Genomic DNA, 42,411 nt, shown 5'->3' on the forward strand with positions numbered 1-42,411 from the left:
TTGCGTTTTGGGTATTAACTGTTTTATAATTTGGTTGTTTTGCGGGGGCGGTGTGCGCCGGGGGGGGGCGGGGGGGGCGGGGGGCCGCCGCCCGCCCCCCCGGGGCCGGTCAGGTCTCGACGCGCTCGCCGCAGATCGGCTCGTCGGAGACCGGGACGAACTCCTCGCCCTCCAGCGTCACGAAGAAGGCGCACTCCTGGCCGAGGTTGCGGTGGTCGGAGAAGTCGAACTCCTGCGGGTACAGCCCGCCGGCGTTCCAGGTGGTGTCCTCCGACAGCGCGGACATGAAGTCGGCCTGGCTCGCGTCGCACCCGGCCAGCTCGAGGCCGTGCAGCAGGAGGTCGGCCATCATCCAGCCCTGCGCCTGGCCCAGGTCGGGGATGCCGAACGGGACGCCGGCCTCCTCCATGTACTGCTGCAGCCGGGCGGTCGCCTCGGACTCGATCTCGACCGGCGTGTAGCCGAGGCTGAAGCTGGCGCCCTGGGCGGCGTCGACGAACGGCTGGTTCTCCAGCGTCACGCCGCCGTAGCCGCTGGCGAGGATCGCCGCCTTGAACTCGTAGTCCGCCTGGCTCAGGCCCTGCATGATCGCCGCGGCGGCGCTGGTCGTGATCGGCAGGTAGAGGCCGTCGCTGCCGGACTCCTGGATGCCGAGCACCATGGCGCCGACGTCCTCGCTGCCCAGCGGCATGCTGTTGTTCACGTAGCCCTGGTCCAGGCCCGCGGCCTCGGCCGACTGCAGGATGGTCGCCAACGTGGCCTGCGACGACGGGGTGGCCATGGCGACGCCGGCGAGCTTCGTGACGCCCTGCTGGGCGAGGAACTCCCCGGTCGTGGAGAACACCACGTCGGTGAGCGGCGGGGGGCCGGCCGGGAAGAGGTTCGTGCCGCTCTCCAGCCACGCCGGGGCGCCGTCGGTGGCCGGGCCGATCACCGGCGTGTCCGGCGCCTGCTGCACCAGGTAGTCGGCGGCGGCGTAGAACAGCTGGCTGTCGCCGAGGACGGCGAACACGTCGTCCTGCTGGACCAGCCGCTGCGCGGCGCCCAGGGCGCCCTGCGGGTTGGAGGCGGTGTCGGCGACGACCAGCTCGACGTCGGTGTCCGCGCACTGGCCGCCCTCCTCCTGGTAGGCGGCCATGCGGGCGTTGAAGCCGAGCTCCGACCGCTCGCCCTTCTGGGCGCTGGCGGCACCGGTGCGCTCGGTCATCAGCCCGATCCGCAGCGTCCCGCCGCCGCTGCTGCTCTGGCTCCCGCCGGCGCTGCTGCTGCCGCCGGAGTCCTCCTCGTCGTCCGAACCGCAGGCCGACATCCCGAGCACGAGCAGGCAGGTGGCTGCTGCTGCCACTGCGTTCCTGGTACGCACGACGACTCCTTCGTCATTCCTGAGGGGAGCGGCGACGGCGAGTGGGGACCCGCGCCGGTGCCGGGTGGTCCCGCCGCGACGGGAGGGGCCCGTCGAGCGGGGCGAGCGGGTGGCCGGGCTCGGTCGAGCCGGCGAACGGCCAGCTCGGGAGGCGTGTCGTGGGTCCGTGACACGGTGTGACACGGGTCTCACGGCTCGGCACGGGAGGGACTGTGGCACAGCTCACGAGCAAACAGAAGGGGGTTCTACCAACTCGTTGCATCGAGTTCTGACCGACGTCGGGACGTCGGGGGCCCACCTCCGGCGCCGGGCCCCGGGGGACCCCCTGCCATCTCGGTAGAACGTCGCTCTACCGATGCACCGCTCCTCGTTGCGCTCGGCGCGGTCGGGTCACTATGGTCCGGCCTCGTGTGACGGCCACCACAGATCCCGCCGTCGCCGTCCCGCCGTCCGCCTCCCGGTCCCGAGGAGCCGCACCGTGCGCACGAGAGCCGCCGTCCTGTTCAGCCAGCCCGGCAAGTGGGAGGTCACCGAGCTCGACCTGGAGGGGCCCCGGCAGGGGGAGCTGCTCGTCCGCATGGTCGCGGCCGGGCTGTGCCACTCCGACGACCACATCACCACCGGTGACCTGCCCGCCCCGCCCGAGGCGTTCCCCATGGCCGGCGGGCACGAGGGCGCCGGCGTCGTCGAGGAGGTCGGCCCGAACACGCCCGGCTGGGCCGTCGGCGACCGCGTGGTGCTGTCCTTCCTCCCGGCGTGCGGCTTCTGCCGCTGGTGCGCCTCCGGGATGCACAACCTGTGCGACAACGGCGCGCGGATCCTCGCCGGCGTCCGGGAGGACGGCACCCGCCGGATGTCCCTGGACGGCGAGCCGGTGGGCCAGGGCGCGGGGATCGCGACCTTCAGCGAGTACTCCACGGTGGCCGTGCAGTCGGCGATCAAGGCCCCCGACGACGTCCCGCTCGACGTCGCCGCGCTGACCAGCTGCGGCGTCGTCACCGGCTGGGGGTCGGCGGTCAGGTCGGCGAACGTCCGGGCCGGCGACGTCGTCGTCGTCATGGGGGTCGGCGGGATCGGGATGAACGCCGTCCAGGGCGCGGCGCACGCGGGCGCCTCGGTGGTCATCGCCGTCGACCCGGTGGAGTCCAAGCGGACGGCGGCCCGCGAGTTCGGCGCCACCCACGCGGTGGCCACGATGGCCGAGGCGACCGACATCGCCCGCTCGTTCACCGACGGGCAGGGCGCGGACTCCTGCATCGTCTGCGTCGGGGTGGTCACCGGCGAGCACGTCGCGGCCGGGGTCGAGGTGATCCGCAAGGCCGGGACCTGCGTGCTCACCGGCCTGCCCCGCGCCGAGGACGACGTCGCCGTCCCGATCTCCACCCGGCACCTGACGCTGTTCCAGAAGCGCCTGCAGGGCTCGCTGTTCGGGGCCTCGAGCCCGGCGGTGGAGATCCCGGCCGTCCTGGAGCTCTACCGCCGCGGCTACCTCAAGCTCGACGAGCTGATCACCCGCCGGTACACGCTCGAGACGATCAACGAGGGCTACGCGGACATGCGGGCCGGCCGGAACATCCGCGGCGTGGTCGACCACGCGACCGCGTCGCCGCTGTCGTGAGCGGCGTCCGGCTGACCGTCGTCGGCCCCCCGGACCGCGACGTGCTCGGCGAGGGCGGCGACCCCGTGCCGGTGTTCCGCGCGCTGTCCGACCCGCTGCGCTGCCGGCTGCTGGCCCACCTGTGCCGGCGCGGGGAGACCTCGCGCGCCGAGCTCGAGGCGGCCCTCGGCGCGACCAAGACGATGCTCACCTACCACATCCGCACGCTGGCCCAGGCCGGGCTGGTCGACGTCCACGGCAGCGCCCGCGCGCTGACCTACAGCGTCCGCCGGGAGACGTTCGAGGAACTGCAGCGGTGGCTGGCCGACCCGCGCTCGGCCGCGCCGACCGGGAGGGACGGGGTGGCATGCGCCAGGCGCTGAGCGACGTCGCGGTGGTCCAGCTGGGCAGCGGCATCGCCGCCGACTGGTGCGGGAAGGTGTTCGCCGACCTCGGTGCCGACGTGGTCAAGGTCGAGCCGCCGTCGGGGGACCCGCTGCGCGCCGCGCGGGGTGCCTTCGCCAGCCTCAACACCAACAAGCGCAGCGTCGTCCTCGACCCCGCGGCCGGCCCGGACGAGCTGCTGCGGCTGGTGGCGGAGGCCGACCTGGTGGTCGAGGCGCCGGGCTCCGGCGCCCTGGCCGACTGGGGCGCCGACCGGGCCGAGGTGCTGGCGGGCTCCCCGGCGCTGTCCGTGGTCGCCCTCTCCGGCTTCGGCGCGACGGGGCCCTACGCCGGCTACGCCTGGAGCGACCTCGTGGCGCAGGCCTTCGCGGGCACGCTGCTGCTGGACCGGCGCGGCCCGGTGCGGCTGCCCATGGCCGTGACCGAGGCGGCGTTCGGCCACACGGCGGCGGCCGGGGGGCTGGCGGCCGTGCTGCGGGCCCGCGCCACCGGGGCGGGGGCCTTCGTGGACTGCGCGGCGTCGGAGGCGCTGGCCGCCAACCCGACGCGGATGGGCCGCTACCTAGGCTGGGAGTACGGCGACCGCAAGCCGCTGGAGGAGATGATCGCCGACAGCAGTTCCACAGTGCTGCCGGTCGGCCCGCACCCGTGCGCGGACGGCTTCGTCGCGATGATGATGATCCCGCCGCAGCTGCCCGAGATGCTCGCCGTCCTGGACAGCGACGAGCTGCGTGAGTTCTTCGCCCGGCCCGACGCCTTCGTCCGCCCGGAGGCGAAGGAGGTCCTCGACGGCGCGCTCTACCCGTGGCTGCTGTCGCGGACCCGCCGCGAGATCACCGACGCCGCCCAGGCGGCCGGCTGGCCCGTGACGCCGGTCAACCTGCCGGCGGAGGTGCTCGCCGCCGACCACCTGCACCAGCGGGGGTTCTGGGTGCACGCCGCCGACCCCGAGCTGGGGCCGGTCCTGCTGCCCGGCGCGCCGTACCGGTTCACCGAGGGCGGCTGGCGGCTGCGCCGGCCGGCCCCCCGGCTCGGGCAGGCCGACCCGCCCGACCCGGTCGCCCCGGCGGACGCGCGGACCACGCCGCCGGTGGCCGCGGTGGCAGTGGAGGAGCCGCCGCTGCGCGGACTGCGGGTGCTCGACCTGACCACGGTGTGGTCCGGGCCGCTGCTCACGATGCACCTGGCCGACCTCGGCGCCGAGGTCATCCGGGTGGAGAGCCCGCGGGTCTTCCCGCCGACCACCCGCGGCTACTCGCCGCGGCCGAGCCAGCAGATGCTGCTCAGCACGATCCTCGGCGGCTACGGTCCCGCGCAGCCGGACCGGCCCGACCGGCCCTGGAACCGGCACTCCCTCTACAACTCGATCAACCGCGGCAAGCGGTCGTGCACACTCGACCTGCGCGACGCCGAGCAGCGCGACCTCTTCTTCCGCCTCGTCGCACAGTCGGACGTGTTCGTCGAGAACCTCAAGTCCTCCACCCTGCACCAGCTCGGCGTGCACGAGACCGAGCTGCTGGCCGCCAACCCGTGGATGATCGTGCTGCGCCTCCCGCCGGCGGGGCTGTCCGGGGACTGGTCGCACTACACCGGGTTCGGCGGGCAGTTCGACGGCCTCAGCGGCTTCGCCTCGCTGTGCGGGCACCGCGGCACGGAGCTGTACGAGACGCCGACGACCCAGCACATGGACAGCGTCACGGGCCCCGCGGGCGTGTTCGCCCTGCTCGCCGCGCTGCACTACCGCGCGGCGACCGGCCGCGGCCAGGTCGTGGAGCTCGCCCAGAGCGAGAACGTGCTGAGCCAGCTGGGCGACGTGTTCGTCGACCTGCAGCTGGGCCGGGAGCCGCGGCGGTACGGCAACCGCGACCCGCGCCGGGCCCCGCAGGGCCTGTACCCGTGCGCCGACGGGCGGGCGCTGGCGGTCACGGTCACCGACGACGGTGCCTGGCGGGCGCTGACCGGGGTGATCGGCCGGCCGGACCTGGCCGCCGACGAGGCCCTGGCCGGGGTGGACGGGCGGCACGCCGCGCACGACCGGCTGGACGAGGCCATCACCGCCTGGGCCGCGACGGTGACGGCCTACGAGGGCTTCGCCGCGCTGCAGGCCGCCGGGGTCGCGGCCGCCCCCCACCTCGGCGAGGCGGACTTCGCCGTCGACCCGCAGGTCGTGGCGCGGGAGTGGATCCGGCCGCTGGACAGCACCGACGTCGGCCGGTTCGACCACCTCGGCTCGCCGTTCCGCGGCTTCCCCCTGGCCTGGGAGCGCGGGGCGCCGGTTCTCGGCGAGGACAACGAGTACGTGTTCCGGCAGCTGCTGGGCCTGGACGAGGAGGCCTACCGGCGGCTGGTCGACCGCGGGATCGCGACCGAGGACTACCTCGACCGCGAGGGCCGGCCCCACTGACCGGCCGGCCGGTCCGCGTCCGGCACGGGCGCGGGCCGGCGGGCCACCGCGGCCCGGCGCAGCAGCGTCCGAGCGCCGCATCCTCCGATGACGAAGGAGTCGTTGTGCGATCTCGGAACGCGGTGGCCGCAGCGGCCGCCTGCCTGCTCGTGCTCGGCATGTCGGCGTGCGGTTCGGACGACGAGGAGGATGGCGGCGGCTCGGCCGCCGACGCCGGCGGCGGGGGCGGCACCCTCACCGTCGGGCTGATGACCTCCTACAGCGGGCCGGCCGCCGTGTCGAAGGGCGGGAAGTCGGAGGTCACCTTCCAGGCGCGCATCGACGCCTACCGCGAGGCGGGCGGCGAGTGCGCCGACATCGAGTTCGAGCTGGTCACCGCGGACGACACCTCGACGCCGCAGGGCGCGCTGGCCGCCTTCCAGCAGCTGGCCACCCAGGAGGAGCCCTTCGTCATCCTCGACGACAGCCAGCTCTTCTTCGCCGCCGCCCAGTACGCCACCACCCAGGCCGCCGACATCCCGGTGCTGGGCGTGGCCACCGACGGCGCACCGGAGTGGCAGGACACCGGGAACAACCTCTTCCCGGCCTTCCCCGTGCCGCTGCCGGGCACCGTCTTCTCCACCACGGGGGAGTTCCTCGCCAGCCGGGGGGCCACGAAGATCGCCGGCATCGCCTTCGCCACGCCGAGCTCTCAGCAGAGCCTGGCGGACGTCCTGGCCTCCGCGGAGGCCGCCGGCCTGGAGCGCGGCTACGTGAACGACAGCATGCCGCTGGGCAGCGAGGACGTCAGCGCCATCGTGCTGGGGATCATGGACTCCGGAGCGGACGCGGTCTACCTGCCGATCAACGCCAACAGCATCGTCGCGATCGCCCAGGGCCTGCAGCAGGCCGACTACCCCATGAAGGCCATCCTGGCGGCCACCGGGTACGGCGCCTCGCTGCTCGAGTCCGAGCCCGCGGTCGCCGCCTCGCAGGGCGTCTACTACACCTCCGCCGTCGCCCCGGTCGAGCTGGGCTCCGAGGCGAGCGAGACGTTCCGGTCGGCGCTGGAGGACGCCGGCATCGCGGGCGGCATCCCCGACCTGGACCACTCCCTGGGCTGGAGCCTGGCCGACCTGCTGCTGCACGGGCTGGAGCTCGCCGGGTGCGACGCCACGCAGCAGGAGTTCATGGCGGCGCTGCACGGCGACGACACCTGGGACAACGGCGGCCTGTTCCCGCAGCCGTTCGACTTCGGCGACCGGTCCTCCCTCGGCCAGGAGTGCAGCTACTACGTGCAGCTGCAGGGCGAGGAGTTCGTGCCGGTGGAGGACGCCTCGCCGCTGTGCGGGGAGCGGATCGACGCCTGACGCGCCCGGTGCCCGGGGGCCGCGGGCTCGCGGGCGCCACCGGCACGCGGGGCGTGGATCGAACGCTTGCTCCGCCGACACCCCCCGGCGCACTAGCCTCCGGGGGGTCCCGCACCCGAGCACCCGAGGGAAGTCATGCCCGGAACCATCCCGCACTGGATCGACGGCGCCCGCCGGGAGAGCACCTCCGGCCGCACGGCCCCGGTGACCGACCCGGCCACCGGCGAGGTGACCGGTCAGGTGGCGCTGGCCTCGGTCGCGGAGGTGGACGCCGCGGTGGCGGCGGCCGCGGCGGCCTACCCGGCCTGGCGGGACACCTCGCTGGCCAGGCGGTCGTCGGTGCTGTTCGCGTTCCGCGAGCTGCTCAACGCCCGCAAGGGGGAGCTGGCGGAGATCATCACCGCCGAGCACGGCAAGGTGCTGTCCGACGCGCTGGGCGAGGTGTCGCGCGGGCAGGAGGTCGTGGAGTTCGCCTGCGGGGTGCCGCACCTGGTCAAGGGCGGCTTCACGGAGAACGCCTCGACGGCCGTGGACGTGCACTCGGTCCGCCAGCCCCTCGGGCCGGTGGCGGTGATCAGTCCGTTCAACTTCCCGGCGATGGTGCCGATGTGGTTCTTCCCGATCGCCATCGCCACCGGCAACACCGTGGTGCTCAAGCCGAGCGAGAAGGACCCCTCGGCGGCGCTGTGGATCGCCGACCTGTGGAAGGCCGCCGGGCTGCCCGACGGCGTGTTCGACGTGGTGCAGGGGGACAAGGTGGCCGTCGACCGGCTGCTGGAGCACCCCGACGTCAAGGCCGTGTCCTTCGTCGGCTCGACCCCGATCGCCCGGTACGTGTACGAGAACGGCACCCGCGCCGGCAAGCGGGTGCAGGCCCTGGGCGGGGCGAAGAACCACATGGTGGTGCTGCCCGACGCCGACCTCGACCTGGCCGCCGACGCGGCGATCAACGCCGGCTTCGGTTCCGCGGGGGAGCGGTGCATGGCGATCAGCGCGCTGGTCGCCGTCGGCGGGATCGGCGACGACCTGGTCGCCCGGATCGCCGAGCGGGCCCGCACGCTGCGCACCGGCGACGGCCGCCGCGGCTGCGACATGGGCCCGCTGGTCACGAGGGAGCACCGGGACAGGGTCGCCTCCTACGTCGACGCCGGCGAGGCCGCCGGCGCGAAGGTCGTCGTCGACGGCCGCGAGGTGCGCCCGGACGGCGCCGCCGACGGGTTCTGGCTCGGCCCGACCCTGCTGGACCAGGTCACCCCGGAGATGACCGTCTACACCGACGAGATCTTCGGCCCGGTGCTGTCGGTGCTGCGCGTGGACACCTACCAGGAGGCGCTGGACCTGGTCAACCGCAACGAGTACGGCAACGGCACGGCGATCTTCACCAACGACGGGGGCGCCGCCCGGCGGTTCCAGAACGAGGTCGAGGTCGGGATGATCGGCATCAACGTCCCGGTCCCGGTGCCGATGGCCTACTACTCCTTCGGCGGCTGGAAGCACTCGCTGTTCGGCGACTCCCACGCCCACGGCACCGAGGGCGTGCACTTCTTCACCCGCGGCAAGGTCGTCACCTCCCGCTGGCTGGACCCCAGCCACGGCGGGCTCGACCTCGGCTTCCCGCAGAACCGCTGAGGGCGGCGGCCGTGCAGCTGGGGTTCGTGGGCGCCGGCCGGATCGGCGCGCCGATGATCGGCCGGCTGGCCGCGGCCGGCCACGACGTCCGCGTCCTGGTCCGGTCGCAGGCCGCACGGCAGGCGGTGACCGACCTGGGCGCGACGCCGGTGACCGGGCTGACCGAGGTCGCCGACGGCGCGGCGGCCGTGGTGGTGTGCGTGCTCAGCGACGGGCAGGTCCGCGAGGTCGCCCTGGACGGCGGCCTGCTCGACGCGCTGCCGGCCGGGTCGGTGCTGGTCAGCCACACGACCGGCAGCCCGCGGACGATCGAGGACCTCGCCGGGCGGGGCGCCCCCCGGGACGTGGAGGTGGTCGACGCGCCGGTCAGCGGCTCGCCGCAGGACGTCGCGGCCGGGCACGTCACCCTCTACGTCGGCGCGACCGACGCGGGGATCGAGCGGGCCCGGCCGGTGCTCGAGGCCTACGCCGAGCCGCTGCTGCACCTCGGCCCGCGCGGTTCCGGGCAGCGGGTGAAGCTGCTGAACAACGCGATCTTCGCGGCCAACATCGGCGTCGTCGCCCAGGCGGTGCGGACGGCGGCCGAGCTGGGCCTCGACGAGCGCGCCGTCCTGCAGGGCATCACGCACGGCAGCGGCACCAGCTACGCCCTGCAGGCCATGGCCGCCGGCGGGTCGGTGGAGGCCTTCGCCCGGGCGGCCGGCGAGTTCGTCGGCAAGGACGTCGGCGTCGTCAACCGGGTGATGGCCGAGCTGGGCGTCGACCTGGGGGAGATGCGGCCGGCGCACCGGCTGCTGGGCGAGCTCATGGCGCCCGAGCACCGGGCGCTCATGCAGGCGTGACGGCGGTCAGCCGTCCGGCGGGGTGAGGTCGCGGACGACGCCCCGCTCGCCCAGGAAGAAGGTCGGGTAGATCTCCAGCGTCAACGAGTCGAGGAAGCGGGGGACGTCGATCTCCGGTGAGCGCAGGAACGCCTTGGCGTGGTCGACGCTCGGGAACTCGAAGACGTTCATGACCTCGCGCCCGTCGTCGGTGGCCCGGTAGACGGAGTACCGGGTGACCGCGAGCCGGGCGTAGCGCTCGGCGGACCGGTCGAGGGTGGCGACGTAGTCGTCGTAGTCCTCGACCGGGAAGATCGTCACCAGGTAGACCATCGCGCCGCTCCCTCGCTCGATGCTGGTCGGGACTCCAGCCGGCCGCGCGGACGCGGCCCGTGCTGCTCCTCGAGCAGGGCCCGGACGTGGACGGCGCAGCGCCCGCAGTCGGTGCCGGCGCCGCACGCGTCGGCCACCTGGCGCACCGTGCGGGCGCCCTCGGCGATGACCGCCCGCACGGTCGTGCTGCTGACCGCGCGGCAGATGCAGATGTACATCGCGGCACCGCCCCCGCTCGGGGACGACCCCGTCGTCGTCCCGGGGGCATTGAATCGGCTGGACGGGCCCGGCGCCTCTCCTCGGGCGCTCCGGCGGCCCGGCCGGGCCGGTGCTCCGCCGGGCGTCGGCACAGGACCCACTCCCGCCGGGGCCCCGCCCCGGGACGCCCATCCGGCACCGGTGCGTCTCACCCATCGGGGGTGACGCCCGCGCGGGGACGGCGAAACCCTGCGCACAGCTACTACCCTGCGAGACATGACCAGCAGTGGCCGTCCTCGCGACGTGGGCTCGTCCCCGCGGCCCATCAAGCGCGGGGCCAAGGTCGCGGAGGCCCTCGCCCAGGAGATCGTCCACGAGATCGTCTCGCGCAAGCTGCCGCCGGGCACGCTGCTGTCCTCCGAGGCGCAGATGCTCGAGGACTACGGCGTCGGCCGCGGGTCGCTGCGCGAGGCGCTGCGGATCCTCGAGGTGCACGGCCTGATCACGATGAAGCCCGGCCGCAACGGCGGGCCGATGGTCATCGAGGTCGGCTCGAAGGACTTCGGGCGGATGTCCAGCCTGTTCTTCCACATCGGCGGAGTGACCTTCCGGCAGCTGGTCGAGGCCCGGCTGCTGCTGGAGCCGCTGATGGCCCGGCAGGCCGCCGAGCGCCGCAGCCAGGAGCTGGTGGGCGCGGTCGCCGACCCGGACGCCACGCCCGTCGAGGACGACGCCGAGTACTTCGACGCCACCGGGGACTTCCACAAGACGATCGCGGCGATGTCCGGCAACCCGGTGCTCAACCTCATGAGCTCGTCGCTGGAGGAGATCTTCCGCGACCAGATCAGCGGGCTGCTGTCGCCGAAGGACCAGCGCCGGCACGTGCTCGAGGTGCACGCCGGCATCGCGGAGGCCATCGCCCGCGGCGACGCCGACGCCGCCGAGAAGCTCATGCGCGAGCACATGCAGGAGTACGCGGACTGGGTCGAGCAGCGGCAGCCACAGATGATCGACGAGATCATCGACTGGCGCTGAGGAAGGACCCCCCTGCCCCCCGACGCTCGCGAGCTCGCGCCGGGCCCCTGCAGGGGGGCCGACCTCCGGTGGGTCGGCGCCGGGTCGGTCAGCGGCCCTGCCAGACCGGGGCGCGCTTCTCGGTGAAGGCGCGGGCGCCCTCCTTCGCGTCCTCCGAGGAGCGGATCGGCTCGTAGATCTCCCACTGCCGGGCGAACGCCTCCTCGGCCGGCCACCCCGGGCCCTCGGCCAGGATCCGCTTGGTGCCCTGCACGGCCAGCGGCCCGTTGGCGGCGATCTGCTGCGCGAGCTCCAGCGCCGCGGTCAGCGCCTGCCCGGGCGGGACCAGCCGGTTGACGACCCCGGCGGCGTGCGCCTCGGCGGCGCTCACCCGGTCGCCGGTGAGCGCCCACTCGGTCGCCTTGGGCAGCCCGGCCTTGACCGGCAGCCGCAGCAGCCCGCCGCCCCCGGCGAGCAGCCCGCGCTTGACCTCCGGCAGGCCGAAGAACGCGTCCTCGGCCGCCACGATCAGGTCGCAGGCCAGCGCGATCTCGAAGCCGCCGGCCAGCGCCGGGCCCTCGACCGCGGCGATCAGCGGCGTCGTCGGCGGGCGCTCCACCAGCCCGGCGAACCCCCGCCCGGGCACCGCCGGCTTCTCCCCGGCGAGGAACGCCTTGAGGTCCATGCCGGCGCTGAAGACCCCGCCGGCGCCGGTGATGACCCCGACGAACAGGCCGTCGTCGGTGTCCAGTTGGTCCATCGCCGCGCCGATCTGCTGCGCGGCCGCGGTGTTGATGGAGTTCTTCGCCCGCGGCCGGTCGATGGTGACCACGAGGACCGCGCCCTGGCGCTCGACCCGGACCTCGGGCCCGACGGTCTCCGCGGCGGCGCTCACTTGGGCTGCATCCGGATCGCGCCGTCCAGCCGGATCGTCTCCCCGTTGAGCATGGGGTTGTCGATGATCGCCATCGCCATGCGGGCGAACTCGTCGGGCTGGCCGAGCCGCCGCGGGTGCGGGGTCATCTCGCCGAGGGAGTCCCGCACGTTCTGGGGCAGCCGGGCGAGGATCGGGGTGTCGAAGGTGCCGGGCGCGATCGTCGCGACCCGGATCAGCTTGCTGGCCAGGTCGCGGGCGGCCACCAGGGTGAGCCCGACGATGCCGGCCTTGGCCGAGGCGTAGGGCAGCTGCCCGATCTGGCCCTCCCAGGCGGCGACCGACGCGGTGAGCACGCAGACGCCGCGCTCGCCCTCGACCGGCTCGTGCCTCGCCATCCGCGCCGCGGCCTGGCTGAGCACGTTGAAGGTGCCGATCAGGTTGATCCGCACGATCTGCTCGTAGAACGCGAGGTCGCCCGGGTTTCCCTCCTTGTCGACGACGCGCATCGCGCCGCCGCGGCCGGCGCAGTGCACCAGGGTGCGCAGCGGGGCCAGCTCGTCGGCGGCGGCGACCGCCGCGGCGACGGCCTCGGGGTCGGTGACGTCGGCGGCGACGAACCTCGTCTTGCCGCCCAGCTCGGCGGCGACCTCGGCGCCGGCGGAGGTGGGCAGGTCGACGAGCACCGTCGGCACGCCCTTCTCGACCAGCCGGCGGGCGGTGGCCAGCGCGAGGCCGGAGGCCCCACCGGTGACGACGGCGGACCCAGCGGTGACGTCCATGCTCAGTTCCTCCCTGCGCTCAGGTTCTCGATCACCAGTGCGTTGGCCATGCCGCCGGCCTCGCACATCGTCTGCAGGCCGTACCGCTGCCCGGTGTCCTCGAGGAAGCCGAGCAGCGTGGTGGCCAGCCGCGCCCCGGAGGCGCCGAGCGGGTGCCCGAGGGCGATGGCGCCGCCGCGGGGGTTGAGCTTCGCGTCGGGGACGCCGAACTCGGCCTGGAAGGCCAGCGGCACCGAGGCGAAGGCCTCGTTGACCTCGAAGGCGGCGATGTCGTCGACGGACAGGCCGGAGCGCTGCAGCAGCTTGTGGGTGGCCGGGATGGGGCCGGTCAGCATGAGCAGCGGGTCGTCGCCGGTCACGGCGGTGGCCACGATCCGGGCGCGCGGGGTGAGCCCCAGCGCCGCGGCGCGCTCCTCGCTCATCACCAGCAGCGCGGCGGCGCCGTCGGTGAGCTGGGAGGAGTTGCCGGCGGTGATCTTCCAGTCCAGCTCGGGGAAGCGGGAGGCGTGCGGGCTGCCGGCGAAGGCGGCCTTGAGCCCGGCGAGCTTCTCCACGGTGGTGCCGGGGCGGATCGTCTCGTCGGCGGAGACGACGCCGTCCGGGGTGGTGATCGCGGTGATCTCCCGGTCGAAGGCGCCGGACGACGCCGCGGCGGCGGCGCGGGCGTGCGAGGCGGCGGCGAACTCGTCGAGCTGGGTGCGGGACAGGCCCCACTTCTGCGCGACGAGCTCGGCGGAGATGCCCTGCGGCACGAGGCCGGGGGAGTAGCGCTCGGTCACCCGGGGGCCGTGCGGGTCGGCGTCCCCGCGGGCGGAGCCCATCGGCACCCGGCTCATCGACTCGACGCCGGCGGCGATCGCGATGTCGTAGGCGCCGGCGACGACGCCCTGGACGGCGAAGTCGAGCGCCTGCTGCCCCGAGCCGCACTTGCGCTCGATGGTCACCGAGGGCACCGACTCCGGCCAGCCGGCGGCGAGCACGGCCTGGCGCCCGGGGGTGGCCGACTGCTCGCCGTTCTGCCCGACGCAGCCGACGAGGACGTCGTCGATCGTGGCCGGGTCGAGGGAGTTGCGGTCGGCGAGCGCGGTGAGCACCTGCGCGAGGAGGTCGACCGGGTGCAGGCCGGACAGGGCGCCGCCGGCCTTGCCGCGCCCCATGGGACTGCGGACGGCGTCGACGATGACGGCAGAGGGCATGACGGCATCCTCCCGGGACGGGGTGTGGGCGTTGACACCTTAACCATGAATACCAATAACATGGAATGCGTCCGAGGCCCGTCCGGCGGCGCCCCGACCGGTCGCCGCAGCGGGGCGGGACCGACCCCGAGGAGAGGACCGCGATGTCGTTCGACCTGCCGGAGCACCACCAGCGGCTGCGGGAGCGCGCGCGGGAGGTCGCCGCCTCGGTGCGCGACCAGGCCGGCGAGGCCGACGCGGCGACCGACGTCCACCCGGGCATGCGCGACGCGCTGCGGGCCTCGGGCCTGGCCGCGCTCACCGTCCCGGCCGCGCACGGCGGCGCCGACGAGAAGGTCGACTCGCTGGCGGTCACCGTCGTCCGCGAGGCCTTCGGCGGGGTGTCGGCGCACCTGGACTCGCTGTTCGCCATGCAGGGCATCGGCAGCTACGCCCTCGCCGTCGGCGCGAGCGAGCGGATCCAGGCCGAGTGGCTGCCGCGCGTCGTCTCCCTCGACGCCATCGCCGCCCTGGGCCTGACCGAGCCCGAGGTGGGCTCGGACCTCAAGGCGATCAGCACGACGGTCGTCGAGAAGGACGGCGAGCTCGTCCTCGACGGCCGCAAGTCGTTCATCACCAACGCCGGCGCGGCGCACTTCTACAGCGTGCTCGCCAAGGAGGACGACGGCTACTCGCTGGTCTTCGTCCCCGCCGACACCCCCGGCGTCCGCGTCGAGTCCGGCCCCGACCTCATCGCCCCGCACATCATCGGCGAGGTCCACCTGGACGACGTCCGCGTCCCGCTGGACTCCCGCGTCGGGCTGCCCGGCCAGGCCTTCCCGATGGTGCTGCAGACCCTGGCGACCTTCCGGGTGTCGGTGGCCGGCTCCGCCGTCGGGCTGGCCCAGGCCGCGCTCGACGAGGCGGTCCGGCACACCACCGGCCGCGAGCAGTTCGGCAGCACGCTGGCCCGGCTGGGCCCGATGCCGCAGATGCTCGGCACCTGCTGGATGGAGATCGAGCAGGCCCGGCTGCTCACCTACGCCGCGGCCAGCCGGGCGGCCGCCGACCCGCTCGGCGCGCTGCACTGGTCGTCGATGGCCAAGGTGGCGGCGACCGAGACCGCCGGCCGGGTGGCCGACCGGTGCGTGCAGATGATGGGCCGCTTCGGGGTGGTGACCGGCTCGACCATCGAGCGGCTGTACCGCAACGCCCGGCCGATGCGCATCTACGAGGGCGGCAACGAGGTCCTGCTGGGCCAGCTCGCCAAGACCCTCACCCGCCCCGCCCGCTGACCCGCCCGCGCAGAAGACCCAGAGAAGAGGCCCGCCATGGTCGCCGTCGGCATGCTGCTCTCCGACGTCCCCACCTCCGTCAGCCCCGCCCAGCAGTTCGACGACGTGCGGCGGATCGTCGAGGCCGCCCAGCGCAACGGGTTCACCTACATCGCGATCGGCCAGCACTTCCTCTACGGCGAGCTGCGCTGGCTGCAGCCGGTGCCGCTGCTGGCCCGGCTCGCCGCCGAGTGCGACCGCGACACCCGGCTGGCGACCCAGATCATGATCGCGCCGCTGTACCACCCGGTGATGCTCGCCGAGGAGCTCGCGACGCTCGACGTCGTCACCGAGGGCCGGCTCGTCTTCGGCGCCGGCATCGGCTACCGGCCCGAGGAGTTCGACTACCTGGGCATCCCGTTCAAGGAGCGCGCGGCGCGCACCGACGAGATCCTCGAGCTGCTGGTCAAGCTCTGGACCCAGGACGAGGTCACCCACTCCGGCCGGTTCTGGCAGCTGGAGGGCGTGCGGCCGCACCTCAAGCCGGTGCAGTCGCCGCACCCGCCGATCTGGGTGGGCGCGCAGAGCGTCGCCGGCGCCCGCCGGGCCGGCCGCTTCGGCGACGCCTTCCCGGTGACGCCCGAGGCCACCTACGACGAGATCGAGGAGCGCTTCGCCGCCGTCCGGGAGGGGTTCGCCGCCCGCGGCAAGCCCTTCGGCCCGCAGCCGGTCCGGCGCAACGTGCTCGTCGCCGACTCCCGCGAGGACGCCATCGTCGAGTACGCCCGCGTCTCCAAGGGCAAGTACCTCAGCTACGCCCAGAAGGGCATGGGCAAGGCCGGCAGCGCCGAGCAGCTCGACGCGGAGTTCGTGGAGACGGTGACCAAGCACGCGGTGCTCGGCACGGACGCCGAGGTGATCGCCTCGCTCACCGAGCTGTGCACCCGCTTCCCGGTCGACCCGCTGCTGCTGCGCCCGCAGTGGCCCTCGATGTCGGCCGACGAGACCATCGCCGCCATCGAGCGGCTGGGCAAGGAGGTCGTCCCGGCCATCCGGGCCCTGCCCACCCCCGCGCCGGAGATCCTGCCCGCCCCGTCGGGCGCCTGACCGCGCACCGGTCACCAGTCGACAGCACAGCGAGACAACCAGGAGGAGACATGGGTCGGTTCGAGGGGAAGGTCGCGTTCATCACCGGCGGTGCCCGGGGGCAGGGCCGCTCGCACGCGGTGCGGCTGGCCGCCGAGGGGGCCGACGTCGCCGTCGTCGACGTGGTCCGCCAGTTCGACTCGGTGCAGTACGCGATGTCCACGCCCGAGGACCTCGCCGAGACCGAGAAGCTGGTCCGCGACCACGGCCGGCAGTTCCTCGGCATCGTCGGCGACGTCCGCGACGAGGAGCAGGTGGCGGCGGCGGTCATCCAGGCCGAGGAGCGGTTCGGCTCCATCGACCTGGTGTGCGCCAACGCCGGGATCCTGCCCTCCACCGGGCCGCACGCCCAGCGGATCGAGGCGTGGCACGACACCATCGCCACCAACCTGTCCGGCGTCTTCCACACGCTGCGGGCGGTGACCCCCGGCATGGTGGAGCGGGGGACCGGCGGCGCGATCGTCATCACCGGGTCGACGTCGACGTACCGCGGCGTCGCCTACAAGACCGAGATGCTCAACCCCGGGCACATGGCCTACGGCGCCGCCAAGGCCGGCGTCCTCGCGCTGATGCGCAACTACGCGATGGCGCTGGGCAAGTACGGCATCCGGGTCAACACGGTGATCCCGGCCGGCGTGCAGACGCCGATGATCCAGAACGAGTTCTTCACCAAGGACCTGCAGGCCGACGCGCCTCCCGGCTGGATGGCCAACGTCATGGAGCACGGCCCGGTCGAGCCCGGCGACATCTCGGACGCGGTGCTGTTCCTGCTCTCCGAGCAGGCCAAGTACGTGACCGGCACCGCGCTGCCGGTGGACATGGGCACGCTGCTGATCTGACCGCCGCACCCCGGCGCACTCACGGCTCCGGTCCCGGCCCCGCGAGGGGACGGGGCCGGAGTCGGCGTGCGTTCGGAGCGGTTCCGGAACACAGATCTAAAAATGCGAAACATGCGCAGGGTGTCTGGCGCGTCCGAGCCGGCTGTGCCTACGGTCACAGCACGCCGGCCGCCGAGGTGCCGCCGGTGGATCCGTCAGCCGCCGCCGGGCCTCTGCGTGCCCGGCGCCATGAGGCGAAGGAGCCTTCGTGAAGACCGTCGGTGCACTGCTGTGGGAGCCCGGGACGCGTTCGGGATGGAGCGTCGAGGAGATCGAGATCGACCCGCCGAAGCGGCGGGAGGTCACGGTCAAGCTCACGTCGTCGGGCATCTGCCACAGCGACGACCACCTCGACACCGGCGACATCCCGCTGCCCTGGGCGCCCATCCTCGGCGGGCACGAGGGCGCCGGCGTCGTCACCGAGGTGGGGCCGGAGGTGACCGACCTGCAGGAGGGCGACCACGTCGTCATGTCCTTCCTGCCGTCGTGCGGGAAGTGCCGGATGTGCGTCGCCGGCCGCGCCAACATGTGCGAGCTCGGCGCCGGCGTGCTGGCCGGCCTCGCGCCCGACGGCACCCACCGGGTGCACGCCCGGGGCAAGGGCGTCGGCGCGATGAGCTACCTGGGCACCTTCGCCCCGTACGCGACCGTGCCGGTCGACGCGGTCGTGAAGATCGACCCCGAGATCCCGCTCATGCCGGCCTCGCTGATCGGCTGCGGCGTGCCCACCGGGTGGGGGTCGTCGGTCTACGCCGCCGACATGCAGCTCGGCGACACCGTGGTGGTCTTCGGGACTGGCGGCGTCGGCATGAACGCCGTGCAGGGCGCGGTGCACCGCGGCGCGAAGAACATCGTCACGGTCGACCCGGTGCCCTTCAAGCAGGAGAAGGCCAAGGAGTTCGGCGCCACGCACCCGGTCGGGTCGTTCGAGGACGCCGCGCGGCTGGTCGAGCAGATGACCAACGGCCAGGGCGCCGACCGCGTGATCATCACCGTCGACGTGGCCCGCGGCGAGATCGTCGAGCAGGCCAACCAGCTCACCCGCCGCGGCGGGGTCATCGTGCTGACCGCGGCCGCGCCGGTGCTCCAGCGCGACGTCCAGTTCGACCTGTTCAGCTTCGCGATGTCGGGCAAGCGCCTGCAGGGCTCGCTGTACGGCACGACCAACTCGCGCAACGACATCCCGCTGATCGCCGACATGTACAAGAACGGCCAGTTCAAGCTCGACGAGCTGATCACGAGGACCTACCGGCTGGAGGACATCAACGAGGCCTTCGCCGACCTGCGCGAGGGCAAGAACATCCGCGGCGTCATCGTCTACGACGACTGAGGCCCGCGATGACCTCGACGCAGAGCGACACCCGCACCGCCGACCTGCTCGACATCCAGCGCGCCACCCAGGTCTACGCCCGCGGGCTCGACCGGTTCGACCCGCAGGAGGCGCTGTCGGCCTTCACCGACGACGCCGTCTGGGACGCCTCCCCGGTCGGCCTCGAGCGTCTGGAGGGGCGGGCGGCGATCCTCGGCTTCTTCGAGCGCGACGCCGCGGCGATCGCCGACCAGTTCCACGTCATCACCAACCACGTCATCGACCTCGACGACGACGGCGTCACCGCCCGCGGCACCAACTACGTGTTCTCCGAGGGGCACACGAACAGCGGTGCGGCGTTCAGGGCGATCGCCCTCAACGAGGACGTCTACCGGCGGACCGACGACGGGTGGCGGATCGCCTCCCGCCGCATCTCCGCCCTCACCCCACCGCAGATGGAGGGCTTCGATGCCTGAGCCCGCCGCGACCGTCCTGGGAGGACACCCGTGACCGCAGTGCAGGAGCGCGCCGGCAGCGGCGTGCGCTCGTTCGACCGGCTCTTCATCGGCGGGCAGTGGGTCCGGCCGGCCACCGACGAGCGCATCGAGGTGGTCTCCCCGATCACCGAGGAGGTCGTCGCCACCGTCCCGGCGGCGAGCCCCGCCGACATGGACGCCGCCGTGGCCGCCGCCCGGAAGGCGTTCGACGAGGGCCCGTGGCCGCGCATGACCCCCGCCGAGCGGGCCGAGGCGCTGCGCCGCGTCGGCGAGGAGGTGGGCCGGCGGATCGCGGAGATGGAGGCCTCCTTCACCGCCGAGATCGGCGCGCCCGCCGTCATCAGCACGGCGTTCCACGCCAACGCCACGGCGATCTGGGACGACGCCGCCACGCTCGCCGGCACCATCGCGCTGGAGGAGCAGCGGTCGCTGCCCGGCGGCGGCACGGCGACGCTCGTGCGGGAGCCGGTCGGGGTCGCCGCCGTGATCATCCCCTGGAACGGGCCGGTCGCCACGGCGTCGCTGAAGATCGCCCCGGCGCTCGCGGCCGGCTGCACCGTCGTCCTCAAGCCGGCGCCCGAGGGGCCGGTGTCGGTGATGGTGCTCGCCGAGGCGCTGGAGGCCGCCGGCCTCCCCGAGGGTGTCGTCAGCGTCCTGCCCGGCGGGCGGGAGGCTGGCGAGCACCTGGTCCGCCACCCCAACGTCGACAAGGTGTCGTTCACCGGGTCGACCGCCGCCGGCCGGCGCGTCATGCAGCTGTGCGGCGAGCGCATCGCCCGCGTGACCCTGGAGCTCGGCGGCAAGTCGGCGGCGATCGTGCTGCCCGACGCCGACGTCGCGTCCGTGGCTCAGACGGTGACCTTCGCCGGCATCGGCAACTCCGGGCAGGTCTGCGCCGCCCTCACCCGGCTGGTCGTGCCGCGCGACCGCCAGGAGGAGGTCGTCGAGGCGGTGAAGGGCGTCATGGAGGCGATCCCGGTCGGCGATCCGCGCGAGGAGGGCGTGATGATCGGCCCGCTGGCCGCCGAACGGCAGCGCGAGCGGGTCGAGGGCTACATCCGCACGGGCGTCGAGGAGGGAGCGCGGCTGGTCACCGGCGGCGGACGGCCCGAGGGGCTCGACCGCGGCTGGTACGTGCAGCCCACGCTCTTCGCCGACGTCGACAACTCCATGCGGATCGCCCAGGAGGAGATCTTCGGGCCGGTGCTCGTCGTGATCCCCTACGACACGGTCGAGGACGCCGTCCGGATCGCCAACGACAGCCAGTACGGGCTGTCGGGTGCGGTGTTCACCGCCGACCCGGCGGTGGGGGAGTCGGTGGCCCGCCGGATCCGCACCGGGCAGATCTACGTCAACGACTGGGGCATGTGCGTCACCCAGCCCTTCGGCGGCTTCAAGCAGTCCGGGCTCGGGCGCGAGGGCGGCCCCGAGGGCATCGGCGCCTTCCTGGAGACCAAGCTGATCCAAGGCATCTGAGCCCCCGGCCGACGGCCCCGGCCCGCCTCCCCGGCAGGCCGGGGCCGTCGAGCGCCCGCAGCGTCCGGGAACCGCCCGCACCGTGGCGGCCGGTCCCGTCTCGGCGCGGGGCCAGTCACCTCCCGGAGGCCGGGGCCGTCGCGCCGGTGACCGGCCGGTGCCCGGACACGATCAGGACACGGGCCTTGTCCGAATCTGTGAGCACAGTTACAGTCGCTCAACCCTGCACATGATTACCACCCATTCAGGAGCGTCCATGAACAGCGGTTCCCGGTTCGGCCGGCGCAAGGCCCTCAGCGGCGCCGGCGCCCTGGTGCTGGCCGTCGGCCTCGCCGCATGCAGCTCACCCGGTGACTCGTCCTCCGGCGGGGGCGGCGGCGGAGGCGGCGGTGGCGGCGGGGAGGGGCTCCCCGACACCGTCAAGCTGATGTCGGTGACCGGCCTGACCGGCCCCGTGGCCTTCGCCGGGACCAACGCCCAGAAGGGCTACGACCTCGCGATCGAGATGATCGAGGAGGACGGGCTCCTCGGGGACACCACCATCGAGATCGACTACCGCGACTCGGCCGCCAGCCCGCAGGAGGCGGCCAGCTTCGCCAGCCAGGCGATCGCCGACCAGTCCTACACCGCCATCCTCGGCCCGGCGGCCAGCGCGCAGTCCACCGCCGTCTCGCCGATCGTCGAGCAGGCCGGGATCCCCACGGTCTACGTCCAGTCCGGCAGCGAGGGCGTCGTCATCGGCGACTACACCTTCCGGCTGACCCCGCCCGCCGCCTCGTACTTCGACATCGCCGGCGACTACGTCGAGGAGCAGGGCGTCACCACCGCCTCGGTGCTGTTCAACAGCGGCAACCCGACCCTGGTCCAGCTCGGCGAGGACGAGATCCCGGCGATGGCCGGCGACCACGGCTTCGAGGTCGTCAGCACCGGCGGTGTCGAGGCCACCCAGCAGGACTTCACGACGCCCGCCTCGCAGATCGCCGGCGAGAACCCGGACGCGGCCTTCCTCATGGTCCAGGGCCCGCAGTACCCGGTCGCCATCACCCAGCTGCGGCAGGCCGGCTACGAGGGCCTGCTGCTCGGCATGAGCGCCGCCGGCGCCGGCAACCTCGCCTCGGCCGGCCAGGAGGCGGCGGGCTTCATCTGGCCGACCAACTTCAGCGTCGACCAGGACGTGGAGAGCTCGCAGGCGTTCGTCGAGGCCTACAAGGCCAAGTACGACGGCGAGGAGCCGAACAACTACGCCGCCGAGGCCTACGACGCGCTGTGGTTCATCGCCCGCGGCCTGGCCGAGGCCGACAGCGCCGACCGTGCCGCCCTGCAGGAGGGCCTGGCCGCCGTCGCCGCCGAGGGCTTCTCCGGCGCCCAGGGCGACATCACCTTCGAGGGCAACGACGCCCGCGTCCCCGGCGTGCTCGTCCAGTGGGACGGCAGCCGCGAGGTCCCGCTCAGCCAGGACGGCGCCTGACCGACGCCGGAGGAGCCGGTGCCGGCGGGGCGACCCGCCGGCACCGGCGCCCGCGAAAGGACCTGACATGGCACAGGACGTGCTCAACGCGCTGACCCTCGGCGCGCTCTACCTGCTCTTCGCGCTCGGGATGAGCCTGGCGTGGGGGACCATCGGGATCCTCAACTTCGCCCACGGCTCGATCTTCATGTTCGCCGCGTTCTCGGCCCACCTGATCGTCCGCGAGGTGTCGCTGCCGATGCCGGCGATGCTGCTCATCGGCATCGCGATCGGCGCCGTCCTCTCGCTGCTGGTGCAGCTGCTGGTCTTCGAGCCGATCCAGCGCCGCGCCAAGGACCACCGGCAGGCCGAGCTGCAGATCCTCGTCGGGGGGATCGGGATCGCGATCGTCCCGCTCGCGATCGCCCAGCACATCACCGGCAGCGTCCCGTTCGGCTACTCGAACGGGACCTTCCGCACCGACACCTACGACCTCGGCTTCGTGCGGATCAGCAACATCCAGATCGTGACGCTGGTGGCCGCCTTCGGGCTCGCCCTGCTGATCGGCTGGTGGCTCAAGGCCGCCCGGCCGGGGCTGGCGCTGCGCGGCATCGGCGTGGACGCCGAGGTCGCCTCGCTCATGGGCGTGGACCGCCGGCGCCTGGCGCTGCTCACCATGTCCGTCGCCGGCGGCCTCGCGGGCCTGGCCGGCGTCCTGCTCACCTACTACCTGGGCTCCATCGCCCCGGAGACCGGTGACGCCTTCCTGCTCAAGGCCTTCGCCGCGATCATCCTCGGCGGCGTCGGCAGCATCGCCGGCGTCGTGCTCGGCGCGGTCGTCCTCGCCGGGATCGAGACGCTGGTCCTGGTGACCACCTCGGGCACGTGGACGCCCGCCATCGCCTTCGGGGTGATCTTCCTGATGCTCCTCGTCCGGCCCAACGGCCTGCTCGGCCGCCAGGAGGTCCGCCGCACATGAACCAGTGGTTCCTGTCCCACGAGATCCTCATCCAGGGGACGTTCATCAGCCTGCTGCTGGCGCTGTCCATCCAGGTGCCGCTGCGGGCGGGGGTCTTCTCCTTCGCCGGCGTGGGCAGCTACGCGATCGGCGCGTACACCGCGGCGATCCTCACCATCCGCGCCCAGGTGGCCCCGATCATCGCGATCGGCGCGGGCGTGCTGCTCGCCGCCGCCGTCGGCTACCTGCTGGCGCTGCTGGTCGCCCGCCTGTCCGGCCTGTACCTCGGCATGGCGACCATCTCCTTCGCCCTCTTCCTCGGGGTGCTGGCCACCAACGGCGGTGACCTCACCGGTGGCGCGACCGGCCTGTTCGGCGCCCTGAGCACGCTGACCACCACGCACGTCATCGTCATCACGCTGCTGGTCGTGGTGGCGCTCGCGGCCACCGAGCGGGGCTCGTTCGGCCGGCGGGTGGACGCCGTCCGGGAGGACCCGCAGCTGGCGGTCTCCCTCGGCGTCAACGTCATCGGCGTGCGGCGCCGCGTCTTCGTCATCAGCGGGGCGCTCGGCGCGACCGCCGGCGGGATGAACACGCTGCTGCGCACCACCGTCTCGCCGGAGACCGTCGGCTTCCACCTCGTGGTGACGGCGCTGACGATGATCATCGTCGGCGGCGCGCTGTCCTGGGCGGGCGCCGCGATCGGCGCGGTCATCTTCACCTGGCTGCCGACCGTCCTGCAGTCCCTGGGCGAGTGGCAGCTGCTCGTCTACGGCGTCATCGTCACGATCGCCGCCGTCTACGTACCCAACGGGCTGCTCGGCCTGCTGCAGGAGGGCTGGCGCCGGCTGCGCCGCCGCGGCCGCCGCATCCCCGCCGAGGGCGCGGTCGCCTCGACCGACGTCGTGGTGCAGGCCGACCCCGAGGAGCAGCTCGCCGCCCTGGGCGGCCCGACCGCGGAGGCACGGCAGTGACGACCACGCAGGACGTGGCCCCGGTGCCGGCCACCGGCACCACGGTGCTGGAGACCATCGACGTCGCGGTCCACTACGGCGGCATCAAGGCCGTCGACGGCATCGACCTGACGCTGGAGAGCGGCCGGATCCTCGGGATCCTCGGGCCCAACGGGTCGGGCAAGAGCACGCTGCTCGGCGCGGTCACCCGGCTGGTGCCGCTCACCCGCGGGCGGGTGCTGCTCGACGGCGCCGACTACGGGCGCACGCCGGCGGCCCGGCTGGCGCACCGCGGCATCGCCCGCACGTTCCAGACGGTGCGGCTGCTGCCCGACCTCACCGTGCTGGAGAACATCCAGCTCGGCTCGGACCTGCGGCTGCCGCGGGCGGCCCGCTGGCGGGAGCTGCTGCGCCGCAGCGTGCCCGAGCCGGTCACCGAGGCGATCGAGCGGACGGGCGTGGGCGACGTGCTCGACCTGCGGCCCGGCGAGCTCTCCTACGGCACCGCGCGCCGGGTGGAGATCGCCCGCGCGCTGGCGACCCGGCCGCGGGTGCTGATGCTCGACGAGCCGACCGCCGGGATGAACCAGCCCGAGCGGGTCGAGGTGGCCGGCCTGTTGCGCCGGCTGCGGGACGAGGGGCTCACCCAGCTGCTCGTCGAGCACGACGTCCAGATGATGGTCGACACCTGCGACCGGCTGCTGGCGATGAACCAGGGGCGGCACGTCGCCGAGGGCGCGCCGGGCGACGTGGTGCGCGACCCCACCGTGCAGGAGGCCTACCTGGGGAAGAGGTGGAACCGTGCTGGAGATCGCTGACCTGCACGTCCGGTACGCGACCGCGGAGGCCGTCCGGGGGGTGTCGGTCTCGGCCAGCCCGGGCCGGATCACCCTGGTGCTGGGCGCCAACGGTGCCGGCAAGTCGAGCACGCTGCGCGCGGCGGCGGGGCTGGTCAAGCCGCACGCCGGCCGGGTGACCCTCGACGGCCGCGACGTCACCGGCATGGCCCCGCACAAGATCGTCCGGAACGGCATGGTGCTCGTCCCCGAGGGCCGGCGGGTGTTCGCGCCGCTGACCGTGGAGGAGAACCTGGTCCTGGGCGGCTACACGGCGTCCCGGGAGAAGGCGGGGGAGGTGCTCGCCCAGGTGTACGAGATGTTCCCGATCCTGGGCCAGCGCTGCGCCGGCGCCGCGGGGCTGCTGTCGGGCGGCGAGCAGCAGATGCTGGCCTTCGGCCGCGCGCTGATGTCCTCGCCCCGGGTGATCATGCTCGACGAGCCGTCGATGGGCCTGGCGCCCACGATGGTGGAGTCGGTCCTGGGGGCGGTGCGCCGCATGGCCGACTCGGGGATCGCCGTCCTGCTCGTCGAGCAGAACGCCGACATGGGGCTGGAGATCGCCGACGACGTCGTCGCGATGGCCCGCGGCGAGGTCGTGTTCAGCGGGCCGGCCGAGCAGGCCCGGTCCAACGCCTCGGTGCTGCGCGCCTTCCTCGGCGAGGCCGCGCTCGTCGACTGACCGCGCCCGCGAGCGGGGCGGTCGGCCGGTCCGGCCGGCCGCCCCGCGCGCGTTCCGCCCCTCCGGAGGGTGGCCGGGGGTACTGGCGGGTGAACCCTAATCATGATTAGCTATTGACCATCACGGACGACGACGTCGGCAGGGGAGTCATGCGGACCTACACGGACCTGGTGCCGGCCTTCGCGGACCAGGGTGACTGGACGCTCGCGACGGTGCTGCGCCACCACGCGGACCGGCGCCCGGACGCGGTGTTCCTCGACCTGCCGGAGGAGGGCCTCACCTTCACCTACGCGCAGGCGCTCGAGCAGGCCGAGTCGATCGCCGACCGGCTGGCCGAGGCCGGCGCAGCCCCCGGCGACCGGGTGCTGGTGATGGCGGCGAACTCCTCGCAGTTCCTCCGCACCTGGCTGGGCACCGGGGTCGGCGGCACGATCGAGGTGCCGATCAACACCGCCTACGAGGGCGTCTTCCTCGAGCACCAGGCCACCGTCGCCGCCCCGCGGTGGGCGGTCATCGACGACGTGCACGCCGCCAAGTTCCTCGCCGTCGCGGACGCGGCGAAGGTCATCGAGAAGTTCTGGGTGATCGACTCCGGCAGCCGGGAGCAGGCCCTCGAGACGCTCCGCGACGCCGGCTGGGCCGCCGCGCCCTGGGAGGAGCTGGCGCAGGGCGCCCGCCCCGGCGCGGAGTTCGGCACCCCGCCGCCGCACGCGCAGGCGTCGATCTTCTTCACCTCCGGCACGACCGGCCCCTCCAAGGGCGTGGCGATGCCGCACGCGCAGATGTACTTCTTCGGCCAGGAGGTGGTCAGCCTGCAGCGGCTGACCGCGGACGACGTCTACTTCACCTGCACGCCGCTGTTCCACGGCAACGCGCAGTTCATGGCGGCCTACCCGGCGCTGATCGCCGGCGCCCGGCTGGTCTGCCGGCCGAAGTTCAGCGCCAGCCGCTGGGTGGAGCACCTGCGGGTCTCCGGCGTCACCGCCACCAACCTCATCGGCGTGATGATGGACTTCATCTGGAAGCAGCCGGCGAAGGCCGACGACGCCGACAACGTGCTGCGCACCGTCTTCGCCGCGCCGACGGCCAGCTCCATCGTCGAGGGCTTCAAGGAGCGGTTCGGCATCGAGGCCTTCACCGAGGTCTTCGGGCTGACCGAGACCAGCGCCCCGATCCTGTCGCCCTACGGCGAGGACCGCCCCGCCGGCGCCGCCGGCCTGCAGGCCGCCGACTGGTTCGACGTCCGGCTGGTCGACCCCGAGACCGACCGCGAGGTGCCGGTCGGCGAGGTCGGCGAGCTCGTCGTCCGCCCGAGGCACCCGTGGACCTGCTCGATGGGCTACTTCGGCATGCCGGAGAAGACCGCCGAGGCGTGGCGCAACCTGTGGTTCCACACCGGCGACGCGCTGCGCAAGGACGCCGACGGCTGGTTCTACTTCGTCGACCGGTACAAGGACGCGCTGCGCCGCCGCGGGGAGAACATCAGCTCCTACGAGGTGGAGCAGGGGCTGCTGTCGCACCCCGCCGTCCTCGAGGTCGCCGTCATCGCCGTCCCGGCCGAGTCGGAGGCCGGGGAGGACGAGGTGATGGCCTACGTCGTCGCCAACGCCCCGGTCGAGGCCGCCGAGCTGTGGCAGTGGTGCGAGGGGCGGATCCCCGCCTTCGCCACCCCCCGGTTCATCCGCCTGGTCGACGCGCTGCCCAAGACCCCCTCGGAGAAGGTGCAGAAGGCGCAGCTGCGCGAGCTCGGCATCACCCCGGACACCGCCGACCGGCTGGCGACCGTCGCCGCGGCCCGCTGAGGAGCGTCATGGACTACACCGAGGACCCGGTCCACCGGGACATCCGGGAGGCCGTCCGGGCCATGTGCAAGGACTTCCCGGACGAGTACTGGATGGAGCACGACCGCACCCACGAGTTCCCGTGGGAGTTCTACTCCGCGGTGCAGAAGGCCGGCTGGCTGGGCCTCACCATCCCCGAGGAGTACGGCGGCGGCGGTCTCGGCGTCACCGAGGCCGCGATCGTCGAGCGCGAAATCGCCGCCTCCGGCGCCGGCATGAACGGCTGCAGCGCCGTCCACATCGGCATCTTCGGCTTCCACCCGATCATCGAGCACGGCTCGGAGGACCTGAAGCGGCGCTTCCTGCCGCAGGCCGCCAGCGGCGACCTGCACGTCTCCTTCGCCGTCACCGAGCCCGACGCCGGCACCGACACCACGAACATCTCCACCTTCGCCAGGAAGGTGGACGGCGGGTACCTGGTCACCGGCAAGAAGGTGTGGATCACCAAGGCGCAGGAGGCGCAGCGGATGCTCCTGCTGTGCCGCACCAGCCCGCGCGAGCCCGGGGCCAGGCGGACCGACGGGATGACCCTGATGTTCGCCCCGATCGACCGCGACAAGGTGCAGGTCCGGCCGATCCCCAAGATGGGCCGCAACGCCGTCGACACCAACGAGCTGTTCATCGACGAGCTGTTCGTCGCCGACGAGGACGTCGTCGGCGAGGTCGGCAAGGGCTTCCGCACCATCCTCGGCGGGCTCAACGCCGAGCGGGTGATCAGCGCCAACGCGGCGCTGGGCATCGGGACGGCGGCGCTGCGGCGGGGCACCGAGTACGCCAAGCAGCGCGAGGTGTTCGGCCGGCCGATCGGGCAGAACCAGGGCATCGCCTTCCAGCTGGCCGAGGCGCAGATCCGGCTGGACGCGGCCGAGCAGGTCGTGCAGAAGGCCGCCTGGATGGTCGACCGCGGGCTGCCCTGCGGCCGCGAGGCCAACGCCGCCAAGTTCCTCTGCGCCGAGGCCGGCTTCTACGCCGCGGACGTCGCGCTGCAGGTGCACGGCGGGTTCGGCTACGGCAAGGAGTTCCACGTCGAGCGGTACTTCCGCGAGGCCCGGCTCATGCGGATCGCGCCGATCAGCCAGGAGATGGTCCTCAACTACACCGCCGAGCACGTGCTCGGCCTGCCGCGCAGCTACTGACGCCGGGAGAGCGCTGATGGTCCCGTACCGCTCCATCCTCTTCGTCCCCGGGCACAAGCCCGCGTGGATCGACAAGGCGCTGGCCGCCGGCGCCGACTGCATCGTGCTCGACCTCGAGGACTCGGTGCCCGCCGAGCTGAAGCTCGGGGCCCGGCAGACGGTCGCCGAGTCGATCGCCGCCGTCCGCGCGAGGGACCGCCGGGTCGGGCTGTTCGTCCGGGTCAACCCGCTGGACACCCGGCTGGCCGGCGGCGACCTGGAGGCCGTCGTCGTGCCCGGGCTGACGGGGGTCTTCGCCCCGAAGATCAGCCAGGCGACCGACGTGCTGCGCTACGACGCGCTGCTGGACCACTTCGAGGCGCGCAACGGCGTCTCCGGCCTGGAGTACATCGTCCCGGTCGAGATGATCGGCGCGATCCAGAACGCCCGGGAGATCGCCCTGGCCTCGCCGCGGGTGGGCGCCATGATCGGCCCGACCGCCGAGCACGCCGACATCGCCCGCGCCGTCGGCTACCGCTGGACGCCGGAGGGCGAGGAGACGCTCTACCTGCGCAGCCGGATCCTGCTGGCCTGCCGGGAGGCGGGCATCCACCCGCTCACCGGCCTGTGGGAGCGGCTGGACGACCTGGCCGGCCTCAAGGCCTTCGCCGAGAAGGGCCGCCAGCTCGGCTTCCGCGGCATGATCGCGATCCACCCCTCGCACGTCGCCACGGTCAACGAGGCGTTCTCGCCGACCGCCGAGGAGATCGAGTTCCACGAGGGTCTGGTCCGCGCCTACCGCGAGGCCGCCGCCGCCGGGCACGGCGCCGTCCGCTACCGCGGCGTGCACATCGACAAGGCGCACGCCGACACCGCCCGCGAGTGGCTGGACCACGCGCGGGCCACCCCGGGCGTCGGCGGGCCCGCGCCGGCCGACGCGCTGGGCATCGACGCACCGGAAGGGGGCCGCTGAGCATGCGGGGCCTGTACTTCGAGGAGTTCGAGGTCGGGCGGGTCTACCGGCACCCGTTCACCCGGACCGTCACCGAGTCCGACAACGTGCTCTTCACGTCGCTGACGATGAACACCCAGCCGCTGCACCTGGACCACGAGTTCGCCAAGGGCACGATCCACGGGCGGCCGCTGTTCAACAGCCTGTTCACCCTGGCCCTGGTCGGCGGCTTCCACGTGCTGGAGCTGACGTTCGGCACCACACTGGGCAACCTGGGCTACGACTCGGTGAAGTTCCCCCACCCGGTCTTCCACGGGGACACGCTCCGTGGGGAGACGACGATCCTCGACAAGCGGGAGAGCAAGAGCCGCACCGACAGCGGGATCGTCTGGTTCGAGCACCGCGGCTACAACCAGCACGACCAGCTGGTCATGGTCTGCACCCGCGTGGGCCTGATGGCCAAGTCGCCCGAGCACGGCGGCAGCAATCCCCTGATCACCGGCGAGGAGGCACGAGCATGAACGACGACCTGCGGCACTGGGTCCCCACCACCCGTGAGCTGCTCATCGACGGCCGGCTGGTGCCCGGCGAGGGCCCGGTCATCGAGGGGCTCAACCCGGCCACCGAGCAGGTGCACGCCACCGTCGCCACGGCGAGCATCGAGCAGGTCGACCAGGCCGTCGCCGCCGCCCGGCGGGCCTTCCCGGCCTGGGCCGCCGCCTCCCCGCAGGAGCGCAGCGCCGCCATCCACCGGCTGGCCGACACCTTCGAGAAGCACACCGAGCGGCTGACCGCCGCGATCGTCAACGAGGTCGGCACGCCCGCCGCCTTCGCCGAGGTCATGCAGGTCAAGCTCGGCATCACCCACCTGCGCTGGCAGGCCGAGGCGGCGCTGGTCGACCGCACCGTGCAGCTGGGGGAGTGGCACGACCCGGTGCTCAGCTACTCCGAGGTCGCCTACCGGCCGGCCGGGGTGGTGGCCTGCATCACCGGCTACAACTACCCGATCAACCTCGCCGTCTTCAAGTTCGGCGCCGCGCTCGCCGCCGGCTGCACGACGGTGCTGCTGCCCTCGCCGCGCACCCCGCTGACCACGCTGTGGATGGGCGAGCTGTTCGAGGAGGCCGGCATCCCCGCCGGCGTCATCAACGTCGTCATCGGCGACGGGCCCTCGGTCGGCCAGCACCTCACCACCCACCCGTGGGTGGACCGGGTGTCGTTCACCGGCTCCGACGCCGTCGGCGCGGCGATCATGGAGCAGGCCGCCCGCGGGCTGAAGGGCGTCACCCTGGAGCTCGGCGGCAAGTCGCCCAACATCCTGCTGCCGGGCATCGACGCCGCCGGGCTGGCCAAGGACATCCACCTGCGGTGGGCGCGCAACGGCGGGCAGGGCTGCGCGGCGCTGGCCCGCATGCTCGTGCACGAGAGCCTGGTCGACGAGTTCCTCGGCGCCTCCAAGGAGGCGTTCACCGCGCTGAAGGTCGGCGACCCGTGGGACCGCAGCGTCAACATCGGGCCGATGATCCGCGAGGACCACCGGCAGCGGGTGCAGACCTTCATCGACAACGGCCTGGCCGACGGCGGGCACATCGCCCTGTCGCTGGACACCCCGGTGCCCGACCGCGGCTACTTCATCAACCCGGTCGTCTTCACCGGCCTGTCGCACGACAACCGGCTGGTGCAGAACGAGGTGTTCGGCCCGGTCGGCGTCGTCGTCCCCTTCTCCACCGAGGAGGAGGCGATCCGGCTGGCCAACGACACCGCCTACGGGTTGGCCGCGAACATCTACACGCCGGACATCGAGCACGGCCGCGCGCTGGCCGCGCAGCTGCGCTCGGGCACCGTCTGGGTCAACGGCGGCGGCAACATGCGGCCCGACGCCCCCTTCGGCGGCTTCGGCCTCTCCGGGGTCGGCCGCGAGATCGGCGAGTGGGGCATCCGCGAGTACCTCGAGCCCCAGCACGTGCAGTGGCGGCCATGACGAGGCCGGGCACGACGAACGACCAGAGCACCCGAGGGGGAGCCATGACCGGCAGCACACAGGGGGTCCCGCCGCTGGCGGGGGTCACGGTCCTGGAGCTGGGCACCATGTACGCCGCGCCGACCGCGGGGCGCATGCTGCGCGACTTCGGCGCCCGCGTCGTCAAGGTGGAGGACCCGCGGTCGGGCGACTTCGCCCGCCAGTGGACGCCGCAGTTCGAGGGCATGTCCATCGGCTTCGCGCGGCTCAACTCGGGCAAGGAGTCCATCGGCATCGACCTGCGCCGGCCCGAGGGCCGCGACCTGGTCCGCCGGCTGGCCGCCCGCGTCGACGTGGTCGTCGAGTCCTTCCGCCCCGGCCGGCTCGAGGACTGGGGCCTGGGCTACGACGTCCTCTCCGCCGAGAACCCCGGCCTGGTGCTCACCCGGGTCTCCGGCTTCGGGCAGACCGGGCCCTACCGGGAGCGGCCGGGCTTCGGCACGGTGGCCGAGACCGCCAGCGGCTACGCGTTCGTCAACGGCTGGCCCGACTCGCCGCCGACCTCGCCGCCGTTCGGCTTCGCCGACTCCATCGCCGGCCTGTCGGCGGCCTTCGGGACGACGACGGCGCTGTTCAATCGCACCCGCACCGGCCGCGGCGACGTCGTGGACGTGGCGCTGTACGAGCCGCTGATGTTCATCCTCGGCGACCTGGTGCTGAACTACACGGCGTCGGGCTTCATCCAGCAGCGGGTCGGCAACGGCTCGGGCTCGGCGTCCCCGCGCGGCATCTACCAGGCCGGCGACGGCCAGTGGCTGTCGATCGCGGCGTCCAACCAGACGATCGCGATGCGGCTGTTCGACGCGATGGGGCGCCCGGACCTCAAGACCGACGAGCGGTACGCCACGAACGTCGCGCGGATGGCCAACAACGACGAGCTGCAGGAGATCGTCAAGGCCTGGGTCGCCGAGCGCCCCCGCGACGTGGTGCTCGCCGACCTCGACGCGCACGAGGTCGTGGCCGCCCCGGTCAACGACGCCAAGGACATCACCGAGGACCCGCACTTCCTCGAGCGCACCCTCGTGCCGCTGGCCAACACCGTGCTGGGCAAGGCGCTCGTGCCCGGCCCGGTGCTGCACATGGGCAGCTACGACGGCCCGGTGTACGACGGGGTGCCCACCATCGGCGAGCACACCGAGGCGGGTCTGACCGGCCTGCTCGGGATGAGCCGCGAGGAGCTCGACGCGCTCGGCGCCGCCGACGTGGTGGGCCCGACGCCGGTCCGGGCGGCGTGAGCGCGCCGGCGTCCCGGCCGGGTCCGGCTCCCGCACCGCGGCCGGGTCCTGCCGTCGACCTGACCGGCAAGGTCGCCCTCGTCACCGGCGGCAGCCGCGGACTGGGCCGGGAGATGGTGCTCGGCCTGGCCGCGGCCGGCGCCGACGTCGTCATCGCCAGCCGCGACCTGGCCAGCTGCGAGAAGGCCGCGGCCGAGGTCCGCGAGCAGACCGGCCGCCGCGCGCTGCCGGTGGCCGCCCACGTGGGCCGCTGGGACGCGCTCGACGACCTGGTCGAGGCCGCCTACGGCGAGTTCGGGCGGGTCGACGTCCTGGTGAACAACGCCGGGATGTCGCCGGTCTACGACACCGTCGCCGACGTCAGCGAGACGCTGTTCGACAAGGTGCTCGGCGTCAACCTCAAGGGCCCGTTCCGGCTGGCGGCGCTGATCGGCACCCGGATGGCGGCCGGCGACGGCGGCTCGATCATCAACATCAGCAGCACCGGCGCGGTGCGGCCGCGGGCCGACATCGTTCCCTACGCCGCGGCCAAGGCCGGGCTGAACGCGGTGACCGTCGGGCTGGCGCACGCCTTCGGGCCGGCCGTGCGGGTGAACGCGATCATGTGCGGCACCTTCTTCACCGACGTCAGCGCCGCCTGGGACATGGAGGCGTTCGCGAAGCGGTCGGCCACCTTCGCGATGAAGCGCGGCGGCGAGCCGCAGGAGGTCGTCGGCGCCGCCCTGTACCTGGCCGGCGACTGGTCGTCGTTCACCACCGGGACGGTGCTCACCGTCGACGGTGGCCAGCCCTGAACGGAGGAGACCCGTGATCATCGACGTGCACTGCCACGCCTGGCCCGACGCGATCGCCGAGCGGGCGCTGGGCCCCCGCGTCCCGCAGCTCCCGCGGGTGGGCGACGGCAAGATCTCGAACCTGCCCGGCGTCCTCGCCGCCTCGGGCGTCGACCGCGGCGTGCTGCTGGGCATCGCCGACACCGCCAAGTACGTCGACGGGACCAACCGGTTCGTGGGCCGCAGCCGCGGCGGGTCGCTGTACGGCTTCGGCACCATCCACCCCGACCTGCCGGTCGACGAGAACCTGGCCAGCCTGCGCCGCAACGACATCCGCGGCGTGAAGCTGCACTCGCTGTTCCAGGGCTTCGCCTACGACGACCGGCGGGTGTGGGACGTCCTCGAGGCCCTGGCCGCCGACGGGATCGCCGTCATCGCCCACGTCGGTGCCGGCGGCGACCGGGAGAGCAACGAGCGGGCCACCCCGGGGATGATCCGCGACATCGTCCGGCAGTTCCCCGACCTGAAGATGGTCGCCTGCCACTTCGGCGGCTACCACAAGCTCGAGGAGGCCGAGGCCGACCTGCTCGGCGAGAACGTCTACCTCGAGACGTCGTGGCCGCCCTCGCTGGCCACCCTCGCGCCGGAGAAGGTGCGCGAGATCGTCTCGAAGCACGGCGGCGACCGGATCGTGTTCGGCTCCGACTGGCCGATGGCCGACCCGGCGAAGGAGATCGCCGCGATCAAGGGCCTCGGGCTGTCGGACGAGGTGACCGAGGGGATCCTCGGCGGCAACTTCGCCCGGTTGATGGGCATCGACCCCGCGGCGCCCGCGCCCGGCCCGGTGGAGGCCACCGCGTGAGCGACGACGTCCTGGTCGACCAGCGCGGCGACGCCACCTGGATCACCCTCAACCGGCCCGACCGGCGCAACGCCTACGACCCGGAGATGGCCGCGGCGGTCGTCGAGGCGCTGGAGGCCAGCACGAGCAGCCGCGCCGTCGTCATCACCGGCGTGCCCGGCAGCTTCTGCGCCGGCGGCGCGCTGACCAACCTGTCCGAGCCGGACGTGACGAGCATGCGCGGGCTCTACCGCGGCTCGCTGCGGCTGTTCGACGCCATCCGCAACCACCCCCGCCCGGTCATCGCGGCGGTCAACGGCCCGGCGGCCGGCGGCGGCAACGAGCTGGTCATCGCCTGCGACCTGGCGATCGCCGCCGAGTCGGCCACCTTCGGGCAGACCGGCCCGCGGGTGGGCAGCGCCCCGGTCACCGGCGCCACCAACGTGCTCGGCGTGCAGATCGGGGAGAAGCGGGCCAAGGAGATGGCGTTCCTGTGCCGCCGCTACAGCGCGGCGCAGGCGCTCGAGCTCGGCCTGGTCAACAGCGTCGTCCCCGACGACGAGCTGGTCGCCGCCGTCGACGCGATGGTCGAGGAGATCGCGAAGCTGTCGCCGCGGTACCTGGAGATCGCCAAGGTCAGCTCCAACGTGTGGTGGAACGCCGCGCGCGACTCCTTCACCACCGGCCTCGGCATGCTCGTGCAGGCCATCGGCAGCCCGGACATGGTCGAGGGGGCGCGGGCCTTCCTGGAGAAGCGCCGCCCGGAGTTCCCCGCCCCCGACGCCTGATGGCCCGGCTGCGCCGCAGCGAGCCCGCCCCCGGCGTGGCCCTGCTGACGATCGCCCGGCCGGAGAAGCTCAACGCGATGGACGAGGAGTTCTTCGCCGAGCTCACCGCGACCATGCGGTCGCTCGGCCGGGACGACGGCGTCCGTGCCGCGGTGCTGACGGGGGAGGGGCGCGCCTTCTCCGCCGGCGGGGACGTGGCCACCTTCCTGGAGCTGGACGGCGACGTCGCCCGGGTGCGCCCGCACCTGCAGCGCGTGCTCGACGCGTTCACCTCGGTCGAGCGCTGCGCCGTCCCGGTCGTCGCCGCGGTCAACGGGATCGCCTTCGGCGGCGGCACCGAGCTGGCGCTGGCCTGCGACGTCGTGCTGGCCGCCGAGTCGGCCCGGTTCGCGTTCAAGGAGCCGACGATGGGGCTGATGCCCACCTTCGGCATCGTCCGCGGACCGGACGTGATGGGCCGGCCCTGGACCCGCTACCTGGCCCTGACCGGCCGGGAGATCGGCGCCGCGCAGGCCGAGCGCGCCGGGCTGGTCCAGGAGGTGCACCCCGACGCCGCGCTGCTCGACGCCGCCGTGGGTCTGGCCGCGGAGATGGCCGCCCGCCCGGCGCTGGCCGTCCAGGTGGCCAAGGCGTTCGTCAACCGCGACGCCGCCGGCGGGTTCGCCGAGTCGGCCGAGGCCACCGCACTGCTGTTCACGACGCCCGAGCACCGGGCCGCCGCCCGGGCGTTCGGCGCAGGGAGAGGAGCCCCGGCATGACGCGGCTGCAGGGGAGGGTCGTGCTGGTCACCGGCGCGGCCCGCGGGCAGGGCCGGGCGCACGCGGTCGCGTTCGCCCGGGAGGGGGCCGACGTGGTCGCCGTCGACCTCGACGGGGACGTCGACACCGTCCCGTACGCGACCGCCCGCGCCGCCGACCTCGCCGAGACCGCCGCGCAGGTGGAGGCCCTGGACCGGCGGGTCGTGACCCGCACCGCCGACGTCCGGGACGGCGCCGCGCTGGCCGCCGCCGTCGAGGAGGGCCTGGAGGCGTTCGGCCGGATCGACGTCCTGGTCGCCAACGCCGGGGTGTTCTCCCAGGCGCCGTTCTGGGAGCTGACCGAGCAGCAGTTCCGCGAGGTGCTCGACGTCAACCTGCTCGGCGTCTGGCGGTCCATGTCGGCGGTCGCGCCGCACATGATCGAGCGGGGGAGCGGGTCGATGGTGCTCGTCTCCTCGGTCAACGGGCTGCGTGGCAACCCGGGTGCCGCGCACTACGCGGCCAGCAAGCACGGGGTGCTCGGCCTGATGAGGAGCGCCGCGCTGGAGCTCGGCCCGCACGGGGTCCGGGTCAACGCGCTGTGCCCGGGGCTGGTGGACACGCCGATGACCAACTGGCCCGGCCTCTACGACAAGATGGCCGGCCGCCCGGGCGGCACCCGCGCGGACTTCGAGTCCTCCGCGCTGCACTACGGGGTCCTCGGCGGCCAGGGCGCGCTCGGCCCGGAGGCGATCGCCGACGCCGCGGTGTGGCTGGCCGCCGACGGCGCCTACGGCGTCACCGGCCAGGCGTTCCCGATCGACGCCGGCCACCTGGCGATGCCCGGCTACAACCCGGCCCCGGTCCGCCCCTGACGTCGCGCCGTCCCGTCGGCCGGCCCGCGCACCGCCGCCGCGCGGTGCCGGGTGCCGCGCCGCAGCGCGGCACCGGGGGCCGCACCGCGGCACTGCCGGCGCGCGGGTCCGTCGGCGCCGCGTGCGAGCATCGCGGCCGTGCTGGAGGAGCGGCGGATCGGGGTCCGCACCGCGGAGTGGCGCCGCCTGGCCGAGCGCATCCCGGTCGCGATGGAGCTCACCTCCCGGCTGAACGCGCTGCCGTTCGGCGACGAGGAGGGACGGCGGGCCCTGCTGGCCGAGCTGTTCGGCCGGCCGCCCGGCACGGCGATCGTGCACCCGCCGTTCCTCTGCACGTACGGCCTCGGCACCGAGCTGGGCGACCGCGCCTCCGTGGGGCAGGGGTGCTCGTTCCTCGACCTCGGCGGCATCACCGTCGGTGACCGGGTGATGATCTCGCCGCGGGTCACCCTGGTCACCGAGGGGCACCCGGTGGAGCCGGCCGAGCGCCACGACGCCATCACGCTGGCGCCGATCGTCATCGGGGCGCGGGCCTGGATCGGCGCGGCGGCCACCGTCCTGCCCGGGGTGACGATCGGCCACGACGCGGTGGTCGGGGCCGGCGCCGTCGTCGCCCGGGACGTCCCGCCGCTGACCGTCGTCACCGGCCCGGGCCAGGTCGAGCGCCGCACCCTGACGCCCTCCCGGACTGACCCGGGCGGGGCGGGCCGGCACCGGACGGCAGCGGGTCAGCCGCGGTAGGTGTCCCAGGTCGGCGCGGTCTCGGGGTAGTCGGCCGCCTCGGGCTCGGTCCGCGGCCAGCGCATCCGCAGCTCGTCGCGGAAGCTGCCGGCCATCTGGTCGGCGGGGACGGCGTACATGAAGGTGATCGACCGGCGGGAGAACAGCCAGCGCCCGTCGACCCGGCGGAACTCGTCCTCGTAGCGGTAGGAGGCGAGCACCAGCGTGCTCCTGGTGGCCAGCTCCGCGTGGCCGTGCGACCAGCCCGACGCCGTCCCGTCGCCGTGCAGCCGCACCACGCCGGGGTGGGGGGTGTGCAGCATGGTCCGGTAGGTGTCGAAGCTGGCCACGTACGCGGCGCGGATGGCGGCGGAGCCGTGCGCGGGGACGCCGCGGCGCTCGAAGACGCCGTCGTCGGTGTACATCGCCACCAGCGCGTCGATCGCGTGGTCGTCGACGGCGCGGGCGTAGAGCACCTGCAGGTCGGCGATCGCCTGCCGGTCGGCCAGGTCGGCCACCGCCCGCGCCAGCGCCGTCCCGTCGGCCTCGGGCAGCGCCGGCACGGTGGTGAGCGCCGCGGTGACCGCCGGCAGGTCGAGGGTCACGCGCCCGCGCCCTCCGCCGCCGGCAGGGTGCGCAGCACGTCCATCAGGACGCCGGGGATCGGCGACTTCCCGCCCTCCAGCGTCCGGCAGACGAAGGTCATCGTGCCGTGGGTGACCACCTCGTCGCCGCGGAGGAAGTCGAACCCGACGGTGTAGGACGACGACCCGACCCGGTCCAGCACCAGCCGCACGGCGAGCTCGTCGAACACCCGCACCATCGCCCGGTACGTGCACTCGGAGTGCACGCCCACGGTCATGAACCCGTGCTGCTCGGCGAGCTCGCCGCTGCGCAGGCCGTGGGCGTACAGCCAGGTGCTGTAGGCCCGCTCCATCCACGGGTAGTAGACGGCGAAGTAGGCGATGCCGACGGTGTCGCAGTCGCCGTAGCTCAGCTGGAAGCTGAGTTGCGAGTCGCTCACGACAGCACCACCGTCGCCGTCCCGGAGACCACGGCCTCCCCGCCCGCCCCGCCGTCCACGACCTCGAGCACCACGTCGCAGTCGGCCAGCCGGGCGCCGTCCTCCTCGCGCAGCGCGGTCACCGTGGCGCGCACCCGCAGGTGGTGGCCGGCCAGCACGTTGCCCAGGAAGCGCACCCGCAGCCGGCGCAGCCGGTCGGGGCCGCCGGCCCAGGCGGTGACGGCGTTCATCACGTAGCCCATGTTGAGCGGGCCCTGGTTGACCGGCCGGTCGCCCATGCCGAGCGCCTGCAGCGTCTCGACGTCCCAGTGGATCGCGGTCGGGTCCGACAGCAGCGCCGCCATCGTCTTCATCTTCTCGGCGCTGACCGACGCCACCTCGTACGACGGCAGTTCGGTGCCGACCTCCACGGCCGGGGTGGCGGTCATGCGTCCCTCCGCGGGAAGACGATCGAGTTCCAGCAGGTCGCCACGTGCACGTCGTCGTCGGTGTCGTGCAGGTCCATCGAGTAGCCCACGACGTCGAAGACCCCGGTGCGCCGGCCGACCTTGCGCTCCGCCGAGACGATGCCGCCGCTCACCCGGTAGGTGGCGCCCACCCGCAGCGGCCGGTGCAGCGTCGTCTCGTGCTCGCCGAACACCGGCCCGTCGGCGGCGGCGGCGCCGAACCAGGCGAACAGCTCGTCCCAGGTGATGCCCATGGCCCCGGTGGCCGCCATCCAGGCGAACAGCGGGTGGGCCACCTGCTCCCCGCCGGCCCGCAGCGACGGCGGCTCGGCGAGCACGGTGTCGGCCAGGAGCCAGGCCCGCCACGGGTGCACGGTGTACTCACCGCCCGGGAAGGCCCGGCCCACCTGACCGTCGAGGTCGGACTCCGCGAACGCCACTCAGACGCCCCGGTCCCGCTCGGCCCAGTACGGGTCGCGCAGGTTGCGCTTGAGGATCTTGCCGGTGGGCGCCTTGGGCAGCTCGCCGACGAAGTCCACCGACCGCGGCTTCTGGTAGCTGGCCAGGTGCTTCTTCGCCTCGTCGATGATCTCCTGCTCGGTGGCCGTCTTCCCGGGCTTGAGGACGACGACGGCCTTGACGCTCTCGCCCCACTCCTCGTCCGGGACGCCGAAGACCGCGCACTCGAGCACCGCCGGGTGCTGGTTGATGGCCTCCTCGACCTGCACCGAGTAGATGTTCTCGCCGCCGGAGATGATCATGTCCTTGGCCCGGTCGACGATGAAGACGTACCGGTCCTCGTCCCAGGTGGCCATGTCGCCGGTCCACATCCAGCCGTCGCGGATCGTCTGCGCGGTCAGCTCGGGCTGGTTGAGGTAGCCGATCATGTTCTGCTCGCCGCGCACGATGATCTGCCCGGCGGTCCGCCCGTCGCGCGGGACGTCGTTGCCGTACTCGTCGACGACCCGGATCTGCGCGGTGAAGCCCTCGCGGCCGCAGGAGCGCAGCCGCTCCGGGTGGATCCCCTTCACGGCGTTGACGTGGTCCTCCTGGGACAGGAACGTCATGCCGGCGCCCTCGGTCTGCCCGTAGCCCTGGATCATCGTGCACGGGAAGTTGTCCATCGCGGCGCGGACGACCGACGACGGCATCGGGCCGCCGCCGTACTGGAAGTTGCGCAGGCTGGACAGGTCGTAGCTGGCGAAGTCCTCGACCGCCATCATCCAGTTGATCATCGTGGTGATGCCGAGGAAGGCCGAGACCTTCTCCTCCTGGATGATCTCCAGGGCCTGCTTGGCCTCGAAGTTGACCAGCACGTTCGGGCAGCCGTGGCGGGTGTAGTTCATCGCCAGCACCACGGGGATGTGGTACATCTGCCCGGTCAGCATGTAGACGTCGCTGGGCACGATCCGCTCGGCCACCGTCTGCGCCAGCATCATCGCCCCCGCGCTGCGGTGGGTGTGCATGGCGCCCTTGCTCTTCCCGGTGGTGCCGCCGGTGTAGAGGATGAAGAACGGGTCGTCGTCCCCGATGGAGGGCGTCCAGATCGGCTCCTCGTCGCTGGCGGACTCGACGAACCGGGTGAAGCTGCCGTCGCTCTTCTCGCCGAACTGCAGCCAGTTCGGCACGTCGACGTCGCGCTGCAACTGCTCGATGGCGTCGGCGAACTCGTCCTGGCTGATGATCGCCTTCGGTGCGGCGTCGCGGACGATGGTGGCCAGCTCCGCGCCGGCCAGCCGCCAGTTGAGCGGCTGGAGCACCAGGCCGGCGCGGCCTGCGGCGAAGTAGAGCGCCAGGAACTCGGCGCAGTTGCGGGACAGGACGCCGAACCGGTCGCCCTTCTCCAGGCCGAGCCCGCGCAGCCCGTTGGCGAGCCGGCGGACGAGGCCGTCGAACTCCGCGTACGTGAGGCGCCGGTTGTTCGGCACGTCGATGACCGCTTCGCTGCGCGGCGTCAGCGCGGCCCACTTCGCGGGGATGAGTCCCTGGTTCATCTGGCCTTCCTCGTCTCGGGAGTTGTGACCGGCCCCACAGGGCGCAAGTGACTGGGCGAACCATATGCATATTTGCTGCGCGACGCCAGCCCCAGCCGGCCCTCGTCCGTGAGAGAGGTTCCGGACGAGCCCGGCCCGGATCACGAGTGCGTCTCGGGGTCTCCCGACTCTTGACGCTCAGCTCAAACCATGACATCAATGCGCATCGTTATCCGCGTCACACCCTGACGCCGGCCCGCGTCCGCACGCCGACCCCGGCCGGCGTGGCTCCACCGCTCCACGACTGCACCGCTGCACTCGTCCGAATCGGAGACCACGCACATGAGACCTCGTTCCCTGGCCGCCTGCGCGGCCGCAGCGGCCCTGCTGCTGACCGCCGCCTGCTCCGACTCCGACGACGGCGGATCGTCCGGCGGAGGCGGAGGTGGCGGCGGCGGCGGCAACGCCTCCGGCGACCGGGTGGGTGACCTACCCCTGCCCGAGCTCACCTCGGAGATCGAGGACGCCGCCACGGCCGCGGCGGAGGCGGCGGGCGAGCCGATCGAGCTGCCCGCCCAGACGATCGGCTACATCTCCTACGGCGAGGCGATCCCGATCTCCGCCCGGCTGACCCAGGGCATGCAGAACGCCGCGGCCGCGCTCGGCTGGGAGCTCGAGGTCTGCGACGGCCAGTCCACGCCGCAGGGCCAGCTCACCTGCGCCACGAACTTCGTCAACACCGGCGTCGACGCGATCCTGACCAACGGCATGCCGCAGTCCTCCATCGCGCCCGCCCTCACCCAGGCCGAGGCGGCCGGCATCCCGGTCATCAACGTCGGCGGCTACATCGGCCAGGAGGACCTGTACGACGGGTCGATCTACCCCGACGAGGCCGGGTTCGGCGAGGAGCTGGGCGACTGGCTGGTCGAGGCACTGCCCGACGGCGGGGAGATCGCCACGCAGACCTTCCAGGCCGACTTCGTCATCCAGCGGCTGCAGGGGCTGGACACGGCGCTCGAGGGCTCCGACGTGACGATCGGGGACACCTTCGACGCCGACGCCGCCAACCTGATCCCCGGCGCGCAGCAGGCGGTCTCGTCGTCCTACAACGGCAACCCCGACATCCAGGCCTACTACCTGACCTTCTCCGGCTCCGAGATCGGGGCCGCGCAGGCCATGCAGGTGCTGCGGCCGGGCGCCCAGTTCCCGGAGCGGCCGATGATCCTGACCTTCTACGCCAACCTGCCGACCATCGACCTCATCCGGGCCGGGCAGGTCGACGCCGCGGCGGAGAACTCCCACGAGTGGATCGCGTGGGTGGCGATGGACCAGCTGGCCGAGTTCTTCGCCCGGACCACGCCGATCTCGACCGAGCCGCGGCCGGACTACGGCGAGGGCCTCGACTTCTGGCGGTACTTCGTCGTCGACGCCGAGAACCTGCCGGAGGAGGGCGAGCTCGCCACGCCGCCGGTCGACTTCGAGGGCTTCTTCACCACGAAGTGGTCCACCGAGTTCACCAACCTCTCGCAGTAGCAGCCCCACCCCCGGGGGGGGGGGGGGGGGGGGGGGGGGGGGGGGGGGGGGGGGGGGGGGGGGGGGGGGGGGGGGGGGGGGGGGGGGGGGGGGCCCGCGCCGGGGGGGGGGGGGGCGCGGGGGGGGGCGGGGGGGGCG

42 protein-coding genes are annotated in these 42,411 nt (G+C 73.4%); 31 read left to right on the forward strand and 11 right to left on the reverse strand.

The genetic code is table 11. The features are described 5' to 3' along the window. Nucleotides 1-109: 109 nt before the first annotated feature. Complete coding sequence (locus tag ACI79F_RS22280) at nt 110-1,345, reverse strand: ABC transporter substrate-binding protein (protein ID WP_456547363.1); 1,236 nt, start codon at nt 1,343-1,345, stop codon at nt 110-112. Between the two features lie 496 nt (nt 1,346-1,841). Between ACI79F_RS22280 and ACI79F_RS22285 the strand changes: the two genes are divergently transcribed. The 6 genes from ACI79F_RS22285 (at nt 1,842) to ACI79F_RS22310 (ending at nt 9,589) form a co-directional block, all read left to right on the forward strand. Further along, nucleotides 1,842-2,981, forward strand: a complete 1,140-nt coding sequence (locus ACI79F_RS22285; protein ID WP_456547364.1) for an NDMA-dependent alcohol dehydrogenase — start codon at nt 1,842-1,844, stop codon at nt 2,979-2,981. Then, nucleotides 2,978-3,343 (forward strand): ArsR/SmtB family transcription factor, encoded by a 366-nt coding sequence (locus tag ACI79F_RS22290; RefSeq protein ID WP_456547365.1) that lies wholly within the window; start codon nt 2,978-2,980, stop codon nt 3,341-3,343. The genes ACI79F_RS22285 and ACI79F_RS22290 overlap by 4 nt, the downstream gene beginning before the upstream one ends. After that, complete coding sequence (locus tag ACI79F_RS22295) at nt 3,328-5,769, forward strand: CoA transferase (RefSeq protein WP_456547366.1); 2,442 nt, start codon at nt 3,328-3,330, stop codon at nt 5,767-5,769. Before ACI79F_RS22290 ends, ACI79F_RS22295 begins: the two co-directional genes overlap by 16 nt. Nucleotides 5,770-5,873: 104 nt before the next feature. Then, nucleotides 5,874-7,118: an ABC transporter substrate-binding protein gene (locus tag ACI79F_RS22300; RefSeq protein ID WP_456547367.1), complete on the forward strand. Its 1,245-nt coding sequence runs from the start codon at nt 5,874-5,876 to the stop codon at nt 7,116-7,118. Nucleotides 7,119-7,253: 135 nt separating this feature from the next. Further along, nucleotides 7,254-8,747, forward strand: a complete 1,494-nt coding sequence (locus ACI79F_RS22305) for a CoA-acylating methylmalonate-semialdehyde dehydrogenase (protein WP_456547368.1) — start codon at nt 7,254-7,256, stop codon at nt 8,745-8,747. An 11-nt stretch (nt 8,748-8,758) separates the two neighbouring features. Then, nucleotides 8,759-9,589, forward strand: coding sequence for an NAD(P)-dependent oxidoreductase (locus tag ACI79F_RS22310; RefSeq protein ID WP_456547369.1), 831 nt, complete (start codon nt 8,759-8,761; stop codon nt 9,587-9,589). Between the two features lie 6 nt (nt 9,590-9,595). On the opposite strand, the gene ACI79F_RS22315 is transcribed toward ACI79F_RS22310, so the two are convergent. Further along, complete coding sequence (locus tag ACI79F_RS22315) at nt 9,596-9,901, reverse strand: hypothetical protein (protein WP_456547370.1); 306 nt, start codon at nt 9,899-9,901, stop codon at nt 9,596-9,598. After that, nucleotides 9,886-10,119 (reverse strand): (2Fe-2S)-binding protein, encoded by a 234-nt coding sequence (locus ACI79F_RS22320; protein ID WP_456547371.1) that lies wholly within the window; start codon nt 10,117-10,119, stop codon nt 9,886-9,888. The genes ACI79F_RS22315 and ACI79F_RS22320 overlap by 16 nt, the downstream gene beginning before the upstream one ends. Before the next feature lie 256 nt (nt 10,120-10,375). Here ACI79F_RS22320 and ACI79F_RS22325 point away from each other — a divergent pair, with 256 nt between their 5' ends. Further along, complete coding sequence (locus ACI79F_RS22325; RefSeq protein ID WP_456547372.1) at nt 10,376-11,134, forward strand: FadR/GntR family transcriptional regulator; 759 nt, start codon at nt 10,376-10,378, stop codon at nt 11,132-11,134. 88 nt (nt 11,135-11,222) lie between these two features. Here the strand turns inward: ACI79F_RS22325 and ACI79F_RS22330 are convergent, their stop codons facing one another. The 3 genes from ACI79F_RS22330 to ACI79F_RS22340 are packed head-to-tail and all read right to left on the reverse strand — an operon-like array spanning nt 11,223 to nt 13,965. Beyond that, nucleotides 11,223-12,008: a crotonase/enoyl-CoA hydratase family protein gene (locus tag ACI79F_RS22330; RefSeq protein WP_456547373.1), complete on the reverse strand. Its 786-nt coding sequence runs from the start codon at nt 12,006-12,008 to the stop codon at nt 11,223-11,225. After that, nucleotides 12,005-12,769, reverse strand: coding sequence for an SDR family NAD(P)-dependent oxidoreductase (locus ACI79F_RS22335; RefSeq protein ID WP_456547374.1), 765 nt, complete (start codon nt 12,767-12,769; stop codon nt 12,005-12,007). The genes ACI79F_RS22330 and ACI79F_RS22335 overlap by 4 nt, the downstream gene beginning before the upstream one ends. A gap of 2 nt (nt 12,770-12,771) precedes the next feature. Continuing rightward, on the reverse strand, nt 12,772-13,965 hold the full coding sequence (locus ACI79F_RS22340; protein WP_456547375.1) for a thiolase family protein: 1,194 nt from the start codon (nt 13,963-13,965) through the stop codon (nt 12,772-12,774). Nucleotides 13,966-14,108: 143 nt separating this feature from the next. On the opposite strand from ACI79F_RS22340, the gene ACI79F_RS22345 reads away from it, so the two are divergent. The 23 genes from ACI79F_RS22345 to ACI79F_RS22455 all read left to right on the forward strand — a co-directional run bounded on the left by ACI79F_RS22345 (nt 14,109) and on the right by ACI79F_RS22455 (nt 37,318). After that, on the forward strand, nt 14,109-15,239 hold the full coding sequence (locus ACI79F_RS22345) for an acyl-CoA dehydrogenase family protein (RefSeq protein ID WP_456547376.1): 1,131 nt from the start codon (nt 14,109-14,111) through the stop codon (nt 15,237-15,239). Between the two features lie 36 nt (nt 15,240-15,275). Further along, nucleotides 15,276-16,325 carry an LLM class flavin-dependent oxidoreductase gene (locus ACI79F_RS22350; RefSeq protein WP_456547377.1) on the forward strand — a complete coding sequence of 350 codons (1,050 nt, stop codon included), beginning with the start codon at nt 15,276-15,278 and terminating at the stop codon, nt 16,323-16,325. Between the two features lie 50 nt (nt 16,326-16,375). Next, a complete protein-coding gene (locus ACI79F_RS22355; protein WP_456547378.1) occupies nt 16,376-17,203 on the forward strand; it encodes a mycofactocin-coupled SDR family oxidoreductase in 828 nt (275 codons plus the stop codon). Between the two features lie 247 nt (nt 17,204-17,450). After that, entirely contained in the window at nt 17,451-18,572 is a 1,122-nt protein-coding gene (locus tag ACI79F_RS22360; protein WP_456547379.1) for an NDMA-dependent alcohol dehydrogenase, read from the forward strand. 8 nt (nt 18,573-18,580) lie between these two features. Continuing rightward, nucleotides 18,581-19,027, forward strand: a complete 447-nt coding sequence (locus ACI79F_RS22365) for a nuclear transport factor 2 family protein (protein ID WP_456547380.1) — start codon at nt 18,581-18,583, stop codon at nt 19,025-19,027. Between the two features lie 30 nt (nt 19,028-19,057). Next, nucleotides 19,058-20,524, forward strand: coding sequence for an aldehyde dehydrogenase (locus ACI79F_RS22370; RefSeq protein ID WP_456547381.1), 1,467 nt, complete (start codon nt 19,058-19,060; stop codon nt 20,522-20,524). 256 nt (nt 20,525-20,780) lie between these two features. Continuing rightward, on the forward strand, nt 20,781-21,992 hold the full coding sequence (locus tag ACI79F_RS22375; RefSeq protein ID WP_456547382.1) for an ABC transporter substrate-binding protein: 1,212 nt from the start codon (nt 20,781-20,783) through the stop codon (nt 21,990-21,992). A 67-nt stretch (nt 21,993-22,059) separates the two neighbouring features. Continuing rightward, nucleotides 22,060-22,950: a branched-chain amino acid ABC transporter permease gene (locus tag ACI79F_RS22380; RefSeq protein ID WP_456547383.1), complete on the forward strand. Its 891-nt coding sequence runs from the start codon at nt 22,060-22,062 to the stop codon at nt 22,948-22,950. After that, nucleotides 22,947-23,903: a branched-chain amino acid ABC transporter permease gene (locus ACI79F_RS22385; RefSeq protein WP_456547384.1), complete on the forward strand. Its 957-nt coding sequence runs from the start codon at nt 22,947-22,949 to the stop codon at nt 23,901-23,903. Before ACI79F_RS22380 ends, ACI79F_RS22385 begins: the two co-directional genes overlap by 4 nt. Then, nucleotides 23,900-24,700, forward strand: a complete 801-nt coding sequence (locus tag ACI79F_RS22390; protein ID WP_456547385.1) for an ABC transporter ATP-binding protein — start codon at nt 23,900-23,902, stop codon at nt 24,698-24,700. The genes ACI79F_RS22385 and ACI79F_RS22390 overlap by 4 nt, the downstream gene beginning before the upstream one ends. Continuing rightward, nucleotides 24,684-25,400 carry an ABC transporter ATP-binding protein gene (locus ACI79F_RS22395; RefSeq protein WP_456547386.1) on the forward strand — a complete coding sequence of 239 codons (717 nt, stop codon included), beginning with the start codon at nt 24,684-24,686 and terminating at the stop codon, nt 25,398-25,400. Before ACI79F_RS22390 ends, ACI79F_RS22395 begins: the two co-directional genes overlap by 17 nt. 113 nt (nt 25,401-25,513) lie before the next feature. Continuing rightward, complete coding sequence (locus ACI79F_RS22400; protein ID WP_456547387.1) at nt 25,514-27,202, forward strand: AMP-binding protein; 1,689 nt, start codon at nt 25,514-25,516, stop codon at nt 27,200-27,202. Nucleotides 27,203-27,210: 8 nt separating this feature from the next. Continuing rightward, nucleotides 27,211-28,377, forward strand: coding sequence for an acyl-CoA dehydrogenase family protein (locus ACI79F_RS22405; RefSeq protein ID WP_456547388.1), 1,167 nt, complete (start codon nt 27,211-27,213; stop codon nt 28,375-28,377). A gap of 16 nt (nt 28,378-28,393) precedes the next feature. Then, complete coding sequence (locus tag ACI79F_RS22410) at nt 28,394-29,329, forward strand: HpcH/HpaI aldolase/citrate lyase family protein (protein WP_456547389.1); 936 nt, start codon at nt 28,394-28,396, stop codon at nt 29,327-29,329. Between the two features lie 2 nt (nt 29,330-29,331). After that, nucleotides 29,332-29,829: a MaoC family dehydratase gene (locus tag ACI79F_RS22415; RefSeq protein WP_456547390.1), complete on the forward strand. Its 498-nt coding sequence runs from the start codon at nt 29,332-29,334 to the stop codon at nt 29,827-29,829. Beyond that, on the forward strand, nt 29,826-31,289 hold the full coding sequence (locus ACI79F_RS22420; protein ID WP_456547391.1) for an aldehyde dehydrogenase family protein: 1,464 nt from the start codon (nt 29,826-29,828) through the stop codon (nt 31,287-31,289). Before ACI79F_RS22415 ends, ACI79F_RS22420 begins: the two co-directional genes overlap by 4 nt. 44 nt (nt 31,290-31,333) lie before the next feature. Beyond that, nucleotides 31,334-32,563, forward strand: coding sequence for a CaiB/BaiF CoA transferase family protein (locus ACI79F_RS22425; RefSeq protein WP_456547392.1), 1,230 nt, complete (start codon nt 31,334-31,336; stop codon nt 32,561-32,563). Continuing rightward, nucleotides 32,560-33,357 (forward strand): SDR family NAD(P)-dependent oxidoreductase, encoded by a 798-nt coding sequence (locus ACI79F_RS22430; protein ID WP_456547393.1) that lies wholly within the window; start codon nt 32,560-32,562, stop codon nt 33,355-33,357. Before ACI79F_RS22425 ends, ACI79F_RS22430 begins: the two co-directional genes overlap by 4 nt. A gap of 13 nt (nt 33,358-33,370) precedes the next feature. Next, a complete protein-coding gene (locus ACI79F_RS22435) occupies nt 33,371-34,198 on the forward strand; it encodes an amidohydrolase family protein (protein WP_456547394.1) in 828 nt (275 codons plus the stop codon). Then, a complete protein-coding gene (locus ACI79F_RS22440) occupies nt 34,195-34,965 on the forward strand; it encodes an enoyl-CoA hydratase/isomerase family protein (protein ID WP_456547395.1) in 771 nt (256 codons plus the stop codon). Before ACI79F_RS22435 ends, ACI79F_RS22440 begins: the two co-directional genes overlap by 4 nt. After that, nucleotides 34,965-35,723, forward strand: coding sequence for an enoyl-CoA hydratase/isomerase family protein (locus ACI79F_RS22445; RefSeq protein ID WP_456547396.1), 759 nt, complete (start codon nt 34,965-34,967; stop codon nt 35,721-35,723). The genes ACI79F_RS22440 and ACI79F_RS22445 overlap by 1 nt, the downstream gene beginning before the upstream one ends. Next, entirely contained in the window at nt 35,720-36,577 is an 858-nt protein-coding gene (locus ACI79F_RS22450) for a mycofactocin-coupled SDR family oxidoreductase (protein WP_456547397.1), read from the forward strand. Before ACI79F_RS22445 ends, ACI79F_RS22450 begins: the two co-directional genes overlap by 4 nt. A gap of 138 nt (nt 36,578-36,715) precedes the next feature. After that, nucleotides 36,716-37,318, forward strand: coding sequence for a DapH/DapD/GlmU-related protein (locus ACI79F_RS22455; protein ID WP_456547398.1), 603 nt, complete (start codon nt 36,716-36,718; stop codon nt 37,316-37,318). Here ACI79F_RS22455 and ACI79F_RS22460 read toward each other — a convergent pair. The 5 genes from ACI79F_RS22460 to ACI79F_RS22480 are packed head-to-tail and all read right to left on the reverse strand — an operon-like array spanning nt 37,306 to nt 40,761. Further along, nucleotides 37,306-37,902: a nuclear transport factor 2 family protein gene (locus ACI79F_RS22460; protein WP_456547399.1), complete on the reverse strand. Its 597-nt coding sequence runs from the start codon at nt 37,900-37,902 to the stop codon at nt 37,306-37,308. The genes ACI79F_RS22455 and ACI79F_RS22460 overlap by 13 nt on opposite strands. Further along, nucleotides 37,899-38,321: an acyl-CoA thioesterase gene (locus ACI79F_RS22465; RefSeq protein ID WP_456547400.1), complete on the reverse strand. Its 423-nt coding sequence runs from the start codon at nt 38,319-38,321 to the stop codon at nt 37,899-37,901. Before ACI79F_RS22465 ends, ACI79F_RS22460 begins: the two co-directional genes overlap by 4 nt. Continuing rightward, nucleotides 38,318-38,749, reverse strand: a complete 432-nt coding sequence (locus ACI79F_RS22470) for a MaoC family dehydratase (RefSeq protein WP_456547401.1) — start codon at nt 38,747-38,749, stop codon at nt 38,318-38,320. The genes ACI79F_RS22465 and ACI79F_RS22470 overlap by 4 nt, the downstream gene beginning before the upstream one ends. Then, nucleotides 38,746-39,207 carry a hypothetical protein gene (locus ACI79F_RS22475; RefSeq protein ID WP_456547402.1) on the reverse strand — a complete coding sequence of 154 codons (462 nt, stop codon included), beginning with the start codon at nt 39,205-39,207 and terminating at the stop codon, nt 38,746-38,748. Before ACI79F_RS22475 ends, ACI79F_RS22470 begins: the two co-directional genes overlap by 4 nt. Beyond that, nucleotides 39,208-40,761, reverse strand: coding sequence for an AMP-binding protein (locus tag ACI79F_RS22480; protein ID WP_456547403.1), 1,554 nt, complete (start codon nt 40,759-40,761; stop codon nt 39,208-39,210). It abuts the gene before it with no gap. Nucleotides 40,762-41,082: 321 nt separating this feature from the next. Between ACI79F_RS22480 and ACI79F_RS22485 the strand changes: the two genes are divergently transcribed. Then, entirely contained in the window at nt 41,083-42,273 is a 1,191-nt protein-coding gene (locus ACI79F_RS22485; protein ID WP_456547404.1) for a sugar ABC transporter substrate-binding protein, read from the forward strand. The last annotated feature ends 138 nt before the right edge of the window (nt 42,274-42,411 follow it).

The organism is Blastococcus sp. SYSU D00868, assembly GCF_054050575.1.

Coding starts and splice junctions, on each gene's coding strand:
- ACI79F_RS22295 (WP_456547366.1), top strand. CDS start 3,328: ATGCGCCAGGCGCTGAGCGACGTCGCGGTGGTCCAGCTGGGCAGCGGC.
- ACI79F_RS22305 (WP_456547368.1), top strand. CDS start 7,254: ATGCCCGGAACCATCCCGCACTGGATCGACGGCGCCCGCCGGGAGAGC.
- ACI79F_RS22315 (WP_456547370.1), bottom strand. CDS start 9,901: ATGGTCTACCTGGTGACGATCTTCCCGGTCGAGGACTACGACGACTAC.
- ACI79F_RS22320 (WP_456547371.1), bottom strand. CDS start 10,119: ATGTACATCTGCATCTGCCGCGCGGTCAGCAGCACGACCGTGCGGGCG.
- ACI79F_RS22325 (WP_456547372.1), top strand. CDS start 10,376: ATGACCAGCAGTGGCCGTCCTCGCGACGTGGGCTCGTCCCCGCGGCCC.
- ACI79F_RS22335 (WP_456547374.1), bottom strand. CDS start 12,769: ATGGACGTCACCGCTGGGTCCGCCGTCGTCACCGGTGGGGCCTCCGGC.
- ACI79F_RS22340 (WP_456547375.1), bottom strand. CDS start 13,965: ATGCCCTCTGCCGTCATCGTCGACGCCGTCCGCAGTCCCATGGGGCGC.
- ACI79F_RS22345 (WP_456547376.1), top strand. CDS start 14,109: ATGTCGTTCGACCTGCCGGAGCACCACCAGCGGCTGCGGGAGCGCGCG.
- ACI79F_RS22350 (WP_456547377.1), top strand. CDS start 15,276: ATGGTCGCCGTCGGCATGCTGCTCTCCGACGTCCCCACCTCCGTCAGC.
- ACI79F_RS22355 (WP_456547378.1), top strand. CDS start 16,376: ATGGGTCGGTTCGAGGGGAAGGTCGCGTTCATCACCGGCGGTGCCCGG.
- ACI79F_RS22365 (WP_456547380.1), top strand. CDS start 18,581: ATGACCTCGACGCAGAGCGACACCCGCACCGCCGACCTGCTCGACATC.
- ACI79F_RS22375 (WP_456547382.1), top strand. CDS start 20,781: ATGAACAGCGGTTCCCGGTTCGGCCGGCGCAAGGCCCTCAGCGGCGCC.
- ACI79F_RS22380 (WP_456547383.1), top strand. CDS start 22,060: ATGGCACAGGACGTGCTCAACGCGCTGACCCTCGGCGCGCTCTACCTG.
- ACI79F_RS22385 (WP_456547384.1), top strand. CDS start 22,947: ATGAACCAGTGGTTCCTGTCCCACGAGATCCTCATCCAGGGGACGTTC.
- ACI79F_RS22405 (WP_456547388.1), top strand. CDS start 27,211: ATGGACTACACCGAGGACCCGGTCCACCGGGACATCCGGGAGGCCGTC.
- ACI79F_RS22410 (WP_456547389.1), top strand. CDS start 28,394: ATGGTCCCGTACCGCTCCATCCTCTTCGTCCCCGGGCACAAGCCCGCG.
- ACI79F_RS22415 (WP_456547390.1), top strand. CDS start 29,332: ATGCGGGGCCTGTACTTCGAGGAGTTCGAGGTCGGGCGGGTCTACCGG.
- ACI79F_RS22420 (WP_456547391.1), top strand. CDS start 29,826: ATGAACGACGACCTGCGGCACTGGGTCCCCACCACCCGTGAGCTGCTC.
- ACI79F_RS22425 (WP_456547392.1), top strand. CDS start 31,334: ATGACCGGCAGCACACAGGGGGTCCCGCCGCTGGCGGGGGTCACGGTC.
- ACI79F_RS22445 (WP_456547396.1), top strand. CDS start 34,965: ATGGCCCGGCTGCGCCGCAGCGAGCCCGCCCCCGGCGTGGCCCTGCTG.
- ACI79F_RS22450 (WP_456547397.1), top strand. CDS start 35,720: ATGACGCGGCTGCAGGGGAGGGTCGTGCTGGTCACCGGCGCGGCCCGC.
- ACI79F_RS22470 (WP_456547401.1), bottom strand. CDS start 38,749: ATGACCGCCACCCCGGCCGTGGAGGTCGGCACCGAACTGCCGTCGTAC.
- ACI79F_RS22480 (WP_456547403.1), bottom strand. CDS start 40,761: ATGAACCAGGGACTCATCCCCGCGAAGTGGGCCGCGCTGACGCCGCGC.
- ACI79F_RS22485 (WP_456547404.1), top strand. CDS start 41,083: ATGAGACCTCGTTCCCTGGCCGCCTGCGCGGCCGCAGCGGCCCTGCTG.